The organism is Streptomyces coelicoflavus (assembly GCF_045041415.1).
In the GTDB taxonomy this organism is placed as follows: Bacteria; Actinomycetota; Actinomycetes; order Streptomycetales; family Streptomycetaceae; genus Streptomyces; species Streptomyces coelicoflavus.
The window spans coordinates 4602486-4659966 of record NZ_CP108218.1 but is presented as its reverse complement, the minus strand read 5'-3'; the positions used below and the strand labels follow the sequence as shown (position 1 = coordinate 4659966).

At 73.4% G+C, this 57481-nt stretch carries 49 protein-coding genes and 1 tRNA gene (2 of these 50 only partly in view); 31 read left to right on the top strand and 19 right to left on the bottom strand.

What is annotated here, in order from left to right:
• Positions 1 to 339 carry the final stretch of a M1 family metallopeptidase gene (locus OHA99_RS20770; protein WP_405697165.1) on the top strand. Its footprint begins 1077 nt before the window's first position, so 339 of the gene's 1416 nt are visible here — the last part of the coding sequence; its start codon lies off the left edge, out of view; the stop codon is at positions 337 to 339.
• Positions 340 to 382: 43 nt separating this feature from the next.
• Here OHA99_RS20770 and OHA99_RS20765 read toward each other — a convergent pair whose 3' ends face one another.
• Entirely contained in the window at positions 383 to 1447 is a 1065-nt protein-coding gene (locus OHA99_RS20765) for an NAD(P)-dependent alcohol dehydrogenase (protein ID WP_164384257.1), read from the bottom strand.
• A 108-nt stretch (positions 1448 to 1555) separates the two neighbouring features.
• On the opposite strand from OHA99_RS20765, the gene OHA99_RS20760 reads away from it, so the two are divergent.
• On the top strand, positions 1556 to 2167 hold the full coding sequence (locus OHA99_RS20760; protein WP_153179247.1) for a TetR family transcriptional regulator: 612 nt from the start codon (positions 1556 to 1558) through the stop codon (positions 2165 to 2167).
• Positions 2168 to 2170: 3 nt separating this feature from the next.
• Here OHA99_RS20760 and OHA99_RS20755 read toward each other — a convergent pair whose 3' ends face one another.
• Positions 2171 to 3928: a protein kinase domain-containing protein gene (locus tag OHA99_RS20755; protein WP_405697161.1), complete on the bottom strand. Its 1758-nt coding sequence runs from the start codon at positions 3926 to 3928 to the stop codon at positions 2171 to 2173.
• 274 nt (positions 3929 to 4202) lie between these two features.
• On the opposite strand from OHA99_RS20755, the gene OHA99_RS20750 reads away from it, so the two are divergent.
• Genes OHA99_RS20750 through OHA99_RS20740 form a run of 3 tightly spaced genes read left to right on the top strand, consistent with a single transcriptional unit; the run spans position 4203 to position 6049 of the window.
• A complete protein-coding gene (locus OHA99_RS20750; protein WP_153179245.1) occupies positions 4203 to 4703 on the top strand; it encodes a hypothetical protein in 501 nt (166 codons plus the stop codon).
• A gap of 48 nt (positions 4704 to 4751) precedes the next feature.
• Positions 4752 to 5288: a hypothetical protein gene (locus tag OHA99_RS20745; RefSeq protein ID WP_164384253.1), complete on the top strand. Its 537-nt coding sequence runs from the start codon at positions 4752 to 4754 to the stop codon at positions 5286 to 5288.
• 2 nt (positions 5289 to 5290) lie between these two features.
• A complete protein-coding gene (locus tag OHA99_RS20740; protein WP_405697159.1) occupies positions 5291 to 6049 on the top strand; it encodes a hypothetical protein in 759 nt (252 codons plus the stop codon).
• Positions 6050 to 6076: 27 nt separating this feature from the next.
• Here the strand turns inward: OHA99_RS20740 and OHA99_RS20735 are convergent, their stop codons facing one another.
• Positions 6077 to 6817: a pentapeptide repeat-containing protein gene (locus tag OHA99_RS20735; RefSeq protein ID WP_405697157.1), complete on the bottom strand. Its 741-nt coding sequence runs from the start codon at positions 6815 to 6817 to the stop codon at positions 6077 to 6079.
• 164 nt (positions 6818 to 6981) lie between these two features.
• On the opposite strand from OHA99_RS20735, the gene OHA99_RS20730 reads away from it, so the two are divergent.
• The 4 genes from OHA99_RS20730 to OHA99_RS20715 all read left to right on the top strand — a co-directional run bounded on the left by OHA99_RS20730 (position 6982) and on the right by OHA99_RS20715 (position 11692).
• The gene (locus tag OHA99_RS20730; RefSeq protein ID WP_153179241.1) at positions 6982 to 8142 is read left to right on the top strand and encodes an NAD(P)-binding protein; all 1161 of its coding nucleotides are present in this window, start codon (positions 6982 to 6984) and stop codon (positions 8140 to 8142) included.
• A 69-nt stretch (positions 8143 to 8211) separates the two neighbouring features.
• Complete coding sequence (locus OHA99_RS20725) at positions 8212 to 9192, top strand: zinc-binding dehydrogenase (RefSeq protein WP_405697154.1); 981 nt, start codon at positions 8212 to 8214, stop codon at positions 9190 to 9192.
• A gap of 79 nt (positions 9193 to 9271) precedes the next feature.
• Complete coding sequence (locus OHA99_RS20720; protein WP_153179239.1) at positions 9272 to 10783, top strand: MFS transporter; 1512 nt, start codon at positions 9272 to 9274, stop codon at positions 10781 to 10783.
• Positions 10784 to 10810: 27 nt separating this feature from the next.
• Positions 10811 to 11692, top strand: a complete 882-nt coding sequence (locus OHA99_RS20715; RefSeq protein ID WP_405697152.1) for an aminoglycoside phosphotransferase family protein — start codon at positions 10811 to 10813, stop codon at positions 11690 to 11692.
• Between the two features lie 22 nt (positions 11693 to 11714).
• Here the strand turns inward: OHA99_RS20715 and OHA99_RS20710 are convergent, their stop codons facing one another.
• On the bottom strand, positions 11715 to 15299 hold the full coding sequence (locus OHA99_RS20710) for an AAA family ATPase (protein WP_405697150.1): 3585 nt from the start codon (positions 15297 to 15299) through the stop codon (positions 11715 to 11717).
• Between the two features lie 309 nt (positions 15300 to 15608).
• Here OHA99_RS20710 and OHA99_RS20705 point away from each other — a divergent pair, with 309 nt between their 5' ends.
• The 3 genes from OHA99_RS20705 to OHA99_RS20695 all read left to right on the top strand — a co-directional run bounded on the left by OHA99_RS20705 (position 15609) and on the right by OHA99_RS20695 (position 19221).
• On the top strand, positions 15609 to 16310 hold the full coding sequence (locus OHA99_RS20705) for a response regulator transcription factor (protein WP_054103559.1): 702 nt from the start codon (positions 15609 to 15611) through the stop codon (positions 16308 to 16310).
• A 146-nt stretch (positions 16311 to 16456) separates the two neighbouring features.
• Positions 16457 to 17134, top strand: coding sequence for a DUF4255 domain-containing protein (locus tag OHA99_RS20700; protein WP_153179236.1), 678 nt, complete (start codon positions 16457 to 16459; stop codon positions 17132 to 17134).
• 14 nt (positions 17135 to 17148) lie between these two features.
• Positions 17149 to 19221 (top strand): ATP-binding protein, encoded by a 2073-nt coding sequence (locus tag OHA99_RS20695; RefSeq protein WP_405698985.1) that lies wholly within the window; start codon positions 17149 to 17151, stop codon positions 19219 to 19221.
• A 21-nt stretch (positions 19222 to 19242) separates the two neighbouring features.
• Here the strand turns inward: OHA99_RS20695 and OHA99_RS20690 are convergent, their stop codons facing one another.
• The 4 genes from OHA99_RS20690 to OHA99_RS20675 all read right to left on the bottom strand — a co-directional run bounded on the left by OHA99_RS20690 (position 19243) and on the right by OHA99_RS20675 (position 25891).
• Positions 19243 to 20706: an RICIN domain-containing protein gene (locus OHA99_RS20690; RefSeq protein WP_381505728.1), complete on the bottom strand. Its 1464-nt coding sequence runs from the start codon at positions 20704 to 20706 to the stop codon at positions 19243 to 19245.
• A 99-nt stretch (positions 20707 to 20805) separates the two neighbouring features.
• Positions 20806 to 22257 carry a ricin-type beta-trefoil lectin domain protein gene (locus tag OHA99_RS20685; protein WP_405697148.1) on the bottom strand — a complete coding sequence of 484 codons (1452 nt, stop codon included), beginning with the start codon at positions 22255 to 22257 and terminating at the stop codon, positions 20806 to 20808.
• 87 nt (positions 22258 to 22344) lie between these two features.
• On the bottom strand, positions 22345 to 23028 hold the full coding sequence (locus OHA99_RS20680) for a DUF4157 domain-containing protein (RefSeq protein ID WP_405697145.1): 684 nt from the start codon (positions 23026 to 23028) through the stop codon (positions 22345 to 22347).
• Between the two features lie 136 nt (positions 23029 to 23164).
• Positions 23165 to 25891, bottom strand: a complete 2727-nt coding sequence (locus OHA99_RS20675) for a hypothetical protein (protein WP_405697143.1) — start codon at positions 25889 to 25891, stop codon at positions 23165 to 23167.
• Between the two features lie 414 nt (positions 25892 to 26305).
• Between OHA99_RS20675 and OHA99_RS20670 the strand changes: the two genes are divergently transcribed.
• The 13 genes from OHA99_RS20670 (at position 26306) to OHA99_RS20610 (ending at position 42867) form a co-directional block, all read left to right on the top strand.
• Positions 26306 to 27910 (top strand): phage tail sheath subtilisin-like domain-containing protein, encoded by a 1605-nt coding sequence (locus OHA99_RS20670; protein ID WP_054101632.1) that lies wholly within the window; start codon positions 26306 to 26308, stop codon positions 27908 to 27910.
• A gap of 54 nt (positions 27911 to 27964) precedes the next feature.
• Positions 27965 to 28414, top strand: a complete 450-nt coding sequence (locus OHA99_RS20665) for a phage tail protein (RefSeq protein WP_007450914.1) — start codon at positions 27965 to 27967, stop codon at positions 28412 to 28414.
• Positions 28414 to 28935: a hypothetical protein gene (locus OHA99_RS20660; RefSeq protein ID WP_153179232.1), complete on the top strand. Its 522-nt coding sequence runs from the start codon at positions 28414 to 28416 to the stop codon at positions 28933 to 28935. The genes OHA99_RS20665 and OHA99_RS20660 overlap by 1 nt, the downstream gene beginning before the upstream one ends.
• On the top strand, positions 28932 to 29090 hold the full coding sequence (locus OHA99_RS20655; protein ID WP_007450918.1) for a DUF6760 family protein: 159 nt from the start codon (positions 28932 to 28934) through the stop codon (positions 29088 to 29090). The genes OHA99_RS20660 and OHA99_RS20655 overlap by 4 nt, the downstream gene beginning before the upstream one ends.
• Before the next feature lie 132 nt (positions 29091 to 29222).
• Positions 29223 to 33329, top strand: a complete 4107-nt coding sequence (locus tag OHA99_RS20650; protein ID WP_405697140.1) for a hypothetical protein — start codon at positions 29223 to 29225, stop codon at positions 33327 to 33329.
• 69 nt (positions 33330 to 33398) lie between these two features.
• Entirely contained in the window at positions 33399 to 33821 is a 423-nt protein-coding gene (locus tag OHA99_RS20645) for a phage tail protein (RefSeq protein ID WP_054101634.1), read from the top strand.
• A 33-nt stretch (positions 33822 to 33854) separates the two neighbouring features.
• Entirely contained in the window at positions 33855 to 34574 is a 720-nt protein-coding gene (locus OHA99_RS20640) for a LysM peptidoglycan-binding domain-containing protein (protein WP_153179231.1), read from the top strand.
• A complete protein-coding gene (locus OHA99_RS20635; protein WP_153179230.1) occupies positions 34574 to 36496 on the top strand; it encodes a VgrG-related protein in 1923 nt (640 codons plus the stop codon). The genes OHA99_RS20640 and OHA99_RS20635 overlap by 1 nt, the downstream gene beginning before the upstream one ends.
• 70 nt (positions 36497 to 36566) lie before the next feature.
• Positions 36567 to 37031 carry a GPW/gp25 family protein gene (locus OHA99_RS20630; protein WP_153179229.1) on the top strand — a complete coding sequence of 155 codons (465 nt, stop codon included), beginning with the start codon at positions 36567 to 36569 and terminating at the stop codon, positions 37029 to 37031.
• Positions 37031 to 38989, top strand: a complete 1959-nt coding sequence (locus OHA99_RS20625) for a putative baseplate assembly protein (RefSeq protein ID WP_153179228.1) — start codon at positions 37031 to 37033, stop codon at positions 38987 to 38989. Before OHA99_RS20630 ends, OHA99_RS20625 begins: the two co-directional genes overlap by 1 nt.
• 65 nt (positions 38990 to 39054) lie before the next feature.
• On the top strand, positions 39055 to 39564 hold the full coding sequence (locus tag OHA99_RS20620; protein ID WP_164246917.1) for a phage tail protein: 510 nt from the start codon (positions 39055 to 39057) through the stop codon (positions 39562 to 39564).
• The gene (locus OHA99_RS20615; protein ID WP_405697137.1) at positions 39561 to 41093 is read left to right on the top strand and encodes an NADase-type glycan-binding domain-containing protein; all 1533 of its coding nucleotides are present in this window, start codon (positions 39561 to 39563) and stop codon (positions 41091 to 41093) included. Before OHA99_RS20620 ends, OHA99_RS20615 begins: the two co-directional genes overlap by 4 nt.
• A gap of 133 nt (positions 41094 to 41226) precedes the next feature.
• Positions 41227 to 42867 carry an alpha/beta hydrolase gene (locus OHA99_RS20610; RefSeq protein WP_405697135.1) on the top strand — a complete coding sequence of 547 codons (1641 nt, stop codon included), beginning with the start codon at positions 41227 to 41229 and terminating at the stop codon, positions 42865 to 42867.
• Between the two features lie 98 nt (positions 42868 to 42965).
• On the opposite strand, the gene OHA99_RS20605 is transcribed toward OHA99_RS20610, so the two are convergent.
• Positions 42966 to 43039 (bottom strand) — tRNA-Thr (locus OHA99_RS20605).
• Between the two features lie 220 nt (positions 43040 to 43259).
• Here OHA99_RS20605 and msiK point away from each other — a divergent pair.
• The 3 genes from msiK to OHA99_RS20590 all read left to right on the top strand — a co-directional run bounded on the left by msiK (position 43260) and on the right by OHA99_RS20590 (position 45896).
• Complete coding sequence (gene msiK / locus OHA99_RS20600; RefSeq protein WP_007450959.1) at positions 43260 to 44396, top strand: diacetylchitobiose ABC transporter ATP-binding protein MsiK; 1137 nt, start codon at positions 43260 to 43262, stop codon at positions 44394 to 44396.
• Between the two features lie 264 nt (positions 44397 to 44660).
• Complete coding sequence (locus tag OHA99_RS20595) at positions 44661 to 45116, top strand: hypothetical protein (RefSeq protein ID WP_153181896.1); 456 nt, start codon at positions 44661 to 44663, stop codon at positions 45114 to 45116.
• A 42-nt stretch (positions 45117 to 45158) separates the two neighbouring features.
• Entirely contained in the window at positions 45159 to 45896 is a 738-nt protein-coding gene (locus tag OHA99_RS20590; protein WP_153179209.1) for a nucleotidyltransferase family protein, read from the top strand.
• A 36-nt stretch (positions 45897 to 45932) separates the two neighbouring features.
• Here the strand turns inward: OHA99_RS20590 and OHA99_RS20585 are convergent, their stop codons facing one another.
• The 3 genes from OHA99_RS20585 to OHA99_RS20575 form a co-directional block, all read right to left on the bottom strand.
• On the bottom strand, positions 45933 to 46190 hold the full coding sequence (locus tag OHA99_RS20585; RefSeq protein ID WP_405697133.1) for a hypothetical protein: 258 nt from the start codon (positions 46188 to 46190) through the stop codon (positions 45933 to 45935).
• Positions 46187 to 46534, bottom strand: coding sequence for a hypothetical protein (locus tag OHA99_RS20580; RefSeq protein ID WP_153179207.1), 348 nt, complete (start codon positions 46532 to 46534; stop codon positions 46187 to 46189). The genes OHA99_RS20585 and OHA99_RS20580 overlap by 4 nt, the downstream gene beginning before the upstream one ends.
• 88 nt (positions 46535 to 46622) lie before the next feature.
• Complete coding sequence (locus OHA99_RS20575) at positions 46623 to 47537, bottom strand: helix-turn-helix domain-containing protein (RefSeq protein ID WP_405697131.1); 915 nt, start codon at positions 47535 to 47537, stop codon at positions 46623 to 46625.
• A gap of 353 nt (positions 47538 to 47890) precedes the next feature.
• Here OHA99_RS20575 and OHA99_RS20570 point away from each other — a divergent pair, with 353 nt between their 5' ends.
• Together OHA99_RS20570 and OHA99_RS20565 are read left to right on the top strand one after the other, a co-directional pair.
• The gene (locus tag OHA99_RS20570; protein ID WP_153179205.1) at positions 47891 to 48739 is read left to right on the top strand and encodes a helix-turn-helix transcriptional regulator; all 849 of its coding nucleotides are present in this window, start codon (positions 47891 to 47893) and stop codon (positions 48737 to 48739) included.
• The gene (locus OHA99_RS20565) at positions 48736 to 48948 is read left to right on the top strand and encodes a DUF397 domain-containing protein (RefSeq protein WP_153179204.1); all 213 of its coding nucleotides are present in this window, start codon (positions 48736 to 48738) and stop codon (positions 48946 to 48948) included. Before OHA99_RS20570 ends, OHA99_RS20565 begins: the two co-directional genes overlap by 4 nt.
• Positions 48949 to 49012: 64 nt before the next feature.
• Here OHA99_RS20565 and OHA99_RS20560 read toward each other — a convergent pair whose 3' ends face one another.
• The 6 genes from OHA99_RS20560 to OHA99_RS20535 form a co-directional block, all read right to left on the bottom strand.
• Positions 49013 to 50761, bottom strand: coding sequence for a DoxX family membrane protein (locus tag OHA99_RS20560; RefSeq protein WP_405697128.1), 1749 nt, complete (start codon positions 50759 to 50761; stop codon positions 49013 to 49015).
• A gap of 117 nt (positions 50762 to 50878) precedes the next feature.
• The gene (rlmB, locus tag OHA99_RS20555; RefSeq protein ID WP_153179203.1) at positions 50879 to 51823 is read right to left on the bottom strand and encodes a 23S rRNA (guanosine(2251)-2'-O)-methyltransferase RlmB; all 945 of its coding nucleotides are present in this window, start codon (positions 51821 to 51823) and stop codon (positions 50879 to 50881) included.
• A 133-nt stretch (positions 51824 to 51956) separates the two neighbouring features.
• Positions 51957 to 53357: a cysteine--tRNA ligase gene (cysS, locus tag OHA99_RS20550; protein ID WP_405697126.1), complete on the bottom strand. Its 1401-nt coding sequence runs from the start codon at positions 53355 to 53357 to the stop codon at positions 51957 to 51959.
• Positions 53358 to 53605: 248 nt separating this feature from the next.
• Positions 53606 to 54127, bottom strand: a complete 522-nt coding sequence (gene ispF / locus OHA99_RS20545) for a 2-C-methyl-D-erythritol 2,4-cyclodiphosphate synthase (protein ID WP_405697123.1) — start codon at positions 54125 to 54127, stop codon at positions 53606 to 53608.
• The gene (gene ispD, locus OHA99_RS20540; protein WP_153179200.1) at positions 54117 to 54917 is read right to left on the bottom strand and encodes a 2-C-methyl-D-erythritol 4-phosphate cytidylyltransferase; all 801 of its coding nucleotides are present in this window, start codon (positions 54915 to 54917) and stop codon (positions 54117 to 54119) included. Before ispD ends, ispF begins: the two co-directional genes overlap by 11 nt.
• A gap of 364 nt (positions 54918 to 55281) precedes the next feature.
• Positions 55282 to 55764, bottom strand: a complete 483-nt coding sequence (locus tag OHA99_RS20535; RefSeq protein WP_003953493.1) for a CarD family transcriptional regulator — start codon at positions 55762 to 55764, stop codon at positions 55282 to 55284.
• Between the two features lie 644 nt (positions 55765 to 56408).
• Between OHA99_RS20535 and OHA99_RS20530 the strand changes: the two genes are divergently transcribed.
• Entirely contained in the window at positions 56409 to 57143 is a 735-nt protein-coding gene (locus OHA99_RS20530) for a DUF461 domain-containing protein (RefSeq protein ID WP_153179199.1), read from the top strand.
• A gap of 113 nt (positions 57144 to 57256) precedes the next feature.
• On the opposite strand, the gene OHA99_RS20525 is transcribed toward OHA99_RS20530, so the two are convergent.
• Positions 57257 to 57481, bottom strand: partial view of a response regulator transcription factor gene (locus OHA99_RS20525; RefSeq protein WP_003974745.1) — the 3' portion only. 456 nt of this gene lie beyond the right edge of the window; 225 of the gene's 681 nt are visible here — the last part of the coding sequence; its start codon lies beyond the right edge, outside the window — the gene reads right to left on this strand; the stop codon is at positions 57257 to 57259.

Genomic DNA, 57481 nt, shown 5'->3' with positions numbered 1-57481 from the left:
CAGGAGACCTTCGACGCCCTGTACGACGGGACGTACTACGACGACGAGGACGCCAACGCCTCGGTCTGGGCGTTCCCGCCCGCGGACCCGCCGGACGCGGCGCACATCTCGGACAGCCCCGTCTACCAGCGGGGGGCGATGGTCCTCCACAAGATCCGCGAGACGGTCGGCGACGACGCCTTCCGGAAGCTGCTGAGCGGCTGGGCGGCCGCCCACCGCCACGGCAACGCGGACACCGGGGACTTCACGGCCTACGTGGAGAAGTCGGCGCCGGACGAGGACTTCACGGAGATCTGGACGGACTGGCTGCGCGGGGACGGCAGGCCGGACAGCCCCTGAGGCTCGCCCCTCGGCGGCGTGGAGCAGCAGGGCCGGGTGCCGGTCAGTCCAGGTCGGACAGGTCGAGGACGAAGCGGTGGCGGACGTCGCCGCGGGACAGGCGGTCGAGGGCCTCGTTCACGCGGGCGGAGGGGAGGAGTTCGATGTCGGCGGTGATGCCGTGCGCGGCGCAGAAGGCCAGCATCTCGGCGGTGCCCTTCCGGCCGCCGCTGCCCGCCGAGCTGAGCTTCTTGCGGCCGATGAGCAGGTCGAGGGTGTCCAGGGTGACGGGCCCGAGGTGCCCGAGGTGGCTGAGCGTGCCGTCCAGGGCGACGAGCCGGAGGTAGGCGCCGAGGTCGTGCGGGGCGGAGACGGTGTCGATGAGGATGTCGAACCGGTCGCGGGCGGCGGCCATCTGCTCCGGGTCCGTCGAGACGACGAGTCCGCGGGCGCCCAGACGGCGGGCGTCGTCGGCCTTGTCCGGCGACCGGGTGATCACCGTGGTGTCGGCGCCGAGCGCGACGGCGAACTTCACGGCGAGGTGCCCGAGGCCGCCGAGACCGGCCACGGCGACGCGGGTGCCGGGTCCGGCGCCGAGTGCGCGCAGGGGCTCCCAGACGGTGATCCCGGCGCACAGGAGCGGTGCCGCGGCCGCCGGGTCCAGGCCGGCGGGGAGGGCGTAAGCGAACCGTTCGCCGAGCACGTACTCGCGGCTGTAGCCGCCGAGGGTGGTCGATCCGTCGACGCGGTCGGTGCCGCCGTAGGTCAGGGTGGGAAAGGTGTGGCAGAAGTTCTCCTGGCCCCTCTCGCACATGGCGCAGGCGCCGCAGGAGTCGACGATGTTGCCGACGGCGACCGGGTCTCCGGCCCGGAAGCGGGTGACCCCGGCGCCGGTCCCGGTCACCACGCCCGTGAACTCGTGCCCCGGGACCAGGGGCGCCGCTCCTCCGTCGGCGGCGCGGGTCCGGACGGCGTGCAGGTCGGTGTGGCAGACGCCGCAGTAGTCGACCCGGACGGCGAGGTCGTCGGGGCGCAGGTCGCGCCGGTGCAGGGGGGTGCGTCGCAGCACCCGCGCGGTCGCGTCGCCGTCGTCCGGGGTCCGCGCCTCCCAGCCCACAGTGGTCCTCATGGCACTCACCAGCTCCTCAGACAGACTGTTCGGTCTATTGCAGCGTAGGCGCGCTCACGGCATCAGGCAAACCAACTGTTCTGTTTAGGCGTGCGATATCCTGCGGACATGCCCGACCGCACCTCTGGCCGCACTCCCGACCAGCCCCTGACCTCCCGCGGCGCCGCCACCCACCGGCGCATCCTGGACGTCGCGACCCGGGAGTTCGCCGAGCACGGGATCGCCGGGGCGCGCGTCGAGCGGATCGTGGCGGCCGCCCGCACCAACAAGGCGCAGCTCTACGGGTACTTCGGCAGCAAGGACGGGCTGTTCGACGCGATCTTCTTCGGCTCGCTGGACCGCATCGTGAACGTCGTGCCGATCGACGCCGACGACCTCGCGGACTGGGCCGTACGCCTCTACGACGAGTACCTGCGCCGCCCCGACCTCATCCGGCTGGCCACCTGGGCGCGGCTGGAGCGGCGCCCGGCGGGGCACCTGGTCGACGACGCCGACCGCCGCGACGACGCCAAGCTCCGCGCCATCGCCGAGGCCCAGGCGGCGGGCCGGGTGCGGCCGGGCGACCCGTTCGACGTGCTGGCCCTCGTCATCGCCATGTCCATGGCCTGGTCGCCGGTCAGCAACGTCTACGCGGCGACCGCCGAGGAGCCCGAGGACGTGCACGAACGCCGCCGCGCCCTGCTGCGCGACGCGGTCCGCCGGGCCACGACGGCGAACTGACTCTCAGCGGGCCCCGCCGGCGCGCTCCCTCTGGAGCCGGGTGAGCCGGGAGACGAAGAGCACGGCGAACACGGCGCTCACGACGGCGACGACGTCGCCGCCCAGGGCGTTGAGGACGGTCTCCCTGGCGTCCGCGGCGGTCTCCTCCTCGTCCCAGCTCCTGTAGGCGCTCAGCTCCGTCGCGAGGTGTGCCACCCAGAGCCACCACCAGGCGTGCATCAGCCACCGCCCGGCACCCGCCGGACGTCCGGTCGTCGCCGTCCAGATGTCGTTGGCGATCTGCTTGGGCAGGAAGAAGTTGACGACGGGGACGAACCAGGAACCCACCGCCAGGCCCGGCCTGTAGCGGATGCGGCCCGGCGCGAACGACTCGGCGTTCCGCCGCATCCGGCGGAACCAGCACACCCACACGGTCGCCGCCGCGAGCAGCACCAGCAGGCCCAGGCTCTCGGCCACGAGACCCGTCACCTGCAACGCCCTGAAGTCGTCGATGCCCCTGGGGGACGAGGAACCGGGCCGGCCGCCGAGCTCGCCGTAGACGGTCATGAGGACGGTGAAACCGAACAGCACCGGCACGACGAACACGATGAGCAGGACGTTCAGCGCCGTGGCCAGTCCCTGCGCCGGGCGGGCGGGCGGCGGGGCGTACGGCGACGGGGTGGCGGGCGCCGCCGCGGGGGCCGGGGTGGAGTACGGCGACGGCCGGGCGGCCCCGGGTCCCGCGTCGAGCGGCGAGCGGCCCTGCCACGGAGGCGTCGCCGGACCGTACGCGGCGGGCGGCGGTCCGAAACCCGCGGCGGGAGCCACACCGGGGGCCGCCCCGACCGGCACCCGGTCCTCCGGGTCCTCGCTGTCCAGGAGCTGCACGGCGTGCCGGCCCAGCTCCGCCAGCACCTCGCCGGGCAGCCACGCGCCGCCCGGGGCGCCGGCCCCGCCCGCCATGTCCTCGAGCGACGTCAACAGCTCCTCGGGGGTGGGGCGCTTCTCGGGCTCCTTCGCCAGGCAGGCCGAGACGACGCCCTGCCAGGCTTCGGGAACCCCGGTCAGGTCCGCCTCCTCGGTCGCGATGCGGAAGAGCAGCGAGTGCAACCCGCCCTCGTCGGTGCCGAAGGGCATCCGGCCCGTCGCCGCGTAGGCGAGCACGGCGCCGAGGCAGAAGACGTCACTCGCGTACGACACCTTCTCCCCGCGCACCTGCTCGGGGGACATGAAGCCTGGCGACCCCACGACGGCACCGGCCTTGGTGAGCCCCTCGCCGGACTGCGTGGAGGCGTCCAGGGCGCGGGCGATGCCGAAGTCGATGACGCGGGGGCCGTCGATCGTCACCAGGACGTTGGAGGGCTTGAGGTCACGGTGGACGAGGCCGGCGCCGTGGATCGCCCGAAGCGCCCTCGCCAGTCCCGCCGCCAGCACGCGCAGGGTGGGGGAGGGCAGCGGCCCGTACTGCCGGTCGACGACCTCGGCGAGCGAGGGCCCGGCGACGTACCCGGTGGCGACCCAGGGGGTGGCCGCCTCGGTGTCGGCGTCCAGCACCGGCGCGGTCCACTCACCGCCGACGCGCTGCGCCGCCTTCACCTCCTGCGCGAAGCGCCGCCGGAAGTCCGGCATGCGGGCCAGTTCCTCACGGACGGTCTTGACGGCCACCGTCCGGCCCCGGTCGGAGCGCGCCAGATACACCCGGCCCATGCCGCCCTCACCGAGCCTGCCGAGCAACCGGTAGCTGCCGATCCGTTCGGGATCGTCCGGAATCAACCCGTCCATGCTTGCTTCCTCTCCCCCGACGACACCTTGCACGCCGGGATTGGGGACGAGGATAGAGACAGGGGCGGCGGGTGGAAAAACCGGTACTCCAGGCACAGTTGAGCCCTTCACCGCCCGGGCCGGACCGCCGCCCACGGCGGCGGCAGCGGGCCCGCTGCGCGGTCGCCCGGGCGCCGGCGACGGAGCGCAGGGGCGCCGGGCGACCGGCCGGATCCGCGTCCGCGGCCGCGCACCCGTCCGTCCCGGCGCCGCTGTCCGTGACACCATCACCTGCGTGCTCGACATCGGCTACGCCCTCTCCACCCGCTTCCCGGACCCGCCGCAGACGGACTACCGGCGCGCGGACGTCCACGCCCTGCGGCACGACCTGTTCTGCGGGGACGTGTACCTCGCCGACACCAAGGCGGACCGGGAGCTGTCCACAGCCTGGGGATGGGTGCCGGTGCTCGACTTCGCGTGGGCGCTGTGCGACATCGTGGAGCACGTCGACCGGGACCCGGCGGGATCCCGCGCCGCCCGGCCGCAGCGGGCGGAGCTGGACTTCACCGAGTCCACCGACCGTCTGCTCTTCGAGCGCCGCTTCGGCTGGGTCGACATCGAGGCCGAATGGCTCCCGGCGACCGAACCCCCGCTGTCCTTCTCCCACACCGAACTGCGCCGCGAGGCCCGGGACTTCTTGCACGACCTGCTCGCCGACCTCACCGACCTGCACGAGGACCTGGCGGACAACCCGGCGATCTGGTCCCTCCAGGCCCGCTTCCCGCGTATGCCCTGAGCGTCCTGACGACCCGGCACGGGCCCCCTTCCGCCTAGGGTGTCGATCATGTTCAAGTCAGGGGTGGGGTTCCTCGCGTTGTTCGGGCTCGGCTGGTGGCTGCTGGCCACGAGTGCGTTCGACGGCACGGCGCGGCTGGTCGAGGTGGTGGCCGGCTGTGCCGTCACGGTGGGGCTGATGCTCGCCGCGCGCCGTTTTCTGCCCGCGTCGGCAGGGGGGCCGTTCCCCGCCGACCGGCGTCGCCGGTTCAATCAGATCAACGGTCTCCAGTGGCTGCTGATCGTCGTCATCGCCGTGGTGTGCGCTCGCGCCGGGTCGCCGGTACTCATTCCCGCGCTGGTCGCGATCGTCGTCGGGCTGCACTTCCTCCCGCTCGCGGCGGTGTTCGAGCAGCCCCGGCTGCGGGTGCCGGCGGCCCTGTTGGCCGTGGCCGGGGCGTCGGGCCTCGCCGTGTGGCTCACCGACGGCCCGGACGAGACCGTTCGCCTCGTGGTGGGCGCCGTCTCGGCGCTCTCCCTGTGGGGCATGGCGGTCTGGACGGTCGCGGGGGCGGCATCCACTGCGGGACAGGACATGAAGGAGTGAAAGTGTCGACGGTGACCTCGCGGCGGGCTCAGACGGCTTCGGATCTCCCGCCGTTCAAACCTCCCCTCGTCAAAGCGGTGTTCAGGGACGTGACCCCGCTGCACGTCTCCCGGACGGCCGCGTGGGCCGCCGCATCGGTGACGCGGACCGTGCTGCGGGAGATCATCGACGGCGCGAGGAGAGCGGCGGCGGAGGAGGGCCGGAAGAAGCTGATACCCGCGGACCTGGTCTCGGCGATCGACCGGAACGTCGAGGTCGAGGTGGGCGAGGAGTGGTACGACCACAGCCCGACGTTTCGAGGCCTGACCGGCGACCTGTACGACGCCGAGGGTGTCCTCGTGCCCTTGCGTGAACGCCGCGGGTCGCGCAAGCCGAGTGCCGTGGCCGGCGCCCACAGGTTCGAGGCCGGGGTCCGGAAGCTGCTGCGGGGCCGGGGAGTGACGGCCGTCCCGGTGATGGTCCGCGACCTGGACGGAATTGCCAGCTTCTTCCTGACGGGCCTCGCCCGGAACGCGGCCATGGTGGTCCGCGAGGGAGGGGTCAAACGCTTCGGATCGGTCACCTTGGGGACGGCGGAGGAAGTGGCCCCGCCTCCGTTCCCCAAGGATCTCGTCGGAGCCCTGTCCACCCGCAGTGGCGACAGGCGGACCATCGGCAGGGACGACATCCTGGCCGCCACCACGATGCCGCTGTTCGGCGACATCAGGCAGCGCGCCCTCACCGAAGCACGCGCGGTGACACGGGACGCTTCGGCCGGCTGACCGTGCCGACCGGCGGGGGGCGGGTACCTACCCGTCCCCCACCACCCGCACCCCCAGCTCCGCCGCCAGCACCGGTGCGAGATCGAGGAGCTGGGCGGGGCTGATCACCGCGCCCGAGAGGCGGTCCACCCCGCGCGACAGCTCCAGCGGGGTGGCGCCGCGCAGGTCGACGTCGGTGAGGGTGGCGGCGCTGAGGTCCGCCTGCTTCAGGGCGCAGTCCACGAACTCGACCCGCTCCAGGCGGGCGCCCCCGAAGTCCGGCTCGACCAGGACGCAGCTCTCGAAGACGACGTCCTTGAGGCGGGCCCGGCGCAGATTGAGATAGTCGATCTTGCCGCCGCGGATCAGGACCCGTTCCAGCACGGCACCGTGCAGCTGGGTGCCGCCGAGGCGGGCGTCGAGCAGCTCCACGTCGCGCAGGGTCGCCTCCGCGAGGTTCGTGCCGACGCCCCGGACGCTGGTGAGGCGGGTGTCGAGCAGCCGGGCGGCGCGCAGCGACGCCTCGTCCAACGCGCAGCCGGTCAGCGCGCAGTCCATGAAGCGGGCGCCCGCGCCGTCCTGGCCGGTGAGGTCCGCCTCCCGGAAGTCCAGCGCGTCGTAGTCCCCGTCCGGCTCGAGGCCGTCGTCGTCCTCGTACGGCGTGAGCGGCGGCAGGCGCAGCTCCGGGCGTCTCGCCCCCCGCACGGTCGTCGTGCCGCGCCCGCCCGCCGCTCCCGCCGCTCCCGTCCTACCCGTCGTACCCGTCGTCCGCGCCGTTCTCCTCGCCATGGGCCCATGCTGCACCCCGCCACTGACAACCGCCTCCGACCTGCGAATATCCCGATTCTTCCGGCCGGATGTCACATCCGGCGCCCCCTCGGCCGTCGTACGGGCAGACAGGCGCCGTGCCAGGCGACCCGACCGCGCCCCCGAACCGAGGGAGAACCCGAGCCATGCATCGCATCACCGTCATCGGCGGCGGCTTCGCCGGACTGACCGCGGCCATCACCGCCGCCGAGGCGGGCGCCAAGGTCACCGTCCACGAGGCCCACCACACGCTCGGCGGGCGGGCCCGGACGGCCGACGGACCCTACCGGACCAATGACGGCCCGCACGCCCTCTACAACGGCGGCCCGCACTGGGCCTGGCTGCGCCGGCGCGACCTGATCGGTCCGCTCGCGCCGATCCCGCCGCTGGAGGCGGCCCGGCTGCGGCTGCGGCACAAGGGGGCGCTGCGCCGCACCCCGCCGTTCGCGATGCTGAAACTGCTGCGGCGCGGGGTCGGACCGGCGCCGGTCGACACCGACTTCCTGACCTGGGCGACCGGCATCGCCGGTGAGGAGGGCGCCCGCGCCGCCGCCCACTACTGCGCGGTCGCCCTCTTCCACCACGATCCGGGGTCGCTGTCCGCCGCCTTCGTGCAGGAGCGGCTGCGGCGGGCCGCCAAGCTGCCGCCCGAGGCGCACTACCCGCGCGGCGGCTGGGGCGGGGTCGTGGACCGGATGGCCGCCCTGGCCTGGAACCTCGGGGTCCGGGTGGAGACGCTCTCCCGCGTGGACACACTGCCCACCGACACCCCCGTCATCGTCGCCACCTCCCTCGACGCGGCCCGCCGGCTGCTGGACGACCCCGCGCTGACCTGGCCGAGCGGTCGTACCACCCTGGTCGACCTGGCGGTACGGACCCGGCGCGGCGACGCCTTCGCCGTCTCCGACCTGGACGCGCCGGGCTGGATCGAGCGGTTCACCGCGCAGGACCGCACGCTCGCGCCGGCGGGCGAGCAGCTGGTCCAGGGGCAGATCCCCCTCGCACCGCACGAGTCGAAGGCGGACGGCACCGCACGGGCCGAGCAGCTGCTCGACCTCGGCTTCCCCGGCTGGCGCGAGCGGCTGACCTGGCGGCGCGAGGCGGTCGCGAACGGCCGTACCGGCGCCGTCGACCTGCCCGGCAGCACGTGGCGCGACCGGCCGGCCGTGGACCGGGGCGACGGCGTCTACCTCGCCGGTGACCAGGTCGCCTCGCCGGGGCTGCTCTCCGAGGTCTCCTTCAACAGCGCGCTGACGGCGGTCTCCCTCGCCCTCGGGCGGCGCGAGCTCGACCTCAAGCGTGCTTGACCTCAAGCGTGCTTGAGGTCGTTGAGTGGGGGCCGCAACAGCTCCGCTCCTCACCCTGGGGGTTCCGCCATGCACGCCATCCGACTGCACGCCTTCGGCCCGGCCGGAAACCTCGTCCTGGACGAGGTCGAGGACCCGGCGCCGGGCCCGGGCCAGGTCCGGGTCGCCGTCCGCGCGGCGGGCGTCCACCTCCTGGACACCTCCCTGCGCGAGGGCATCCAGGGCCCGACGCCCGCGCTTCCCGAACTGCCCACGATCCCCGGCCGCGAGGTCGCCGGCGTCGTCGACGCCCTCGGGGAGGGCACTCCGGAGCGCTGGCTGGGCCGGCGCGTCGTCGCCCACCTCGGCTTCGCCCCCGGCGGTTACGCCGAACTCGCGGTCACCGACGTCGCCCGCCTGCACGAGATCCCCGCGAACCTGGACTTCGCCGAGGCCGTCGCCATGATCGGCACGGGGCGTACGACGATGGGGATCCTTCAGTTCGCGGGCCTCGGTCTCGGTTCCGTTGCCGTGGTCACGGCCGCCGCGGGCGGCATCGGCACGCTCCTGGTGCAGTACGCGAGGAACGCCGGCGCCACCGTGGTCGGCCTCGCGGGCGGTCCGGAGAAGACCGCGCTGGTCGCCGCGAACGGCGCCGATCTCGCCGTCGACTACCGGGATCCCGGGTGGCCGGCGAAGGTCCGCGCCCACCTGGGGGGCAGGGCCGCCACCGTCGTCTTCGACGGCGTCGGCGGGGACGCCGCGCGCGAGGCCGTCGCCCTGCTCGGGCCGGGCGGCCGGCACCTGGTCTTCGGCTGGTCGGCCAAGGGCCCGCACGACCGGGACCCCTACTTCGTCGAGGGAGTCTCCAGGCGGGTGCTGGGCCCGGTGATGATGGAGAGGGCCGGCGGCGCCAATCCCGCCCGCACCCTCGAACTGCGGGCCCTCGCCGAGGCCGCCGAGGGCCGGCTCGTCCCGGCCGTGCGACGCTTCCGGCTCGCCGACGCCGCCGCCGCGCACCGCGCCCTGGAGAACCGGGGAACGACCGGCAAGGTGGTCCTCGAACCGTGACCGGCGGCCGGCGTGCCGATCCGCGCCACGGCTCGGGCAACGGGATGCGCCCCGTCCCGAATCGTGTTCTTCTGGCGAAATGAGTGGCTCCCGGACAGGTCGGACAGGGGGACCCGCCGCGCCCGGGGAGACCGATCCCCACCGCTGGTGGGGGCTGGTCGTCATCGCCCTGGCCCAGCTGATGGTCGTCCTCGACGCGACGATCGTGAACATCGCGCTGCCCTCCGCCCAGCGCGACCTGGACATGTCCGACGCCAACCGGCAGTGGGTGATCACCGCGTACACCCTCGCGTTCGGCGGTCTGCTGCTGCTCGGCGGGCGGGTCGCGGACCTGGTGGGACGCAAACGCACCTTCGTCATCGGCCTGATCGGCTTCGCCGGCGCCTCCGCGATCGGCGGCGCCGCCACCACCTCGGCGATGCTCTTCGGCGCCCGCGCCCTCCAGGGCGTGTTCGCCGCCGTGCTCGCGCCGTCCGCGCTGTCCCTGCTGACGACCACGTTCACCGACCCGCGGGAACGCGGGAAGGCCTTCGGCATCTACGGCGCCCTGGCCGGCAGCGGCTCCGCGATCGGCTTCATCGTCGGCGGCGTCCTCACCGAGTACCTGAACTGGCGCTGGTGCCTGTACGTCAACATCCCCATCGCCGTCATCGCGGTGATCGGCGCGTTCGCCCTGCTGCACGACCGGCCCGGCCACGCCGACGCCCGGCTCGACGTGCCCGGGGTGGTCCTCGGCTGCGGCGGCCTCGTCGCCCTCGTCTACGGCTTCAGCGAGGCGCAGCCCCGGGGCTGGACCGACCCGCTGGTGCTGGCCCTGTTCGCGCTGGCGGTGGCGTTGCTGGCCACCTTCGTGTGGTGGCAGACCCGGGCGGCCACGCCGCTGCTGCCGCTGCACGTCATCCGGGAGCGCAACCGCGCCGGCTGCTTCCTGACGATGATGCTGGCGGTCATCGGCATGTTCGGGCTGTTCCTGTTCATGACCTACTACCTCCAGGTCATCCTGGGCTACTCCCCCGTGCGGACCGGTCTGGCGTTCCTGCCGCTGACCGTCGCGATCGTCGTGGGCTCCACCCAGATCTCGGCCCGGCTGCTGCCGCACGTGAGTCCGCGCATGCTGATGGTGCCCGGCATGCTCCTCGCCTCGGGCGGCATGGTGATCCTCACGCGGATGACCGTGCACTCCGAGTACGTCTCCGAGATCCTTCCGGCGCTGGTGCTGATGGGCCTCGGCATGGGCCTGACCTTCATGCCGGTGTTCTCCACGGCCACCGCCGGGGTCGCCCCGAGGGACTCCGGAGTGACCTCCGCGACGGTCAACACCTCGCAGCAGGTGGGGGGCTCGATCGGCACGGCGCTGCTCAACACCATCGCGACGAGTACCAGTGCGTCGTGGATCGCGGCGCATCTGAGGGATCCCTCGCAGCGGGAGCTGATCGTCCGGGAGGGGATCGTGCACGGGTACACGGTGGCCATCTGGGTGGCGGCGGGGGTCATGCTGCTGGCGGGGGTGGTGGCGGGGGTGATGGTGACGGCGAAGGCGCCGAAGCACGGGACTCCGGCCGAGCGGGCGGTGCGGGAGCCGGTGGGCTGAGGCCGGGGCCACGGTAGGGTCGGGTGGGTGATTGTCGTACCTGATGGGCTTGTTGCCGCGCAGGCGAAGTACAACGGGGAGGCCGGGCGGACCTTCGTCGAGGGGCTGCCCGCGCTGGCGGCCGGGTTCCTGGAGCGGTGGGAGTTGCGGCTCGACGGGCCGTCGATGCACGGGTGGGCGGCGCTGGTGCTGCCGGTCGTGCGGCGCGACGGCAGCGAGGCCGTGCTGAAGCTCCAGATCCTCGACGCGGAGAGCGAGGGCGAGCCCGTCGCGCTGCGGGTGTGGGCCGGGGACGGCGCGGTGCGGCTGCTCGACCACGACGCGGCGACCGGGACCATGCTCCTGGAACGCCTGGACTCCGGCCGCATGCTCGCTCACGTCGAGGACTCCCGCGAGGCCGTCCTGGTCATCGCCCGGCTGCTGGCCCACCTCACCGCGACGCCCGCGCCGCCCGGGATGCGCCGGCTCGGGGACATGGCGCGGGGCATGCTGGAGCGGACGCCCGGGACGCTGGAGCGCATCGCGGACCCGGCGGACCGGCGGCTGGTCGCCGACTGCGCCGCCGCCGTGCGCGAGGTCGCCGACGAGCCGGGCGACCGGCTGCTGCACTGGGACCTGCACTACGAGAACGTGCTGGCCTCGGACCGGGCTCCCTGGCTCGCCATCGACCCCAAACCGCTGGCCGGCGACCCCGGCTTCGACCTGCTGCCCGCCCTCGACAACCGCTACGACCCGGCCGAGACCCGGTGGCGTTTCGACGCCATGACCGACGTCCTCGGCCTCGACCGGGAACGGGCCCGCGCCTGGTCCCTGGGCCGCGTGCTCCAGAACAGCCTGTGGAACGTCGAGGACGGCGACCCGCTGGAGACCGAGCAGTTGGAGATCGGGCGGCTGCTGCGCGACCTGTGAGGAGCGGCCGCACGGGACCCGGTCAGCACCGGGGATCGGGGTGCGGCTCCCGTTCCCGGTGTCCGCCGCGCTCCAGGGCGCCCGGCAGTTCCGTCCTGCGCCGTATCCGCAACTTGCGGTAGGTGCTGGTCAGATGGGTCTCCACGGTGCGCCGGGCGAGGTGGAGGAGGTCGGCGATCTCGGTGTTGGTGCGGCCGTCGGCGGCCAGTTCGGCGATCCGGCGCTCGCTGCCGGTCAGTGCCCCGGCACCGGTGCGGGCCGCCACGGAGCCCCGGGCACCGCCCTCGCGCAGGGCCTGCCCGGCCTGCGTGAGCCAGCGCAGCGCACCCTTGCGTTCGGCGAGGTCCGCCGCCTCGCGCAACCGGGACCGGGCGCGCCCGCGTTCACCGGCGTCGAGGAGCTGGCGGCCCTGGGCGAGCAGCGCGGGGATCAGCTCCATGTCGGTGTCGGCGGACGCGTCGCGCAGGGTCCGTACGGCCTCCTCGGCCAGCTCGAGGCCGCGCCGCCCGCCGGTCGCGGTGCCCAGCACGCGCAGGGCGCGGCCCACGGTGCGCGGGGTGTTCCACACCCTGGCCAGCCGCAGTTCCTCCGTCGCCAGCGCGAGCGCCTCGGGGCCGCTGCCGAACGCCAGCCGGATCTCCGCGACGGCGGTCCGCCACGGGGTGACGACCGGGCTGACCACCTCGCGGGCCGACTGGCGCCGCCCGCACTCCAGGAAGTCGTGGAGCGCTCCCGTCGGGTCGCCGGTGGCGGCGCGCAGCACGCCCCGCGCGTACAGGTAGCGGTTCAGCTCCCAGTTCTCCGGCACCTCGCGCAGGTCGAAGCGGTCCGCGAGGCGCAGGGCCTCGTCGGTGCGGCCGGTGTGGACCAGCGCCATCAGGGCGTGGGCGTCGCGGTTGGTGGGGCCGGGTCCGGGGCCGGGGTCGGCGGCGAGGGCGAGCAGCCGGGCGTGGTCGCCGCGGGAGGCAACGATGTCGGCGCGGGTGTTGAGCAGTGCGTGCTGCATCGGGTGCAGCAGGGCGGGGTGCTGTCCCACCAGGCCCCGCTCCACGAGCCGCTCGGCCTCGTCGAGTGCGTCGGCCCACTGGGCGACCGCGGCGGCGGTGCCGAGGAGAAAGGGTTCGGCGAGCGGGTCGGTGGGCTGGGCGAGCAGGTCCCGTACCCGGGTCATCGCCTCGTCGGCGGAGATCAGCCCGGCCGTCGCCGCGTACCGCACCAGCAGGGCCTGCCCGGCGGTGCCGACCAGTTCCGGGGAGACCCGGCCGGTCTCGGACAGCCACCGGTAGACCTGCTGCCGGGTCGCCAGGTCCTCGTCGGACAGCAGGGCGCCGGCGGTCTGCACGGTGCGGGCGAGCCCCGGGTGGGCGGACAGCCGGCCCTCGGTGCGGCGCAGTACCTCCATCGCCGTGCGGATCTCCCCGCGGCCGGCCAGGGCGGTGCCGAGGGCGACGGCGGTACGCACCTGGTTGCGGGGCTCGGCCGGCAGGTGCTGCGCCTCGGCGAGCCGTGCGATGGCGGCCGGGGTGTCGGCCGACGCGTACTCCAGGGAGCCGAGTTCGGTGAGCAGCCGCTGCCGCAGGTCGTCGGTCAGCGGTTCGTCCAGGGCCCGGCGCAGATAGCCGACGGCGTCGGCGGGCCGGGCGTCGTGCACGGCGACGGTGACGGCGTCGCGCAGGACGCGCAGTGCCCAGGACAGGCCGACGGCCGGGGTGCGCAGCAGGTGCCGGGCGACGGCCTCGACCCGGTCGCCGCGGCGCAGCATCGCCTCCGCCGCCGCCCGGTGCACGGCCTCGCGGCGCGGCCGGGGCCAGCCGCTGAGCACGGCGTCGCGCAGCAGCGGGTGCGCGTAGCGGGGGTGGCCGCCCGCGTCGGGGCGCAGCAGACCGAGCCGGGTCATGGCGGCGAGCCACCCCTCGACCCGCACGGGGTCGGCCCCGGCGGCCTCGGCGAGCACGTCGACCGGGTCCCCGGCCGATCCCCGCGCCGCGGACGGGGCGGGGGTGTACCGGAGCGTCGTACGGGGCGGGGTGGGCGCGGGCGGATCGGTGCGGCCGTAGCCGGCGGCACCGGAGGCGGCCCCCGGGCGGCCGTCGTACCGGGCGGCGGGAGCGGGGGCGGTGAACGGGTACAGGTACGGGTCCCGGTACGGCGGGTACGGCACGTCGGCGGGCTCGGTGGGGTGCGGGTAGGGCCCGTGCTCCCGCGGTTCCGGGAGGAGGCCCGGCTCCCCGGACTCCGGGAAGGCCGGCCGGCGCGTGTACGGCGACGGCGGTGCCTGCGGGTCGCGGCCGGCGTCCACCGCGTCCGTGCCCCACACGTCCCGGCAGCCCGGGGCGGTGGCCGCGGGTCGGCGCGCCCGTACCGCCGGTGTGTCGTGCGGGTGCCGGTGGACGGCCTCGGACGCCGGTGCGGGCGGGTGCGGGAGGGCATGCCGAGGCGCGCCCTGGCGCGGCGGACCGCCGGGCCGGGCCTGCTCGGGATCCGGGCCCGCGGGCCGAGCCTGCTCCGAAGCCGGACCGGTGGACCAAGCCTGGCCGGTGGACCCGGCCTGCTCCGAAGCCCGGCCGGTAGACCAAGCCTGGCCCGAAGCTTGGCCGGTGGACCCGGCCTGCTCCGAAGCCCGGCCGGTGGACCAAGCCCGCTCCTGAGCCGCACCGTTGGACCAAGCCCCCTCTGCAGCCGCACCCGTGGCCCAAGCCCGCTCCCGAGCCCATCCCCCGGGCCAAGCCCCGTCCGGAGCCGGACCGTTGGACCCGGCCCGTTCCGGAACCGCACTCGCGGGCCACGCCTGTTCCAGGGCCGCGAGGCAGCGCGCCACGTCGGCCGTCGCGGGGCCCGCGCTGTTCAGCCACCAGGAGACGGCGGCCGGGTACGACCCGGGGTACAGCGCGGCGCAGCTGTCCGGCACGGGCGGGACGCCGTCGGGGTGCGGGGTGCCGCCGAGGTCGTCCAGCAGGGCGTGCAGGAGCAGCGGGCTGCCCGCACCGGCCAGGACGACCTCCCGCGTCCACGGCGCGGACGCGTCCGGGAAGGCGTCGCGGACCAGCCCGGCCGCCGCCGCGTCGCTGAGCGGGGCGAGGGTGTGGGTGCGCACCAGGGACGGCGACAGGGCCTGGGTGAGTCCGGGGGGCCGCGGGTCGATGTCGTACTGGCTGCGCTCGGTGGCGACCAGCAGTACCGGTAATCGGTCGACGTGCCGGGCCGCCTCCGCCAGCCAGCGGCGCGAGGAGTCGTCGGCGAGGTGGACGTCGTCGACGGCCACCAGCACCGGACCCTCGGCGGCGTACGAGCGCAGCAGCCGCCACAGCCGGGCCGCGCTGCCCCGGTCGTCGCCGCCGGGCGTCATGTCGGTGAACTCCGGTACGGGGCCCAGGAGGTGGAGGACCATGGAGAAGGGCACCGGAGTGTCCTCGGGCGAGCAGCGCACGCGCAGCACCCGCAGGCCGCGGTCCCCGGCGTGCCGGACGGCGGCCTCCAGTACGGCGGTGCGTCCGGTGCCGCCGGCGCCGCGCAGCAGGACGAGGCGGCCGGTGCCGGCCCGGGCACGCTCGATCTCCGCGGCCAACAGCGCGTGGGCGTCGTCGCGTTCACGGAGCGGTCCGGTCATCGGTGCCTCCTGTGGTGGATGGTGCTCCCCCGGTGTGTGAGACGAACGACCACGGCGAACGGTGGTGCGAAGTGGCGCGGGTCACGGTGACCCGCGGCCGCCTCCACGTGCCCGCGCGTCCCCGCGCGACCACCGCGACCTGCCCGGACGCCCGCCCGCCGGCCCCTTGTGGCGGCCGGCGCACTGGTCTCGTGGTGTACCTCGTGGTGGTCCACGATTGCGAAGTCCCCGCAGTCCCATAAGTGTGGAACACGCACATCCGCTACCGGCCTGTGCCGTATTGCGGGCACGTGAACAGGGGGGAAACGGTTGCTCAACTCACCCCGCAACACCACCACATCCATCACGACCACCACCTCGGCCCGCGGCTCGGGCGCGGCGCCCGGCATCGTCGACCGGCGGGTTCCGGTGGCGGTGTCCGCTCCGGACCCGATCAGCCGCGAGGGCGCGGTCAGCCAGCTGCGCCGGCACCCGGAGATCGACCTGCGCGAGGAGTCGGGGCCCGGCACGGTCGCCCTGCTCATCGAGGACGCGCTCGACGAGGCCGCGCTGACCCGGCTGCGCCGCATCGTGCGCAGCGAGGGCGCGCGCGCCGTCCTCGTGACGGGCACGATCCGCGAGAGCGAACTGCTCGACGTCGTCGAATGCGGCGTCGGCGCGATCGTCTGGCGGCACGAGGCCACCGCCCACCGGCTGGTGCAGGCCGTCCTGGCCGCCTCGCGCGGCGACGGCGACCTGCCCGCGGACCTGCTGGGCCGCCTCATCAGCCAGGTGGGCACCCTGCACCGGGGCGCGGCGGGCCGCCCCGGCGCTCCTTCGCTGGGCCTCGCACCCCGAGAGGTGGACGTCCTGCGGCTGGTCGCCGAGGGTCTCGACACCGGAGAGATCGCCGGCAAGTTGTCCTACTCCGAACGCACCGTCAAGAACGTCATGCACGGACTCACCACGCGGCTCCATCTGCGCAATCGCGCCCACGCCGTGGCCTATGCCCTCCGGGAAGGCTACATCTGACCGAACGGGCAATCGAACGCGGGCTCCAGGGCCCGTACGGGCAGGGCGGGCTGCCCGGCCGCCGTCCCCGCGGCAGGTGCGGGCGGGCGGGCACCGGGGCACGATCGACGGCGGATGTCTGTGACGGGCAAGGCGGGAGCACGAGCGTGATCCACGAGGTGGACGAGGTCCTCAAGAGCCTCCTCAAGAGCGGGGCGTTGACGGACTCGGGCATCGACGTGGCCTTCGATGCGCCCACCCGTGACTGGGCGGCCCGGCGCAACGCTCCCGTCATCAACACGTATCTGTACGACATCCGCGAGGACGTGGGCCGGCGGCACCGCGGTCAGATGTCGGTGCGCGACGAGAACGACATCGTCGTCAAGCGCCGCCGCCCGCCGCGCTGGTTCCGGCTGTCCTACCTGGTGACGGCCTGGACGAAGACCCCGCAGGACGAACACCGCCTGCTGTCGGCCGTACTGGCGACGCTGCTGCCCCGCGAGACCCTGCCGCCCTCCGAACTTCCCGACGCGCTCGGTGCGCTGGGCCTCTCGGTGACGGTGGCGGTGGCCGGCACCCAGTCGGAGGCCCGGTCCTTCGCCGAGATCTGGTCCGCCCTGGGCGGCGAGTTGAAGCCGTCCCTGGACCTGGTGGTGACCGTGCCCTTCCCGGCCTTCCCGGAGTACGACGCCGGTCCGCCGGTCACCGAGGGCGCGACGGTCCGGGTCGGCGGCATGGAGGGCGACCCGCCGATGTCCGAGGGACGCTCGCACCGGCCGCACCAGGTGAGGGCTGCCCGCACCGTCCGGGGGGCCGCCCCGGACGGCCGTACGAAACGACAGTGACCCCGGTGAGCTCCGTGAACATCCCCGAGACCGGCCCGCCGGCCTCCCCGTCGCACCCCTCCGCCCGGACCGGACCGCCCGGACCGCCGGAACCGTCCGGCGACACCGCGCGGGCGCTGCTCGCCCGGCTCGGGGTCCTGCGGGACCGGGTGACCGCGCTGGTCGAGCACCGCACCGCCGACGACCCCACGGCCGACGACCCGCTGCGCGGCCTGTACCTGCCCGACGAGGCCGTCCACCACCTGCTGCGCACCTGGCCGTCCGGCGCCGACGCGCCCGGCACCGCGGAGCCCCCGGCCCACGCCGTCGGCCCGGCCGGCCCCGGGGACCGGCTGGCGCCGCTGGCCGGCCGGGCTCGGCTGACCGAGCTGGACACCGCCGTGCTGCTCGTCGCCCTCGCCCCCGACGTCGACCGCACCTTCGAGCCGCTCTACGGCTACCTCAACAACGACGTGAGCCGCCGGCGCGCCACCGTGGGCCTCGCCCTCGACCTGTGCGGGGTGCCCGCGCACACGGCGGCGGCCCGCGCCCGGTTCCACGCCTCCGCGCCGCTGCGCGCTCTCGGCCTGCTGGAGGTGGAGGAGCCCGAGCGTCCCTTCCTCACCCGTTCGCTGCGGGCCCCGGACCGGCTGATCGGCCACCTGCTGGGCGACGACGCCCCCGACGCCGCGCTCCGCGGCCTGCTGCTCGGGATGCCGGACCCGCTGCCCGCCGGGGGCGCCGACGCCGACGCGTTCGTACGCCGGCTGGCCGCCCGGCTGCACGAGGGCCCGCTCACCGCCTACCTGCGCGAACCGCGCGAGGGCGACGGCCTGGCCGCCCTCGCCCGCGCCCTGGACGCCGCGGGCGTCGACGCGCTGCGCTGCACCGAGCCCGAGGACCACGTGCCCGAGCTGCTGCGCGAGGCCCGCCTCAGCGGCCGGGCCGTCGTGGTGGCGGGCCTGCCCGAGAAGCCGGGTCCACTGGTGCGCGCGCTGACCGCGGCGGAGGACGTGACCGTCCTGCTCACCGACCCCCGCCCGTACGACCCGCACTGGTCGCCGACCGACCCGCTGGTCCTGGACGCACCGGGCCGCCGGGCCGGGGGCGCCGCCGCCTGGCGGACCGCGCTGGGAGCCGACGCCGACGGGTTCGACCTGGCCTCGGCCGTCGCCCCGTACCGGCTCGGCGGGGACCGCGTCCAGCGGGCCGCGCAGGCCGCCCGCGCCCTCGCCGCCTTCGACGGCACCCCGGTCACCGCCGACCACGTCCGGCTCGCCGCCCGCCGGCAGTCGGCCTCCGGCCTGGAGAGTCACGCCCGGCGCATCCGGCCCGCCGTGGACTGGCAGGACCTGGTGCTGCCCGACAAGCCCCTGGTGCAGCTCCGCGAACTCGCCCTGCGCGCCCGCCACCGCGACCGCGTCCTCGGCGACTGGCGGCTCAGCGCGGGCGGCGGACGGGGCCGGGGCGTCCTCGGCCTGTTCGCGGGCGAGTCCGGCACCGGAAAGACCCTGTCGGCCGAGGTGGTCGCCGCCGACCTGGGCCTCGACCTGTACGTGGTCCAACTGTCGTCGGTCGTGGACAAGTACGTCGGCGAGACCGAGAAGAACCTGGAGCGGATCTTCACGGAGGCCGACCGCACCGACGCCGTGCTGCTCTTCGACGAGGCGGACGCCGTCTTCGGCAAGCGCTCCGAGGTCAAGGACGCGCACGACAAGTACGCCAACATGGAGAGCGCCTACCTGCTCCAGCGCCTCGAGTCCTTCGACGGCATCGCCCTGCTCACCACCAACCTGCGGGCCAACATCGACGAGGCGTTCACCCGGCGCCTGGACCTGGTGGTCGACTTCCCCTTCCCGGACCCCGAGCAGCGCCTGGCGCTGTGGCGGCACGGCCTGTCCCGGGTCCCGTGCGCCGACGGCATCGACCCGGAGCCGCTGGCCCGGGAGTTCGAGCTGGCCGGCGGCTCGATCCGCAGCGCGGTCGTCACCGCCGCCTACCTCGCCGCCGGGCGCGACGACATGGTGACGGCGGACGACCTCCTGGAGGGCGCCCGCCGCGAGTACCGCAAGGCCGGCCGGCTGGTGCCGGGGGTGGGCGGCTGGTGACCGCCGGGTCCCCCTCGGCCGTCAGCCCTTCTTCGGGTGGATGATGTCCCACTCCTGGTCGTCGACGTTGCTGCAATGGTCGAGCACCATCTTGGAGAACAGGGCGCCGCCGTTCGCGCCCTCCACGCCGAGGCACTTCTGGTTGCTGGAGAAGTTGCGGATCCAGTAGGCCCCGCTCTCCTGCTTGTCGACCCACCAGAGCTGGTTGTCGTTCGCCGTGGTGCTGTCGCAGGTGAACTCGGTGACCGGCGTCCCGACGGCAGCGGCACCGTGGTACGGCAGGTCCATGCAGTACTTGTCCTTGATGTTCCGGATCTGGAAGAGCGCCGCCCCGCCGGGGCCGCCCTTCTCGTACTTCACCTCGAGGTCCCAGATCTGGTTGTCCCCGTCGGTGTCGTCGCAGACGGCCTGCTGGACGGGTCCGTCGAGCTCGCCCTTCTCCCGCCCGGGAAGCTCGGCGCACATGTGGCTGGTGGTGTTGCGCAGCAGGATGTTCCGGGCGGGGACCACCGGCTTCACGGCCGGCTTGTCGGGCTTCTTGGGCTCCCCGCCACCGCCGCCCTTGTCCTCGTCCTCCTTGTCCCCGCCGCCCCCGTCGTCCTTCGACTCCTGCGTGGCCGGCAGCTCCGCCTGCGGCTGCTCGACGGGCGCGGACTCGGCGCTGCTGGGCAGGGTCTCGGGGCTGGCGCTGGGACTGGGGGCGAGTGCGGCGCCCGCCTGCTGCGTCTGCTCGGTGGCGCTGCTGCGGACCTGCGGCTTGTACGCGATCCAGATCATCACGAACGCGATGGCCAGCGCCACGAAGATCCCGAAGAACGTCGCCAGCCAGCGCGGCAGAAACCCACGCTGCACATACGTGCCCTCGACCTCCGTCGGATCGACCCCCGAACGCCGCACCGCCAGCGTGTACGGCCGCTCCTCCTTCGACCCGAACCAGATCACCTGCTTCGGCTTCAGCGTCGTCTCCACGAACGCCGCACGCCCCGGCTCGATCTGCACATTCCCCGGACGCACCTCGTACGACAGATGATCACCGGTGTCGCTGCCCGCGACCGACGCCGTCACCTTCGTATTGCCCAGGTTGTCCACCGCCAGCCGCGGCCGGCCCCGGAACCGCCCCTTCACCGTCGGCGGCACCAACTCGGCCCGCACCTCGGTGAACGAGGTGATCGTGAGGTTCCCCTCCGGCACCGTCACCGCATCCGGATGCTCCGTCGGCGTGATCCGCACGGCATACGGATTCGGCCCCGCCGTCGCGTCAGGTGTACGCGGCGGCGCGAAGGTCAGCTCGACGGTGCCGGTCGTCCCCGGATACAACCGCAGGGTCTGCGGCTCCACCGTCGTCCAGGGAGCCACATCCCCCACCGGCTCGAACCGGTACTCGTCAACGACATCACCGGTATTACGCACCCTCAGGCGCACACGCGTACTGCTGCCGGGGTCCACAGTCGCGGACGCGGGCTCCAGGGAGGTCCACAGGCTCACACGCCGACGCTACCCGTCAACTGCGGGTCGGCCAGCGGCAGTCGGGGCAGGGCTCGCTGCCCCGAGGTGCCTGGTCGAGCGGCCGTCCGGCCCCGGGTGTCACTCCTTGTTCGGGTGGATGATCTTCCACTCCATGTCGTCGACGTTGCTGCAGTCGGCGATGTTCAGCGGGGTCTCGGTGCCCCCGTTCTGGCCCTTCACGTTCAGGCACTTGTTGTTGCTGGCGAAGTTGCGGATCCAGTAGTCGCCGCTCTCCTGCTTGTCGACCCACCAGAGCTGGTTGTCGGCCGTGGTGCCGTCGCAGTGGAACTCGGCGATCCCCGTCCCCACCGGACGGGCGCCGTACTCGCCCAGGTCCATGCAGAACTGGTCCGTGGCGTTCCGGATCTGGAAGAGCGGCACTCCGCCGGGGCCGCCCTTCGGGTACTTCACTTCGAGGTGCCAGTACTCGTTGTCGCCCTCTTCGTGGCAGTTGGCCTGCTGGACGATTCCGTTGATCTTGCCCTTCCCCCGTCCGGGGATGTCGGCGCACATGTGGGTGGTGGCGTTGCGGAGCATGACGTTCCGGGCGGGGACCACCGGCTTCACGGCCGGCTTGTCGGGCTTCTTGCCGCCCCCGCCACCGCCGCCCTTGTCCCCGTCGCCCCCGCCGCCGTCACCGTCGCCGTCGCTTCCGGTCTTCTCGGCGGCCGGCTGCTCGGGCTCTGCCTCGGGTGCGGACTCGGCGCTGCTGGGCAGGGCCTCGGGCGAGGCGCTGGGACTGGGGGCGAGTGCGGCGCCCGCCTGCTGGGTCCGCTCGGTGGCGCTGCTGCGGACCTGCGGCTTGTACGCGATCCAGATCATCACGAACGCGATCGCCAACGCCACGAAGATCCCGAAGAACGTCGCCAGCCAGCGCGGCAGAAACCCACGCTGCACATACGTGCCCTCGACCTCCGTCGGATCGACCCCCGAACGCCGCACCGCCAGCGTGTACGGCCGCTCCTCCTTCGACCCGAACCAGATCACCTGCTTCGGCTTCAGCGTCGTCTCCACGAACGCCGCACGCCCCGGCTCGATCTGCACATTCCCCGGACGCACCTCGTACGACAGATGATCACCGGTGTCGCTGCCCGCGACCGACGCCGTCACCTTCGTATTGCCCAGGTTGTCCACCGCCAGCCGCGGCCGGCCCCGGAACCGCCCCTTCACCGTGGGCGGCACCAACTCGGCCCGCACCTCGGTGAACGAGGTGATCGTGAGGTTCCCCTCCGGCACCGTCACCGCATCCGGATGCTCCGTCGGCGTGATCCGCACGGCATACGGATTCGGCCCCGCCGTCGCGTCAGGTGTACGCGGCGGCGCGAAGGTCAGCTCGACGGTGCCGGTCGTCCCCGGATACAACCGCAGGGTCTGCGGCTCCACCGTCGTCCAGGGAGCCACATCCCCCACCGGCTCGAACCGGTACTCGTCAACGACATCACCGGTATTACGCACCCTCAGGCGCACATGTGTGCTGCTGCCGGGGTCGACGGTGGCGGACGCGGGCTCCAGGGAGGTCCAAAGGCTCACACGCCGACGCTAACCGTTTGCGAAGGGCACGTCAGGAGTCGTAAGGGCACGATGGGTTGCCCCCGCGCCATCGGCTCGGACCGGTCCTCAGCCCGCTTCGTCCTCGTGGTCCGCGACCGCGCGCTGGGCGACGACGGAGGGGGCGGTCCGCGCTCCGGCACCGAAGGCGGCGCCGTCGGCCTCCGCGGCCCGTTCGGAGCCCTGGCCCGGGTCGGTCACGGCGAGTCCCGCCCCGTTGTCGTTGCCCGTCTCGCGGACGCCGGCCAGGTTCTCCTTGACGTGACCCAGCTCGTGACCGATGACGTCCTTGCGGCCGGCCGCCTGCGGGCCGAGGAAGACGTGGTTGCCGACGGTCATGGCCTGGGCGCCCAGCGCCTCGGTCGCGCGCTGGGCGACCGGGTTGTCGTGGAGACGGGTGGGAGAGAGGTCTGCCTGGTAGAACGACTCCGCCTCGGAGCGCAGGGGCCCGGACAGCGGGCTGCTCGGGGTGGCCATGGCCTCGTTCAGGAGCTGGACCTGGCCCTTCGGGCTGCCGTCGTCGATCCCGTCGTGTCCGCAGCCGGCGCCGTGCTGGTGCTCGTCCTGCTTGATGAGGCGCTGGACCGCGTTGTTTCCGACGGAACGCTGGAGCGCCATGACGGTCGCGGGGGTCATCGGGCCCGTGCCGACGCGTCCCGCGGTCGTCCCGGTGGGTCCGGTCACGGCCCGGCGCGGAGCCTGACCGCCCTTCGCGGCGCTCTGGTCGGAGGTTTCCTCGTAGGCGCGCACCATGGTTCCCCTTCGGTTCCCCCTCGACACCGGATGTCCGGCCTCCAGCCTGACGGGGGAGGCCCGGCCGCCGACAGGGCCGTGAGGGCAATGCCGGGGGCAGCTTCACCATGGCGGGGAAGGGTTCCGGTGGGTGGCTTCAGGACGCGAGCTGCTTGGCTATGTACTTCTCCCAGTCCTCCTGCTGCTCGGGGTCGTTGAGCGAGTCGCTCCACTCCTTCGCGTTCTCGTTGCGCCGGGCCGGGTCGCACTTGAGGTCCAGGAGCAGACCACGCGCCTCGGCACGGATGTCTTCGGGCACGTTCCGTCCGACGGGCACGGCCGGCCCGGCTGCCAGGGCGTAGATCTCCTGGGCCCTGAGCTGACGTTCACCCTGCTCGATGGACTTCGTCACCTTGACGGCCTCCAGGGCCGCACGCCAGCCGCTGCCCTTCTGCTCCTCGCCCGCCTCGGTGAATTCCGTGTCGCCCTGAGCCATGGTGGTGCGGCGCCACTTGTCGGGGTGCCGCACCGACTCGGCGCGCTTGTAGCCCCCCTTGCCGCCCTTGTAAGCGGCGAGGCCGCCCAGGACGGCCGCTCCGGTGGCACCCACGGCGGGTGCGGCCGGGGTGGCGAGCGTCCCGGCCAGGGTGATCACCACCAGGATCCCGCCCGCCGTACGGACCACGTTTCCGCCCAGGCTGACCGCACGCTTGATGATTTTGTTGTCCTGCTTGTGTATCGCGTACTGCTGCGCACTGGCGAGGTGTTCCCGCAACTCCGTCCTGAGACTCGCTACTTCCGCCCGGGAACGGTCGAGGGAGTCGATCTGCTCCGCTGTCGGGCCGGCCTCCGAGCCGGACTCCGCGGCCGCCTTGTCGACCAACTCCGCGTTCACTGCACCCAGGCGATCGAGCACCACCTGAAGCGTCCGGGTGCGGACCGCTTCCACGTCCTTGAGAGCGTGCTTCTTGAGTGCGTCGCGCTTCTGGGACGTGAGGTGGATGGCCCTGCCCTCGCGGGCACCGATCCCTACGGAGAACAGTCCGGTGGTGACACCGACGCCCTCTCCGGCGGCGGTCACTCCCTCCACGATGCCGCTCTTCGTCGCGGCGCCGCCGCCCACCTTCATCCCGTCACCGGCGAGCATGGTGGCGTTCGTCAGGACGCCGGCCGACTTGCCCTTCTTGTCCTTGTCCGCCTGGTGGGCGGCCGACCCCTGCGTGTCCTTCGGGGTCTTCAACGCGGACACGAGGCCGCGCGAGTCGTTGCCGAGCCCGAGAGCGGTGATGCCGAAGTTGTGCGAGGACTCGAACACCTGCTGGGACGGGGTGCCGAACGCCGGTGCACGGTGCGCGTCACTCGCGGCCGCGCGAGCCGCCGCTCCCGAGGGCGCGGTACCACGGAGGATCACGGTGTCGCCCGGATCGCCCATCTTCTTGAGGTTGGTGAAGCCGAAGGCCTTCGAGAACCTCTTCAGCCGCCCCGGCTTCTCCGGCTCCGCCGTCTGCTCCGTCTGCTCCGTCTGCTCCGTCTGCTCCGTCTGCTCCGTCTGCCCGGCGGCTTCCCCCGCCCGCTTCGTCGCCTCGGTCGCGCCCTCCCGCGCCGCTGCCTCGTCCTGACCCGCCTGCTGCCGCACCCGCGCCGCGGCGCCCGCCGCCGCCAGCGCGTCCTTCTCCACCTGCCTGTGGGCACTCGCCGTGGCCTCGAACCGCGCCACCTCCTGCTGCGCGGCGCCCTTGGCGTTCTCCTGCCGCTCCCTGTCAGCCGCGGCCCGGCTCACCTGCTGCTCCGCCGCGGCCTTGGTTTCCTCCCGCGTCGTCAGCGTGGCCTCGGCGTCCTCCCGCGCCCGGGTCGCCGCGGCGAACTCGCGCTCCCGGTCCTGCAACACGCTCTGGGCCTCTTCCACGCCCGTCACCGCCGACCTCACCGCGTCGTCCCGCTCCTCCACAGCGGCCTTGGCCTCTCGCTGCCTCTCCTCCTCGGCCTCGACCTTCCCCTGCCGCTTCTCCGCCTTCCGCTGGAGAGCGACCACCTGCTCCTTCGCGGCCGTGACCGCCGTGGCCCAGGTCTCCACCGCGGCGTGCGCGGCCTCCGCGGCCTGCTTCGCCTGCTTCTGCGCCTCGTCCTCGGCCGATGCCAGCGCCTCCAACGAAGCCTCGGCCCGCCGGTGGGCCTCCACCGCGTCGTCGGACTCCTTCGTGCACCTCTCCACCTCGGCCTCGGCGTCGGCCAGTTCCTTCGCCGTAGCCTCGGCCTTCTTCCTGCGCCGTTCCACCTCGGCCTCGACGGCGGCCAGTTCCTTCGCCGCCGTATCGGCCTCCTCCGTGCACCTCTGCACCTCGGCCTCGGCGTCGGCCAGCCCCTCGCGCGCCTCTGCCTGCCGTTTCCCGGCCGCGGTCTCGTCGCCGGTCCGGTCGCTCACGGCGGTCGCGGCCGCCGAGCGGGCCTTCTCGGCCTCCTCGACCTGTACCGCCCAATCCCGTTCCCTGCCCTCGGCCTCCGCCCGTTCCCGCTCGGCCGCGTCCGTCTTGTCCCTCGACTTGGCCGCTTCGCCCTCGGCCGCGGTCGCCTCTTTCCGTGCCGCGGCGGCGACTCCGGTCTTCCGCCACATCTGGGCCTCGGCGTCCGCCCGGGTCAGCGCCGCGGTCCCGGCCTGCTTCTTCAGGTCCTTCGCCTCGTCCTCGGCCGCCTGCTTCCGCCGCGCGGCGTCGTCCTGTTGCTGCTCCCCCTGCGCCTGCCCGGACCCGGACGCCGCCGCCTCCGGCGTCCGTGACGAGCTCGCCCGTACCTCGTCCGTGGTCTCGGGGCCCGGGCTCGTGACGGTCGCGCGCTGGATCGCGGTGGTGACGGCCCTGTTTCCCGCCTTGGCCTGCAAGGCGGCCATGCCCGGCTGGGGTGCCCGCCGGCGTGGCGGAGCCGAAAGGGCGGCAGCCGTGCGACGGTTCTGCGTCTCGTGCAAGCGGTCCGTCACGAACAACCCTTTCTACGTCCCCGTCACCGCCGCTGCCCCCGCAACGCCACGGCCCCGGTACGACGCGACTGCGTTCCCCGGCCGGGCGCGATCGCGAGATGACATCCTGGCGAACTGACACTCAATAGAAGATGTTGAAGCAGAAACGCCGGACAACCACCAGGGGTCCACCGGGGAAACGGCGCGAAACGCGGGGAGACTGCCCCAACGGGCACGACCGGGGGCACGGAATGTGCCCCCCTACCAGCACCCCGGGACGTTTCGGCGGGACCAACGCGCGCGTGAGGCTGAGGGGCGTCCTGTCTCGTACCCCGAGGAGAGCAGAGCATGCCGTCCTACCTGTCGCCCGGCGTCTACGTCGAGGAGGTGGCCAGCGGCTCGCGCCCGATCGAGGGAGTGGGCACGTCGGTGGCGGCCTTCGTCGGTCTCGCCCCGACCGGCCCGCTGAACGAGCCCACGCTGGTGACCAACTGGACGCAGTACGTCGCGGCCTTCGGTGACTTCACCGGCGGGTACTACCTCGCACACTCCGTCTACGGGTTCTTCAACAACGGCGGCTCGGCCGCCTACGTCGTCCGCGTCGGCGGTTCGGCCGAGGATGCCGCCGCCGACGGCTCGGTCAACGGCGCCGCCGCCCCCGCGGCCGTCACCGGCAGCACCGCCAAGGCGCTGACCGCCGCCGAGCCCAAGCAGCTCGGCACGTTCGCCGTGACGGCCACCGCCGCCGGCCAGAGCGGCCCGCTGACCGTCGAGGTCGCCGACCCCGAGGGCGAGGGCGCCGCCGAGCGCTTCAAGCTGATCGTCAAGGACGGCGACAAGCCGGTCGAGACCTTCGACGTGAGCGCCAAGAAGGGCAACCGCTCCTACGTCGTCACCCAGGTCAAGGAGCGCTCCAAGCTCATCACCGTGACCGAGGCCGCGCCCGCCGCGCAGCTGGTCCGGCCGGAGAACCAGACCGTGGCGCTGCCCGCGCCGCCGGCCGCCGCCCCCGCCACCCCGGCCAGGCAGGCCGAGAGCGTGCAGCCCGGACCGGCCGAGTACCTCGGCGACTCCGCGGACCGCACCGGTTTCGGCGGTCTCGAGGCGATCGACGAGATCTCCATGGTCGCGGTGCCCGACCTGATGGCCGCCTACCAGCGCGGTGCGATCGACCTGGAGGCCGTCAAGGCCGTCCAGCTCGGTCTCATAGCCCACTGCGAGCTGATGGGCGACCGCGTCGCGATCATCGACCCGCCGCCCAGCCAGAACGCCCGCCAGATCCGCGTCTGGCGGCAGGAGACGGCCGGTTACGACTCCAAGTACGCGGCCCTGTACTACCCCTGGATCAAGTCCTTCGACCCGGCCACCGGCCAGTCCCGCCTGGTTCCGCCGAGCGGTCACGTCGCCGGCATCTGGGCCCGCAACGACTCCGAGCGCGGCGTGCACAAGGCTCCCGCCAACGAGGTCGTCCGCGGCGCCGTGGACCTGGAGCTCCAGATCACCCGCGGCGAGCAGGACCTGCTCAACCCGATCGGCGTCAACTGCATCCGCTCCTTCCCCGGCCGCGGCATCCGCGTCTGGGGCGCGCGCACCCTCTCCTCCGACCCGGCGTGGCGCTACCTGAACATCCGCCGGTACTTCAACTACCTGGAGGAGTCGATCCTGATCGGCACCCAGTGGGTGGTGTTCGAGCCGAACGACCACAACCTCTGGGCCCGTATCCGGCGCAACGTCTCGGCGTTCCTGGTCAACGAGTGGCGCAACGGCGCCCTCTTCGGCCAGAGCCCCGACCAGGCCTACTACGTCAAGTGCGACGAGGAGACCAACCCGCCGGAGTCCGTCGACCTCGGCCGGGTCGTCTGCGAGATCGGCATCGCGCCGGTCAAGCCCGCCGAGTTCGTCATCTTCCGGCTGGCCCAGTTCTCCAGCGGCGGCGGCGAACTGGACGAGTAGGCGCGGACCGCGCCCCCGCCCTTCTCCCTCATCCTCTAGAAGGACAGCGAACCCATGTCTCTCCCCAAGCCAGAAGACGTACTCGTCGCACCGAATTTCGGTATCCAGATCGACGGTGTGATGGTCGAGTACCTCAACTCGGTCTCCAACCTCCAGATCGAGCAGGACGTCATCAAGTACCAGCAGAACCAGGGCACGACCGGACGCAACAACGTCACCCTGATGCCGGGCGTCGCCAAGGACGGCTCGGTCCAGGTCGAGCGCGGCATGAGCCAGTCGTCGGTGTTCACCCAGTGGATCAACGACTCCATGGCGGGCCGGATGGCCACCGCCCGCAAGAACGCCACGATCATCGTGATGGACTACGAGGACAACCCGGTCAAGCGCTGGAACCTGCGCAACGCCTGGTGCAGCAAGGTCGTGGCGGGCACCCTGAAGGCGGGTGACACCAACGCCCTGACCGAGACCATCACCATCGTGTTCGAAGAACTGGTCGTCGAGTAATGCGACGTTCATCTGCCAAGGCACCCGCCTCGGCACCCCAGACCGCGGTGGCGGGAGCGGACTTCCCCCGTTCGGCTCCCGCCGCCGCGTCCGCGGAGGCGCCGGCCGCCCCTCCCGCCGCGGCTCCGGTCGACACGGCACCGCGGCAGCAGATGCGGACCGAGTTCCCCTTCGAGCTGCCGCGCGGATACGTCGACGACTCGGGCACGGTCCACAAGGACGGTGTGATGCGCCTGGCGACGGCACGGGACGAGCTGATCCCGCTGCGCGACGTGCGGGTGCAGGAGAACCCGGCGTACCTGTCGGTGGTGCTGCTCGGCCGGGTCATCACCCGGCTGGGCACGCTGGCGATGGTGCACGACGGGGTGGTGGAGAACATGTTCGCCTCCGACCTGGCGTTCCTCCAGGACTTCTACCGCCAGATCAACGCGGAGGGGCACACCCGCGCGGCCGTGGAGTGCCCGCACTGCTCGGAGCCCTTCGAGGTGGAACTCGGCGGGAGCCGCCTGGGGGAATCGTGACGTACGCGACCGACCGGCTGCACGAGGAGATCGCGTACGTCGCCTACCACTTCCACTGGAGCCTGGAGGCGATCCTGGACCTGGAGCACCAGGACCGCCGCCGGTACACGGACCAGATCGCGTCCCTCGTGACGCGTGGCACGGCGGAGGGCTGATCGGTGGGATTCCTGGACCGGCTGCGGAGCCGTCGGGACGGTATCGGCGGAGCCGGGAGCGACAGCGGGGGCGGAGACGGAAACGGGACCGCCCCCGCGGGTTCGTCCCCGGCCGCGGACCCGGGACCGGTCGTGGACCCGGGACCGGTCGCGGGCGGGAGAACGGGTGGCCCGGCCGGGCCCGCGCCCGTCGCCGTCGCCGCCTGGACGGGCCTGCCGCCGATCCAGCGGGCCACGGGCGCGGCCCGTACGGGAGTGGCGGACGCCGGGTTCGGCGGCCGTCTTCCGACGTGGCAGAACCCGTCGTTCACCGGCGCGCCGTCTCCCGCGGTGCTGAACCCGGCCTCCGGCGACAGCCTGCTGTCCGGCGCGTTCGGTACGCCGGCCCGCCCGACGTCCTCCACACCGTTGGCGTCTCCGGCCGGCGCACCGCCGGTGCAGCGCATGCCGGTCGCTCCCCTGCGGGCGATACCGGCCGACGCCTCCGCCCCGGCCGCGCCCACGGGCCCCGTTCCGGGTATGCGGGGCGGTGCGTCCGGCCTGCCCGGCGCCTCCGGTTCGCGGAGCGGCGCGTCGGGTGCGCGGTTCCCGGCGCCCGCGTCTCCGGCCTCCGCCGCCGCGGCCTCCGTGGCCCCGGCCGCACCGGTCCAGCGGGCGGCTTCCGCCGGGCCGGCGTCGTCCGCGGCGGCCGCGAGCACACCGGCCCAGGCCCCCCCGGGGGTCCGGGTGACTCCGGTGCCGCCCGCCGCCGCCCCGTCTCCACGGCAGACCCTGACCAAGGTTCCCTCCGGGGCGCCGGCCGTGCAGCGCCGGTCCCTGCCCGCGAGCCGCCGGACCACCGGAAGGGCGCCCGAGTCCCCCGGAACGGCCGCTTCGTCGGCGGACGGTGACCGAGCGGACCCCGGCTCGGCACCGGCCGGGGGCGCCCTCCCGGCACCCCCGGCCGTGCAGCGCGCCGCGCTCCCGCCCGCCGCCACCGACACCTCCGCCAACGTCCCGGCCGACGCCACCGCCCCCGCCGACGCCGCGGTCCGGCCTGCGGTCTCCGGCGACGGGACGACACCGGCCGCCGGACCCCGGCACACCGCCCACCACGCCCACCCCGCCCCGGGCGACGGCCCCGCGTCGTCCACTCCGGTGCAGCGCGCCGCCGTACGGCCGTCGGGCGCCACGTCCGGCCCCCAGGTGCAGCGAGCCGCCCGCCCGATCGGCGGCGGCGCGACTCCCCCGCCGGGCCCCACCGCGACCGGCGCTCCGGCACGACGTACGGCGCCTCAGCCCAACCCCGCCCCCACGCCCCGCACTTCTCAGGCCGGTGACCTCACGGCGCCCGCCTCCGGCGTCCCCGGGGGACCCGGCACCCCCGTGCAGCGCACCGCCCGCCCGACCGACCGCAGCGCCACCGGCTCCCCGGCACCACGCACGGCACCGCAGACCAACCCCGCCCCCGCGCCCCGCACTTCCCCGGCCGCCGACCCGACGGGGCCCGCGACCGGCACCCCTGCGGGCCCCGGCACACCCGTGCAGCGAGCCGCCCGCCCGACCGACGGCAACGCGACTCCCCCGCCGGACTCCACCGCGACCGGCGCCCCGGCCCCACGCACGACGCCACAGACCAACCCCGCCCCCACGCCCCGCACTTCCCCGGCCGGTGACCTCACGGCGCCCGCCTCCGGCATCCCCGGGGGACCCGGCACCCCCGTGCAGCGCACCGCCCGCCCGACCGACCGCAGCGCCACCGGCTCCCCGGCACCACGCACGGCACCGCAGACCAACCCCGCGCCCCGCACTTCCCCGGCCACCGACCCGACGGCGCCCGCGACCGGCACCCCTGCGGGACCCGGCACCCCCGCGCAGCGCACCGCCCGCCCGACCGACGGCAACGCGACCGGCGCCCCGGCACCCACCGCGTCCCCGTCCGCCGACCCCACGGCGCCCGCGTCCGGGTCGGGGTCCGGCACGAAGGCCGGGTCCGCTTCCGGTGCCGCGAAGGGCGAACCCCCGGTGCAGCGGACGCCGTCCCGGCCCACGTCGCCCTCGCCGCGCCCCGCCCCCGCGCCGGCCGTCGGTCCCGGCGCCACCGGCCGGGCGCCCCGCACCGCCGACGGCGGTACGTCCGGCCTGCCGGTGCAGCGAGCGTCGTCCCCCGGTTCCGATCCCGCGTCCGGCGCCGGAACCGGCGCGGGCGCCCGGCCCACCGGCCGGGCAGCGACCCCGCCCTCCGCACCGTCGCCCCTGCCCTCGCCCCCGGCCGACGCTCCGGTCCAGCGTGCCGTGTCCGCACACCAGAGCCCCGGCACCGACGGCACCGACGACACCGGCGGCACCAACGAGCCCGCCACCCACCGCCCTTCGGCCGCACCCGGCGCCGACGCGTCGGCCGACGCCCCCGCCGAGCCGACCGTTGCCCGCGCCGACTCCGGCCGCCCCCGCGCGGACACGGCACCGGGTGCCGGGGCCCCGCCGGTCCAGCGCGCCGTGGCCCGGGTCACCCCGTCCCCGGGTGCCGAGGGCGGCGCACGGGCAACGCCCGCCGCACGGCCGACGCGAACCACCGGAAGCGGCACCGCGCCCGAAGCCCGGCGTGCCGCCACGCCTCCCCCGTCGGCGCCCCGCGCCTCCGCCTCCCCCGGCCTCCCCGCCGACGCGCAGCCCCCCGTCCAGCGCAAGGCGGCGTCATCGGGCCCGACCCAGTCGTCGCAGGCCCCGCAGCCGCCGGTGCAGCGGGCCGCGGCGGACGGGCCGGCCGGTGTGCCGAGCGCGCCTTCCGCCGACCCGGCACCCGCACCGCACCCCGGCGCAGCCCAGACGCAGCCCCCCGTCCAGCGAGCGGCCCAGAGTCCCGCCGCACCGGCCACCGCCGCCCGGCCCGAGCCGACCACTCCGGTCGCGCCGACCACGCCGGTCGCGCCCACCGTCGCCGTACCGCTCTCCCGGCCCGCACCCGGCAAGCCGTCGGCCCCGGCACATCCCGTACCGCAGCGCCCCGCGCAACAGCCCCCCGTGCAGCGCAGTGCCGCGCCCCGCCGTCCGGGCCTGGGCGCCCCCATCCCCTCCCAGCCGGCCGACGCCGTACGCCCCACCCCGACGCCTGCCACGGGGGCACCCACCGCGACGCCCGACGTACGCCCCACCGCGACGCCCGCCGTGGAGGCACCCCCCGCGACGCCCGCCGTGGCACCCGCCATGCCGCCCGTCCAGCGCGCCACGGCCACGCCCACCGCTCCGGCACCCTCCGCGACCCGGGACACCAGGCCCGACCCGACGCCCTCCGCCGCTCCGGCCGCGCGCCCCTCGCGCCGTTCCTCCCTCGGCGCCCCCCTGTCCGTGCCCCCGACCGGCACCGCCCCGCTCACCCATCGGTCCCCGGCGCCGACGCCCGCGCCCGGACTCGCGACCGAAGGCCGTACGCCGCCGCCCGTCCAGCGGGCCACCGCGTCGGCGGCCCTCCCGCCGGCGACACCGCTCGCGGCCCCGCCCTTCACGACGACGGCGGCCTCCTCGGCGGCCCCGGCCGCGCTCCCCGTCTCCTTCCCCGCGCCCCCGCACCCGGCCGCCGCCCCCACGGCCGCCGTCACACCGACCCTCATGACGCCCCTCCCAGGCGCCGCCGACGGGCCGCCGAGCACCACCGTCCAGCGCGCCCCGGCCGCGCGCCCCGCGGTGCAGCGCACCCCGGCCAGGGCCGTGCCGCTGCGCCGGCCCGCGTCCTCCCGCACCGGCGCGGCCCCGCTCCCGGTCGCGCCCCTCACACCGCCCGCACCGCCCGCGCCCTCCGCGCCGTCGGCGCCCCGTCCGGACCTTCCCGTCGAGACGCAGGCCCCGTCCGCCACCGCGGGCGACGGCCTGCCCCCGGTCCAGCGCCTGTTCGGCCGTGGCGGGCGGGGCGGGCGCACCACCGGTGCCCTGGCCGCGAGCGCGGCGGCCGCCGTGCACGACTCCCTCTCCCGCCTGCGGACCCCTTCGTCCCAGCAGGCCCCGCAGACCCCGGCCGGACCGCCGCCGCCGTACGATCCGCCGCCCCCGTACTCGGCGGGCCCCGCCGCGCCGCCCGCGGGGCAGAACGACCGCCCGCCCGAGTACACGGCGGTCCCGGCCGGCGGGTTCGACCCGCGCGCTCTCACCGACTTCCAGCTCGACGTACTGGTGCACCGGATCATCGGCCGCGTCACCCGTCTCGTCCGTACCGAACTGCGCATGGACCGCGAACGGACCGGCAGACTGCGCGACCCCCGCTGACCGGACGGCCGCGCCCGCCTCCACCGTCCCTCCGTCCCTCCGTTCCTACGACAGAAAGGCCGACCCTCGATGACCCGCAAGGACCCGGGCTCCTCCATCTGGTTCAGCCTCGCCATCGACGGCGAGAGCCTCGGTTACTTCAACGGGTGCGAGGGCCTGTCGACCCACGTGGACGTGGAGCAGCGCCAGGAGGGCGGCAACAACGGCTTCGTCTGGCAACTGCCCACCCGCGTCACCTTCTCCAACATCCGGCTGACCCGGCCCCTGACGCCGGACACGGCGAAGGTCGCCAAGTGGATCTCCTCCGTGCAGACCGGCATCAAGCGGCCCACCGCTCAGATCTCGGCGCTGCGCGCGGACGGGACGCTGGTCGCCCGCTGGGGGCTGATCGACGTCCTGCCCGTCAGCTGGCAGGGCCCGAGCCTCGACCCCAACAGCCCGTCCGTGGCCAACGAGGTCCTGGAGATCGCCCACCACGGATTCACGGACTGACGGCGCCCGGCACCGGCAGAGAGAGGAAGAACCATGGCCAGCAGCAAGGGCGCCGGCAAGAGCCTCGTGCGCGCCAACCTCGCCATCCACGAGCCGCCCACCGGCGACTCCACCACCCCCGGAGCGCTGATCCGGAGGTTCGCCTTCGAGTTCAACCCGGCCCAGCTGTCCCTCAGCCAGCGGGCCCAGTGGACGGCGACACCGACGGCGGCCGTGCGCAAGGCCGCGAAGCCTCAGTTCATGGGGGCCGAGCCGCGGGAGATGACCCTGGAGATCTTCCTGGACTCCTCGATGAAGCCCGACGGCAACACCGTGATGAAGAAGGTCGACTCGCTGCTGCTGTGCTGCGAGGTGACCGCCAAGAGCCTGGCCGCCGACCAGCCGTCGCCGCCCTGGGTGGTCTTCGAGTGGGGCTCGTTCTCCACGGCACGGTTCAGCGCCTACGTCGCGTCCATCGAGACCCAGTACAGCCTCTTCGGCACCACCGGCGTCCCCATCCGCGCCACCTGTCAGATGGCGCTGGTGGAGATTCCCGGCCCGACCCCGGGCCAGAACCCGACCTCCGGCGCCCTCACTGCCCAGCGCGTGCACCGGGTCGTCGCGGGGGACTCCCTCCAGTCGCTGGCCTGGAGCGAGTACGGCAGTGCCAACGCGTGGCGGGTGATCGCCGAGGCCAACGGCATCGACGACCCGAACCACCTGCCGACCGGCACCGAACTCATGCTGCCCGCCACCGAGGAGGTGCCTCGCTGATGGTGCGTCCCTCCTTCTCCAGCATCGTCGAGGTGAAGATCGGCGGCGCCAAGCTGCCCGACACCATCGCCCCGATGCTCACCGACGGCTGGGTCGACCAGGGCGTCAACGTCCCGGCGGCGTTCCGCCTCACCTTCCGCGACCCCTACCACCGGCTCCTCGGCAAGCTGAACGTGCAGTTCGGCACCAAGGTCGTGATCACCCCTATCGCCGACGGACACGGCAAGGGAAACCCCCTGCTGACCGGCGAGGTCACCGGCCTGGAGACCGACTACGACGGCACCGGCAGCTTCACCGTCATCCGCGGCTACGACTACGGGCACCGGCTGATGCGCCAGCGCCGGGTGGCCGCGTACCGCAACCAGAAGGCCTCCGACATCGCCCGCAAGCTCGTCGCCATGGACGGCGTGCCCGTCGGCCGCATCCAGCCGACCAAGGGCATGTACGGGTTCATCAGCCAGTCCAACGTCACCGACTGGGACTTCCTGTCCCGGCTGGCCGACGAGAACAAGATGGTCATGTACCTGGACTCCAAGGGGAAGTTCCGGTTCGTCACGCCGAAGCCGTCGGCCGGCGCGCCCTCCCCCAACACGGACGGCGACAAGAGCACCTTCGTCCTCCAGGCCGGCCACGACATCCTGCGGCTGCGGGCCGCCGTGACCGCCGCCGACCAGATCGGCAAGGTCGAGTCGCGCGGCTGGAACGTGACCACCAAGAAGAAGATCACCGAACTCGCGCCCGCCACCACCGATCCCGGCATCAGCATCGGCTCGACCCCGGGAACGGCCGCGGGCAAGTTCAAGCCCGGCAAGCTCGTCGAGACCGCCAACCCCTACGACAAGCAGGACGAGGTCCAGCACGCCGCGAAGGCCCTGGCCGCCGACGTCACCTCCTCCTTCGCCGAGCTGGAAGTCGCCGTCCACGGCCACCCCGACCTGCGGCCCGGTGTCCCCGTCGCCCTGGCCGACGTCGGCAAGCCCTTCGAGGGCAAGTACACCGTCACCTCGGTGCGCCACCACTTCGGCGACGGCGTGGCCTACGAGTCCTGGATCACGGTCAGCGGCCGCCAGTGGCGCTCCCTGTACGGACTCGCCTCGGGCGGCAGCGGCGGCACGGACCCGTCGAGCGCCACCCGGCTGCCCAGCGTCGCCAACGCCATCGTCACCGACGTACAGGACCCCCTCAAGCAGGGCAGGGTCAAGCTGCAGTTCCCCTGGCTGGACGACGCCTACGTCAGCGACTGGGCGCGCAGCGTGCAGATGGGCGGCAAAGGGGGCGGCGGGGTCTTCCCCATGGACGTCGGCGACGAGGTCCTCGTCGCCTTCGACCGGGGCGCCCTCGACCACCCGTTCGTCATCGGCGGGCTCTACAACGGCCGGGACCTGCCCACCAAGGTCTCCGACGTCCCGCTGCACGACGGCCTGAAGAAGAAGGCCGTACGGCACACCCTGTCCGACCGCCAGGGCAACCGCGTCGACCTGCTCAGTCAGCAGACCGGCGGACGCAAACAGGGCGTGCGGATCGCCAGCGGCAACGACAAGCTGACCATCAACCTCGACCGCACCAAGACCGAGATCACCGTCGACAGCAAGGGCAGCGTCAGCATCACCGGCAGCCGTTCGGTGGAGGTGGAGGCGGGCACCAGCCTCACGCTCCGCGGCCGCCGGTCGGTCATGATCGACAGCGGTGGATCACTCGTCCTCAAGGGCAAGGCCATGGTCAGCCTCACCTCCCTGGGCGGCGTGGTCAACATCAGCGCCATGGGCGGCGCCATGAACCTGTCGTCGAGCGGCATGACGACGATCAACGCCACCGGCATGCTGTCGCTCAACGCCGTGGCCAACATGAACATCAAGGCCGTCAAGGTCGACCTCTTCGGTGCCGTCTTCGTCAACACCCTCAAGTACCCCCTTCCGGCATGACCGGACAACAGCCGTACCGGGGCACCGAGTTCGCGGCAGACACAGGAAGAAGAAGGCAGGTGGCTCTCTGATGGCCGAACAGTTCGTCGGCTCCGGCTGGTCGTTCCCCCTGCGCATCGGGCCCACCGGCGGCATCGCCCTCGTCAGCGGCGAGCAGGAGATCGAGGAGGCCATGCAACTCGTCCTGGCCACCGCCCCCGGCGAGCGGCCGATGCGCCCCGAGTTCGGCTGCGCCATCCACGACCTGGTCTTCGCCCCCGTCAACGAGGAGACCGCCGGCCGCATCCAGCACGAGGTGTACTCCACCCTGGACCGCTGGGAGCCGCGCATCGAGGTCCACGACGTCGACGTCAGCTCCGGCGACGACGACCAGAGCGTCCTCTACATCGACGTCCGCTACTCGATCCGCGGCACCAACAACCCGCGCAGCCTCGTCTTCCCGTTCTACGTCATCCCCTCCCACGACGAGCCGGACCTCCCCGACGGTACGGCCGGCCCCGCGGGCCTCCCGGGCTCTCCCGAAAGCGATCGCTGATGTCCCTGCCCTCCCCCAACCTCGACGACCGCCGCTTCCAGCAGTTCGTCGACGACGCCAAGCGCTACATCCAGCAGCGCGCCCCGGAGTGGACCGACCACAACGTCTCCGACCCCGGCATCACGCTCGTCGAGACGCTCGCGCACATGGCCGACCAGATCGTCTACCGCCTCAACCGGGTGCCGGAGAAGAACCACCTCGCCTTCCTCGACCTCGTCGGCATCACCCTGTTCCCGCCCTCCGCGGCCCGCACCGACGTCACGTTCTGGCTGTCCGCGCCGCAGGAGGACGCCATCCTGGTGCCCGTCGGCACCGAGGTCGCCACCCTGCGCACCGAGCGGGACGAGGCGATCGTGTTCAGCACCACCGGCGACCTCACCGTCGTCCCGTGCGCCCTGGGCCACCTGGTCGTGCAGCACAGCGGCCAGGCCGTCACCGACCGCACCACCGACCTCGCCGAGGGCAAGGACCTGATGTGCTTCGCCGAGGCCCCCGCGCCCGGCGACTGCATGCTCATCGGCCTCAGCAACGCCGTCCCCCACTGCGCGCTCGCCCTCGAACTCGACAGCCGCGTCGACGGTGTCGGCGTCGACCCCCGCCAGCCGCCGCTGGTGTGGGAGGCCTGGACCGAGGACGGCTGGCAGTCCTGCGAGGTCGACCGGGACGGCACCGGTGGCCTCAACCGCCCCGGCGACATCGTGCTCCACGTGCCCGGCGGCCACGTCCTGTCCCGCAACGGCGGCCACGAGGCCGGCTGGATCCGCTGCCGGGTCACCGACCCGCTGCCCGGCCAGCCCTTCTACACCACCTCGCCGACCATCCGTTCCGCCGAGGCCTACACGATCGGCGGCACCACCGGCACCGTCCACGCCGAAACCGTCCGCGACGAGGCCCTCGGCGAGTCCACCGGCCTGCCCGGCCAGCGCCTCAGGCTCGAACACGCCCCCGTCGTCGCCGACGACCCGCCCGTCCTCCTCCAGACCGCCGACGACGACGGCTGGCAGGACTGGCAGGTCGTCCCGCACTTCGCCGGCTCCCGCCCCGACGACCACCACATCACCCTCGACGCCGCCACCGGCGAGATCGCCTTCGGCCCCGCCGTCCGCGAGGCCGACGGCACCCTGCGCCAGTACGGCACCGTCGCCCCCAAGGGCGCCGTCATCCGCGCCCTCCGCTACCGCACCGGCGGGGGCAGGGGAGGCAACGTGGCGCGCGGCGCCGTACAGGTGCTGCGCACCTCGATCCCGTACGTCTCCGAGGTCGTCAACCGCGAGGCCGCCCGGGGCGGCGTCGACGGCGAGACCGTCCAGGAGGCGAAGCTGCGGGCACCGATCACGCTGCGCGCCCAGGAACGCGCCGTCACCCTGCGCGACTACGAGGAACTCGCCCGCCGCGCCGCCCCCGAGACCGCCCGCATCACCTGCCTGGAGGGCGAGGAGAACGAGTACGGCGCCCACGCCGTCCGCGTCCTCGTCGTCCCGCAGGCCGTTCCCGACCCCGGCGGACGCCTGCGCTTCGAGCAACTCGTCCCCGGTGACGCCCTGCTGAGCCGCATCACCCGCCACCTCGACGAACGCCGCCTCATCGGGACCCGCCTGTCCGTCGGGCCGCCCTACTACCAGGGCGTCACCGTCGTCGCCACCGTCCACGCCTTCCGCGACGTCGACGCCGACCGCGTGCGCCGCCAGACCCACGACGCCCTCTACCGCCACCTCGACCCGCTCACCGGCGGCGCCGACGGCAGGGGCTGGCCGTTCGGACGCCCCGTGCAGTCCGGCGAGGTCTTCGCCGTCCTCCAGCGCGTGCCCGGCGTCGAACTCGTCGACGAGGTCGTCCTGCACCCGGCCGACCCCCTCACCGGCAAGCGCGGCGACCCCACCGACCGCATCGACCTCGAGGCACCCGCCCTGGTCTTCTCCTACGACCACCGGGTCCGCGTGATCGGGGACGGCGCGTGACGACCGCCCCCGCCTCCCGCCGGGGCTCCGTCGACGGACTCGGCTCCTCCCTGCCCATCGGCTCGATGCTGCCCGCCGTCTTCGCCGACGACGACCTCGCCCTGCGCTTCGTCGGCGGGCTCGACGACGTCCTCGCGCCGATCCTCAGCGTCCTGGACTGCCTCGACACCTACTTCGACCCCGCCCTCACCCCGGCCGACTTCGCCCAGTGGCTCGGCACCTGGGTCGGCGCCGAGACCGACGGCACCGAACCCGAGGCCCGGCTGCGCGCCGCCGTCGCCGCCGCCGCCCGGCTGCACCGCGTGCGCGGCACCCGGCAGGGGCTCTCCGAGGCCGTACGGCTGGCCTTCGGCGCCGTACCGGAGATCACCGAGAGCGGCGGCGCCGACTGGAACGCCCGCCCCCTCGGCCCCTTCCCCGGCCGGCCCCGCCCGTACCTGCACGTCGCCCTCCGGCTGCCCGACCCGAAACCGGCCGACACCCATCGCCTGGACACCCTCGTCGCCGCCGCCCGCCCCGCCCACATGCCCTACACGGTCGAAGTGACCGCCTCCGAAAGGACCCCGGAGAGATGACCACGCAGAACTGCGCCGAGTGCGGAACCCGCGCGGAACCGGGCCAGTCCTTCTGCGACGCGTGCGGCGCCGTACTCAGCTGGGAACAGGCGGGCGCCGCACGCACCGCGCAGCCCGCGGCCGCCACGTCCGACCGGGGCCCCGCCTTCGACGCCTTCGGCGGTGCGGGCGTGCCCCCCGCCCGCACCGGCCGCCCGGCCCCGGCCCCCGCCGCGGACGGCACCGCCGAACCGGCGACGGGCACCATCGGGGACAACCCGACCCTGCCCCAGCCGCGCCGCACGGCAGGCGCCGCGGGCACCCCGGACCCCGGCGGCACGGCCGCCCCGGGGGACACCCCGGGCGACCCGGACCGGGCGGCGGGCTCCGCCGACCGGTCCGGACCGTCCGGCCGGTCCGATCAGCCGGGTCAGCCGGACCCGTCGGCCCAGGCGGCCCAAGCGGCCCAGGCGGCCCAGTCGGCCCAGGCGGCCCAGGCGGCTCAGGCGGGTCAGTCCGGTCCGCCGGGCACGACCGCCGGGAACGGCGCACCCGCCACCGACGAGACGGCCCCCACCGCCCCGGTGCCCGCCGCGGCAGCGGCTCCCGCCCCGGCCCCCGCTCCGAACGCCCTCAGCGACACCATGTCCGACCGGGCCCGCTCCCTCCTCGTCCCCGTCGCCGACCCCGAGGCCCCGGCCCCGACGCCTCCCCCGGCCGTCGCCCCGGTCCTGCCCGGCCGCCCCGACGCGGACCGCCCCCAGGTCCGCGCCCCCGGCCACCAGCCGGACATCGCCAACGGCCCGCCCTGCCCCTGGTGCTCCACCCCCAACCGCCCCGACCGCCACTACTGCGCCCGCTGCGCCATGCCCCTGGTCGCGAGCGGCGACCAGGCCACCGTGCGCGCCCCCTGGTGGCGCCGGCTCTTCGGCGGACGGCGCCGCGAGACCCCGTGGGCCGGCGACCGCCCGCGCCTGCGCCGCGTCTTCGACCGCATCGGCACCTGGATCACCGTCGCCGTCGTGGCCACCCTGGCCGTCCTCGGCTTCATGTACATCCCCGACGGCATCCAGAACACCCGCGACCACTTCGCCAAGCGCGCCCCCGTCTCCCCCGACGGCATCAAGGCCTCGCGCTCCTTCCCCGGCCACAAGCCGGAACTTCTCATCGACAAGCTCAGCAACACCTGGTGGGGGCCGGGCATCTCGGAGTCCGGCAAGGGCGAGTGGATCGAGGCCACCTTCACCGAACCGACCCGCCTGCTGGACGTGATCATCACCCCCGGCGTCTCCTCCAGCGCCAACAAGCTGCAGGAATCCGCCCTGCCGCACCGCATCAAGGCGACGATCACCATGAAGGACGGCTCGATCAAGACCCGCGACCTCACCCTCGACCAGGGCGCCGGCGGCCAGCGACGGCCGTTCCGCGTCGGCGAGGTCACCAAGGTCCGCTTCACCATCGAGTCCGCCCACGCGGCGTCCGCCGAAAAGCAGGTCGCCATCGCCGAGATCGAGTTCTTCGGCCCCTCCAGCGCCAACCGCTCCTCCTGACCCGTCCGGGGCCCCGCCACGGGACGACGTTCCCGAACCGGCGGGGCCCCGCATCCTCCCGGGAACAGCCGGGCCCCCACCCGAACGGACGCCACACCAGGCGCCTCACGCCGGGCCGCCAGAGGCTGAGGCCATGCCCACAGCACGAGCGATATCCACCGCCGTCCTGCTGTCCACGGCCACCCTGCTCGCCTCCTCCCTGACGGCCTGCGCGCCCACGGACCAGGAGCGCGACCGGCAACGCGGCACCGGCGGCACCACCACCGACGCACAGGCCCTGACCAAGCTCCGCCACCAGTCCCCGAACTGGAAGACCTGCCCCGCCCCCTCCCCCGCCCAGGGCGGCGGCGAGGCTCCCGCGGCGCTCCCCGACGGCACCCGGTGGCAGTGCGCCACCCTGCGCACGCCGTTGGACTGGAAGAACCCCTCCGGCGAGTCCATGGACCTCGCACTGATCCGGGCCCGTTCCAGCGGCGCCCCGGACGACCGGATCGGCTCCCTGCTCTTCAACTTCGGCGGCCCCGGCGGCTCCGGCGTCGCCACCCTGCCCGGCCTCGCCCCCGACTACGAGAAGCTCCGCACGCGCTACGACCTCGTCAGCTTCGACCCGCGCGGCGTCGGCGACAGCAGCGGCGTCCGCTGCCTCGACGCCGGCCTCCCCGACGAGGACGAGATCGACCGGACCCCCGACGACGGCGGCGACGAGACCAACGCCCTCGTCCGGTTCAACCGCGAAACGGCGGCCGCCTGCGAGAAGAACTCCGGCGACGTCCTCCCGTACGTCGGCACCACCCAGGCCGCCCAGGACATGGACCTGCTGCGCCACGTCCTCGGCGACGACAAGCTCCACTACTTCGGCATCTCCTACGGCACCGAACTCGGCGGCGTCTACGCCCACTTGTTCCCGGACCGCGTCGGCCGCGCCGTACTCGACGGCGTCGTCGACCCCACCCACGACGCCATGGAGGAAGCCCTCGCCCAGGCCGGCGGCTTCCAGCTCGCCTTCGAGCACTTCGCCGCCTGGTGCGCCCGGCAGGGCTGCACGCTCGGCGACGACGCCGAGGACATCGTCGACCTCACCCTCGACCTCGAGGAAACCCTCGACGACACCCCGCTCCCCACCCCCGACGGCGGCGAAGTCGACGGCGACGCCCTCATCGGGGCCATCACCGGCGCCCTCTACCGTCAGGACTACTGGCCCGCCCTCCGCGTCGGCCTGGAGGCGGTCACCGACGACAACGGCGAGGTCCTGGAGGACCTCGCCGAAGCCCTCGGCCAACACGGCGGCAAGGGCGGCGACACCGACGACGACACGACCGACGAGCAGAGCAACGAGGACGACGCCTTCCGCGCCATCACCTGCGACGACTCCAGCAACCGCTACACCGTCGCCGACGTGCGGTCCCGCCTCCCGGACTTCCTCGAAGCCTCTCCCCTCTTCGGCCCCGGCCTCGCCTGGTCCGCCCTCACCTGCGACGGCTGGCCGGTCCCCGGCACCGCCCCGCACCCCGAGGTCGGCGCCCCCGGCGCACCCCCCGTCCTCCTCGTCGGCAACACCGGCGACCCCGCCACCCCGTACGAGGGCGCCGCCCGCATGGCGGAACGCCTCGGCGAGAAGGTGGGCGTGGAGCTGACCTACGAGGGCGAGGGCCACGGCGCCTACGACAGCGGCAACACCTGCGTCCGGAACGCCGTCGACGCCTACCTGCTGAACGGCAAGCTCCCGGACCCCGGCACGGTCTGCGCGGCGGAGCCGCTTCCGGAGGGCAAGTAGGCCCGACGCCGGACGCCCCATAAACGGACGCCCCATACCGAACGCCCCCGCGATCCAGGATCGCGGGGGCGTCGTCGTACGTCGTCGTACCGGTGCGGAGCCCCCTGTCGGATTCGAACCGACGACCTACGCATTACAAGTGCGTTGCTCTGGCCATCTGAGCTAAGGAGGCACGCGCGCGGCGGGCGCGCGCAGGCTGCTCCACTGTACACAGAGCCCGGTGAACGGTGGAATTCGAAAATTTCGGCGAAATTCACAGACTCCCAGCTACTGACAGATCAGGTGAACGCCGGGTACCGTCCTGCTCAGCTTCACCCGTGTGGACTACACCACCACCTTCCTACAACGGATCGTCCGGCACGTTCCTGCCGGTAGAAGGGGGCCCATTCACCATGGCCACAGTTACGTTCGACAAGGCGACCCGTGTGTACCCGGGTTCCACCAAGCCCGCCGTCGACGGTCTCGACATCGACATCGCGGACGGCGAGTTCCTCGTCCTGGTCGGCCCGTCCGGTTGTGGCAAGTCCACCTCGCTCCGGATGCTCGCGGGGCTCGAGGACGTGAACGGCGGCGCCATCCGCATCGGTGACCGCGACGTGACGCACCTGCCGCCGAAGGACCGGGACATCGCCATGGTGTTCCAGAACTACGCGCTGTACCCGCACATGTCGGTCGCCGACAACATGGGCTTCGCGCTCAAGATCGCCGGCGTCAACAAGGCGGAGATCCGCAAGAAGGTCGAGGAGGCCGCGAAGATCCTCGACCTCACCGAGTACCTGGACCGCAAGCCGAAGGCCCTCTCCGGCGGTCAGCGCCAGCGTGTGGCGATGGGCCGCGCGATCGTGCGTGAGCCGCAGGTGTTCCTCATGGACGAGCCGCTGTCCAACCTGGACGCCAAGCTCCGTGTCTCCACCCGTACGCAGATCGCCTCGCTCCAGCGCCGTCTGGGCATCACCACCGTCTACGTCACCCACGACCAGGTCGAGGCCATGACGATGGGCGACCGCGTGGCGGTCCTCAAGGACGGTCTGCTCCAGCAGGTCGACACCCCGCGGAACATGTACGACAAGCCCGCGAACCTCTTCGTCGCCGGCTTCATCGGCTCCCCGGCCATGAACCTGGTCGAGGTCCCGATCACCGACGGCGGCGTGAAGTTCGGCAACAGCGTCGTCCCGGTCAACCGCGACGCCCTGAAGGCCGCCGCCGACAAGGGCGACACCACGGTCACCGTCGGTGTGCGTCCGGAGCACTTCGACGTGGTGGAGCTGAACGGCGGCGCGGCCAAGACCCTGTCGAAGGACTCGGCGGACGCCCCGGCCGGCCTCGCGGTCGCCGTGAACGTCGTGGAGGAGACCGGCGCCGACGGCTACATCTACGGCACGGTCGAGGTCGGCGGCGAGTCGAAGGACCTCGTGGTCCGGGTCAGCAGCCGCGCGGTGCCGGAGAAGGGCACGACCGTCCACGTGGTGCCGCGTCCGGGCGAGTCGCACGTGTTCTCGTCCTCCACGGGCGAGCGCCTCACCGACTGAGCGGGGTCGCGCGGGGCAATCCCCCGCGAAACCTCCCGTTGAGAAACCACGCGACCGGGTGATTTCACCCGCGTTGACGAAAAGAGCCCCGCGGCCTGCTGCGGGGCTCTTTTCGTTGTCGACAAATACCCCGGCACACCGGACGTTTCGACCCGTGTTCGTCAATCCATTACCGCGCCGAAGGCAACTCATCATCCCCCGATGGGGTGACTAAATGTCGCCAAATCATTACCGGGCGCTACCCTCACTCGCGTGAAGCACTCCGTGAAGCACTCCTCCACCCGACAGACGCGACGCGGCCGGGGCCCCGCCCACCGGATCGGCCGCTCTCTCGCCTTCGTCCTGCCCGTCGTCCTGGTGCTCTCCGGGACTCTCGCGGTCACCCGCGTCGACTGGTCCGGGGATCCCTCGGACTCGGTGCTCGCCGCGTCGGAGGCCTCGTCCTCCAAGGCGTCCTCCGCCCGCGCCGCCCGCGCCCCGCACGAGGTGCTCCGCGACCGGTTGCTGACCGAGTTGCAGGAGGAGGACCCGGGCATCGCGCTGACCCACCTCCAGCAGGCGGTGAACGAGCGCCCGTCGCTGGCCGACCACTGCGCCACCATCGCCCGCGCGCTGGGCCGCGCCGCGGTGAAGGCGTACGGCCCGACGCGCGCCCAGTCGTACGCCCGCCCCGTCTGCGACACCGCCTTCGCCTCGGGCGTCCTGGCCGCGCACAGCTGAGCACCCTCGGGGGAGGGCCGGGGCGCCGCGTACAGTTCGGGCATGACCGATCCGAACGCCGCGTCCCGCCGCCCCGTTCAAGCCGTCGTCCTGGCCGGCGGGCAGGGTTCCCGGCTGCGCCCGTACACCGACGACCGGCCCAAGCCGATGGTCGAGATCCCGGGCACCGGGACGCCGATCATCGGCCACCAGCTCGCCTGGCTCGCCGAGGAGGGCGTCACCGACGTCGTGGTCTCCTGCGGCCACCTCGCCGAGGTCCTGCAGAGGTGGCTGGAGAGCGCCGACCTGCCGCTCTCCGTCACCACCGTCGTCGAGACCGAGCCCCTGGGCCGCGGCGGCGGTCTCAAGTACGCCGCCGCGCACCTCCCGCACCCCGACCGGCCCTGGTACGCCACCAACGGCGACATCTGGACCCGTTTCTCGCTGCGCGACCTGGCCGACTTCCACGCCGAGCGGGACGCCGTCGCGACCCTCGCCCTGGCCCGCCCGCGGCTGCCGTGGGGCGCCGTGCAGACGGACGGCTTCGGCCACATCACCGACTTCATCGAGGCACCGCCGTCGACGTTCGAGATCAACGCGGGCGTCTACGTCTTCTCGCCCGAGTTCGCCGCGATGCTCCCGGAGCGCGGCGACCACGAGCGCACCACCTTCCCCCGCCTGGCCCGCGAACACCGCCTGGCCGGCTTCCCGATCCCCCAGGGCTCCTACTGGCGCGCGATCGACACGGCGAAGGACCTGACGGAGGCGGCCAGGGAACTGGAGGCGCTGGGCGGCCGCTGAGGGGCCTGCACGGTCTTGCCCGGGCGGGCGGCCGCCTCAGAAGCCCAGGTAGGTGATCTGGACGACGTGAACGCGTTCGTCCCGCACGACGATCTGGTACGTGAACATCCCACCGGGAACCGTGATGTCGCCGCCCTTCGGATCGTCTCCGACGTGGGCCCGACCGTGCAGGTACCGCGCTTCTGCCGCTCTGACCAGCTCGGCGGCCCTGTGCTCCACCGCGGTCAGGAAGACTGGCGGAGCAGTTCGGGCGGCTTCCTCGGCGCCGAAGGCGTACTCCCAGGCCCAGCTCAAGCGCGAACTGCCGTCATCGCTTCGTCCAGGACGGTGCTCAGCTCTCGCAGGGCTTCACGGGCCACGTCCGCGTCCTCGTGTTCCAGGTTGCCCTTGGCCCTGGAGTGGCGGGCCGCGAGGTCGGGCCGGCGGGCGATCTCGATGTCACGGGCCCACGCCAGGGCCCAGCCGCGTACCGGGCTGAGCGACTGCCATTCCAGGGCCTTGGCGAAGGCCTCTTCCTTGGTCTGCTGCATCTCCGGCAGACGCCCCGGGGCAACGACGGCGAGGGCGGCCCGCAGCGCGTCCGGCGTCTGCTCGGGACGGGGTACCAGTTCGTGCCCGTGGTCGGCCTGAGTGCTCATGCAGTCCTCCTGAGAGTGCACTGGCCAGGGTAGTCGTCCGGGACGGCTGGGGAGTCGGGGCGCGAACATCAAGGTGCGTATCTCCTGGTCAACGAGTGCGTGCTGGGAATTGCCGGGGAAGCGTCCCGGGCCGTGCGTCGTTGGCCGCCGTACGGCAGTCGCGGCAGCGGGCTTCGGTGTCGGGGGCGCGGAAGCCGCGGTCGCAGCCGTCGCAGTTGCGTAGCTCGTAGGAGCGGGGTGGTCGCGGACCGGGCGGGATCCTGAACGGTGGCGGTGGTGGCAGTCGGTCGGTGAGGCGGTGGGCGAGGAGGGCGGCGGGGCGGCGCAGGGGTTCGTCGGGGAGGCCATCGGTCAGGGCGTGGCGTACGGCGCCGGGGGCGACGTCCCGTTCCAGCCAGGCGGCGACGCCGGGGACCAGGTGGGCGGTGTCGTTGGTGGAGAGGAGGAGGCGGGGGTCGTGGCGGCGCAGGGTGGCGAGGAGGTCGAGGGCCGTCTGGAGGAGGGCCGGGGCCTTGCTGGACGGCTGCGGTACGGCGGGGAGCGCCTTGTGTCCCGTACGGCGTGGCGGCGGGGGCGTGCGCTTCGCGGGTGGGCATCCCGTGTCGGCCGGTTCGCGGCGGCTCGCACCCGGCTGGTTGCAGGAGACGGTGCGGGTGACGATGCGGCCGGTGGTGGTGCGGTGGCGTTCGCGGCGCAGGTAGCCGTGGGCCTCCAGTTCGCGCAGGGCGGCGGCGATACGGGTGGGGCCTTCCGGGAAGCGGGCGGCGAGGGTCTTGATGTCGGCGCCCGCACCGGTCGGCAGCGACTGGAGGTGGCAGCCGAGGCCGATCGCGAGGAGCGACAGCTCCTTGTGCTGGACCAGGTGGTTGCCGATCACCACGAAGCGGGTGGTGTGGCGGGTGTTGTCGTGGGTGATGCCGCCGCCGTGGCGACGCGTACGGGACTGATTGTCAGCAGCGGCTGACTGGGCGCGCGCCGGAGCGCTAGTGTTCTGCTCATCCATCGGGAAGGTCTCGTCTTCTTTGGTGGTTAGGCCCTCGCACCGGGATGCCAGTCCCAGCGGGGGCCGTTGCCTTTTCAGTTGTGCTTGCCTGCGCTGAGAGTAGGGGAGTTGGGGTCCCGAAAATCCAGCCGAGCCGGTGATGTTCACCCACCCGAGTGACGACGCACCTCGGGCGGGAGGGGTGGGGCTTGGTGGGGGTCATTTCTCCCGGGTTCTTTGTCTTGGTAAGGCGCTGACGGCACCGGAACCTCAGAACGCGGGTTCCGGTGACGAGCGGATTCCTGGTTCACGTCACTCAGCGTGGTCATGCGTGCGTACCGTGAGACGTCACTCAGCGACGAAGGGGCGCGCACATGGCGGACGACGTGGATGAGCCGGGGTGGGAGGTCGATCCCGACGACGAGTGGGGCGTCGCGGTCATCGCCACCGTGGGACGGCAGTTGAAGCTCCGTCGCGAGGCGGCGGGGATGCGGGCCGGCGACTTCGGAGTGGCCGTCGGGTACGGGGAGGACCTGGTCTACAAGGTCGAGGGCGGCAAGCGGATTCCCCGGCAGGAGTACCTGGACAGGGCCGACGAGGTGCTGGGGGCCGGTGGGCTCCTCTCGGCGGCCTGGGAGGACGTGAAGAAGGTCCGGTACCCGAAGAGCGTGCGGGCGCTGGCCCAGTTGGAGTCCAGGGCGGTCGAACTGGGCGTGTACGTCGGGCTCAGCATCCACGGGCTGTTGCAGACGCCGGAGCACGCGCGCGCGTTGTTCGAGGTGTGGCAGCCGCCGTACTCGGAAGAGGAGGCGGAGAGTCTGGTCGCCGCCCGCATGGCGCGGAAGTCCATCTTCGAGCGGTCACCGGCTCCGAGCCTGAGTTTCGTACTCGAAGAGGCAACGCTGCGCCGACGCGTCGGGAGCACGATGGTGTGGCGACAGCAGCTCGAACACCTGCTGGAGGTGGCGCAGTTGCGCCACGTCACACTCCAGGTAATGCCTACCAGCGCCGGAGCCCATCCTGGGCTGGACGGAAGGATCGAGGTGCTGAAGTTCGCGGACGGCACTGCGGCAGGTCGTTCCGACGGTGCGTTCGGCGGTCGGCCGACCTTTGACCCGAAGCACCTGCGGATCCTTGAGTTGCGCTATGGGACGATCCGGGCGCAGGCTCTCACTCCTCGGGAGTCGCCGGCCTTCATCGAGCAGCTGCTGGGAGAGACATGATCCGCAAGGCTTGTGCAGAGGACACCACCGAACCCGTCTGGTTCAAGAGCAGTTACAGCGACGGTCCCGACGGCAACTCCTGCGTAGAGATCGCGATAGCACCCCGCACCGTCCACGTCCGCGACTCCAAGCACACGGCGGGCCCCCGGCTCGCCCTCGCGTCGGGCACGTGGACGGACTTCGTGACGTACGCCGCGTCGGAGCGCTGACGGACCAACGACGCGCGCCCTGCACCCCGTTGTGGCCGGGGCGCAGGGCGCGAACGCGTGGGGGCTAGCCCAGGAGGCCGCCCACCAGGCGGCCGCCCGGCTCTCCGGTGGACGACGAGTCGCCGCCGCCGTCGCCGCTCCCGGTGCCGCCCGTGGAGCCACCGCCGCCACTGCCGCCGGTCGAGGTGCCGCCCGCGGTCGGGCCGGCCGTGGTGCTCGGCGCCTCGCCGGCCGGGGAGGACTGCCGGGGCGGGGCCTGGCCCGTGGTGCCCTGGGTCTGGCTCGGGGCACCGCCACCGGTGGCGGTGCCGCTGTCGCGGGTCGCTCCCGGGGTGGTCGCGGAGTCCCGCGAGGGCGTGGACGCGCCCCCGGTGGCGCCCTGGGTGGGCGACGCGGAGGCCTCCGGGGACGAGGGCTTCGGCTTGCTGGCGCCGGGCTCCTGCGGCAGCGGGGAGCCGGGCAGTTCGTTGCGCGGGGCCTCGCCGGGCCCGGGGACGACCACGCGGTCGGCGTCCCGGACGGCACCGCCGAGGACGGAGCCGACGAGGAGGGTGACACCGGCGACGAGGAAGGTGATGAGCGCGCCGCGCCGCAGGACGTAGCGGCGCAGGTCCCAGATGTCGGAGTGGGGGCCGAGCCGGCGCCAGGCACTGCTCGCGAGTCTGCCGTCCACCGAGTAGACGGGTGCCCCGGCGATGATCAGCGGGGACCAGGCGGCGAGGTAGATGATGTCGGGCGCGTCGTAGACCGGGACACTCTTCCAGCTGACGGTGACGAGGAGCGCGGCGGACAGGCCGGCGCCGATGACGGCGGCCACGCGCTGCCAGCAGCCGAGGACGGTCAGGACGCCCACCAGTACCTGGAGGAAGGCGATGACCAGCCCGGCGCCCACGGGGTGGGCCAGGGCGAACTGGCGCAGCGGCTCGGCGACGTCCCAGGGGTGCAGGGTGTTGAGCCACTTGACCATGGAGCCGCGTTCGCCGCCGTCGAAGTAGACGGGGTCGCAGAGCTTGCCCATGCCGGCGTAGATGGAGATGAAGCCGAGGAAGACCCGCAGGGGCAGCAGGACGACGCCGAGGTTCATGCGGCGGCCGGGGAAGTAGGCGTGCCGCGCCGGGTCGTCGGTGCGGCGCCTGCTGCGGGGCTCGCCCCGGTCCGCGTCGTCGTCACCGTAGCCGTAGCCGTCGGTGCCGTAGCCGTCGCCGCGGTGGCCGTCGGTGCCGGTGCCGAAGTCCTGGGGGCCGTAGGCGGCTTCGTCGTAGCCGGGCTCGTCGTAGGCGCTGCCGACGGTGCGCATGGCGGGCAGCAGCCGGGTGCCGTCGGGGACGGGACCGCGCTGGGCGCCGACGAGGGGGGTCTCGAGCGTCTCGGTGGCGGGACCGTCGCCGTAGTCGAGGGGGCCGCCACCGAGGTCGACCCGGGGGATGACCTGAGTGGCCCCGGCGTCGGCGGAGAGGTCGGCGGCCGGGTCGTCCGTGTGGTGGCCGGCTCCCGCGCGCACCGCTTGGAGCAGCCGGTGTGCGCCGGTGTCGTCCGGGTCGGAGCGCCCGCTCCACACGACGGCGCGGCGGCGGCCCGCGGCCGGGGCGGCGGGCATGCGGGCGGTGCCCTGGGTGGCGCTCAGGTGCCGCGCGATCCGCGGGGACTGGGTCCGCCGCGCGGAGGCACCGAACTGCACGCGGAAACTCGCGTGGTTGACGATGACCTGGGCCGGATCGCTCGGCACCTTCACCATGCTCAGCGCGGGAGCGTCGTCGTATCCCGACGAGCGGTCCCCCGTGGGTGTGCGGGGTGTTCTGGTGTCCACACTCATCTAACCGAGTGATGTGTCGTTAGGACACTGCCTTGACCGCCCCGATCTGTCCGGACCGCGTCAAGCATGTCCGGACAGCCTCGAACACCCCGTATGGGCTATCCGGCGAACACGCGTTCAGCTCCGCCGACGCGCCGCCTCGTACAGCACGATCCCCGCCGCCACACCGGCGTTGAGGGACTCGGCGCCGCCCGGCATCGGAATCCGCACCCGGAAGTCGCACGTCTCGCCGACGAGCCGCGAGAGCCCCTTGCCCTCGCTGCCGACGACGATGACCACGGGGCCGTCGAGGGCCTCCAGGTCGCCGAGTTCGGCCTCGCCGTCGGCGGCGAGGCCGACGACCGTGATGCCGGCCTTCTGGTACGTCTCCAGCGCCCGGGTGAGGTTGGTGGCGCGGGCCACCGGCGTACGGGCGGCCGTACCGGCGGACGTCTTCCAGGCGCCCGCCGTCATGCCGGCCGCGCGCCGCTCGGGCACCACGACGCCGTGGCCGCCGAAGGCGGAGACGGAGCGGACGACGGCGCCGAGGTTGCGCGGGTCGGTCACCCCGTCGAGGGCGACGATCAGCGGGTCCGCGCCCTCGTCGTGGGCGGCGGCGACCAGGTCCTCGGGGTGCGCGTACTCGTACGGCGGCACCTGGAGCACGAGCCCCTGGTGGTTCAGCCCGTTGGTCATCCGGTCCAGCTCGGGACGCGGCGCCTCCATCAGGTTGATCCCGCCGCGCTCGGCGGCGAGCTGGAGGGCCTCGCGCACCCGCTCGTCGTTGTCGATGAACTGCTGGACGTAGAGCGTGGAGGCGGGCACGCCCTCGCGCAGCGCCTCGTAGACGGGGTTGCGGCCGACGACCAGCTCGGACGTCGAGCGGCCACCGCCGCGCCGCTGCTGCGGGCGGCCGCCGGTGGCGCGGCGCGCCTTGGCGTTGGCGGCGCGCTGCTTGGCGTGTCCCTTGCGCATCTCGGCGGGGGGCGTCGGCCCCTTGCCTTCCAGGCCCCGGCGTCGCTTGCCGCCACTGCCGACCTGCGCGCCCTTCTTGCCGGACATGCGGCGGTTGTTCGCGGCCATGAGTACCTGTCTCCGCTTCTCTGCGTCTCTGGGTCTTACGGGGTGTGCGTCGTACGTGCGTCTTATGCAGTGTGCCGCCCGGAGGGCCGGGCGGCACAATCGATCTACGATCCCGGACGATCCCGGACTCGGGTCAGCGGGGGCCGAGGCTCCAGCGGGGTCCCTGCGGGCCGTCCTCGATGACCAGCCCGGACTGCCCGAGCCGGTCGCGGATGGCGTCGGCCGTGGCCCAGTCCTTCCGCGCCCGCGCGCCCTCGCGCTGGTCGAGCACGAGCCGTACGAGGCTGTCGACGACGTGCCGCAGATCCTCGCCCTGCTCCTGCTCCCCGGCCCACCGCGCGTCCAGCGGGTCGAGGCCGAGGACGCCGAGCATGGCCCGCACCTCGGCGAGCCGGCCGACGGCGGCCTCCTTGTCGTCGGCGGCCAGCGCGCTGTTGCCCTGCCGGACGGTGGTGTGCACGATCGCGAGCGCCTGCGGGACGCCCAGGTCGTCGTCCATCGCCTCGGCGAAGGCGGGCGGCACCTCGGCGGCGGGCTCGACGGCGTGCCCGGCCAGCTCGGTGACGCGCTGCACGAAGCCCTCGATCCGCGCGTACGCCGACTCGGCCTCGCGCAGGGACTCCTCGCTGTACTCGATGGTGGAGCGGTAGTGCGGGGTGCCCAGGTAGTAGCGCAGCACGACCGGCCGCCACTTCTTCACCATCTCGCTGACGAGCACGCTGTTGCCGAGCGACTTGGACATCTTCTCGCCGCTCATGGTGACCCAGGCGTTGTGCACCCAGTAGCGGGCGAAGGCGTCGCCGAAGCCCTTGGCCTGGGCGATCTCGTTCTCGTGGTGCGGGAAGATCAGGTCGATCCCGCCCCCGTGGACGTCGAACTCCTCGCCCAGGTACTTGTGCGCCATCGCGGAGCACTCCAGGTGCCAGCCCGGCCGCCCCCGGCCCCACGGCGTCTCCCAGCTCGGCTCCCCGGGCTTGGCCGCCTTCCACATGGCGAAGTCCCGCGGGTCCCGCTTGCCGGTCTCGCCCTCGCCGGCGGGCTGGCGCAGCTCGTCGATGTCCTGGTTGGACAGCGACAGGTAACCGGGCAGGGACCGTACGTCGAAGTAGACGCTGCCGTCGGCCTCGTAGGCGTGGCCGCGCTCGATGAGGCCGCGCATCATCTCGACCATCTCGGTGATGTGGCCGGTGGCGCGGGGCTCGTACGTCGGCGGCAGGCAGCCGAGGGCGTCGTAGGCGTCGTTGAACGCCCGCTCGTTCTCGTACCCGATGGACCACCAGGGGCGGTGCTGTTCAGCCGCCTTCGTGATGATCTTGTCGTCGATGTCGGTGACGTTGCGGACGAACGTGACGTCGTAGCCGCGGTACGCGAACCAGCGGCGCATGATGTCGAAGTTCAGCCCGGAACGGATGTGCCCGATGTGCGGGGCGGCCTGCACGGTGGCACCGCACAGGTAGATCGAGACGCAGCCCGGCGTGAGGGGGGCGAAGTCACGGATCTGCCGGGCGCTGGTGTCGTACAGGCGAATAGTCACGGGTCCAAGGGTAGTAGGCGCCGGACAGTGCCCAGGGCACACCTGCCCCGTTGTTGCACGACCGAGCCGGAACGGGCGACGCCCCCCGCCCCCGCGAGCCGCAGCACCGAGAGGGCACCCTCTGAGCCGACCGAGTCGGGTGGCGGGTGGGCATAGGCGGGGTCCAGGGGCGGAGCCCCTGGCGGGGTGCGGGGCGGAGCCCCGGACGGCGCGTCCCCCGGCGGCACCCCTTCCACCGCGCCGCCCGGCTAGGGCACCCGCACGACCAACGCCGTGGCCACCGCCATCAGCCCCTCCCCCCGCCCGGGAAACCCGAGCCCGTCCGTCGTCGCCCCCGACACGGACACCGGCGCCCCCACCGCCGCGGAGAGAACCGCCTCCGCCTCGTCCCGCCGCTTGCCGACCTTCGGCCGCGCCCCCACCACCTGCACCGCCACGTTCCCGATCCGGAACCCCCCGTCCCGCACGATCCGCGCCGTCTCCGTCAGCAGCGTCACCCCGGACGCCCCGGACCACTCCGGCCGCCCGGTGCCGAAGTGCTGCCCGAGATCCCCGAGCCCCGCCGCCGAGAACAACGCGTTGCACGCCGCGTGCGCGACGACGTCCGCGTCGGAGTGCCCGGCGAGCCCGGGACCCTCGCCCTCCCACTTCAGACCGGCGCACCACAGCTCGCGCCCGTCCTCGAAGGCGTGGATGTCCGTACCGATCCCGACCTGCGGCAACAGCAGCGGCTGCTCGCCCGTCTCAGAACCGGTCGCCTCAGAACCCATCGTTCAGCCTCCTGCGCGCCAGTACCGCCTCCGCGAGCACCAGGTCGAGCGGGCGCGTCACCTTGAACGCCTCCTCGTGCCCCGGCACCACCACCACCGCGAGCCCCAGCTGCTCGACCATGCTCGCGTCGTCGGTGACGTCGTCGGTCACCGTCCCGTGGGCCCGCACCAGCGTCGCGCGGTCGAAACCCTGCGGGGTCTGCACCGCGCGCAGCCGCGCCCGCTCGGGCGTGGCCACCACCGGCTCCGGCTCGCCGGGCGTCCCGGCGGGCTCGACCTGCTTGACGGTGTCGGCGAGCGGCACCGCCGGCACCACGGCGGGCGCGCCCTCCCGTACGGCGTCGATCACGGCGTCCACCGTGTCGACCGGCACCAGCGGCCGGGCCGCGTCGTGCACGAGGACGATGCCGTACTCGGGCGGCAGCGCGTCCAGGCCGAGCCGTACGGACTCCTGCCGCGTCTCGCCGCCGGGCACGACGAGGAAGTCGGTCCTCCCCCAGCTACCGCTGGGGGGACCCCCAGGCAGCGCATGCGCGTCCAGGAGGTTCTTCACCTCGGCCGCGCCGTCGGGCGGTGCGACGACCACGACGAGGGAGACCGCGCGGGAGGCGGCCATCGCGCGGACCGCGTGGATCAGCATGGGCGTGCCGCCCAGCGCGCGCAGGGCCTTGGGGGCGCCCGGGCCGAGCCGTACGCCCCGGCCCGCGGCCGGAATCACGGCGGCGGTCGGTGTGTTCGCACGGGTACCGGCGGCCTGCGGGGTGGGCGAGGGACGCGATTCGTCAGACATCGGTTCCTGTCAGGTTTGTGTGCTCGACCTACTTGGGTATGGCCTCACCGTGCCGGGCGCGATGCCTTGACCGGACCCTTCCGTGACCCTGGTCGAGCCAGCAGCCCGGGCCCGGCACGCCAGGATCCTGGGAAGCCTCCCGGGACGAGCGTACGAGGATCATGGGCATCCGGACGTCCGGATGCCGGAAACCGTGTCCGGGTTGTCCGGGTGCGAACATGCCGCAGCGCCCGGCGACAGCAATGTGTCATCGGGCACCGCGGCATTTCCGTGCGCTGAACCGAGTGGCTGACGGTCTGCGCCTCACCCCGGATCCGGTCGGATCAATCCGGCCGGACGGGTCCGGTCGGGTCGATCCGGCTGATCAGGAGGCGAGCACCTCGTCGAGCAGGGCCTCCGCCTTGTCCTCGTTGGTGTTCTCCGCGAGAGCCAGCTCGCTCACCAGGATCTGGCGGGCCTTGGCGAGCATGCGCTTCTCACCTGCGGAGAGTCCGCGCTCGCGCTCGCGCCGCCACAGGTCGCGCACGACTTCCGCGACCTTGATGACGTCGCCGGAGGCGAGCTTCTCCAGGTTTGCCTTGTAACGACGCGACCAGTTCGTGGGCTCCTCGGCGTACGGCGCGCGCAGCACCTCGAAGACCCGGTCCAGCCCGTCCTGACCGACCACATCACGCACGCCGACGAACTCCGCATTGTCCGCTGGCACACGTACCGTCAGGTCGCCCTGGGCGACCTTCAGCACCAAGTAGGTCTTGTCCACGCCTTTGATCTGGCGAGTTTCGATAGCCTCGATCAGCGCGGCCCCGTGATGGGGATAGACCACGGTGTCGCCAACCTTGAACGTCATGTGACAGGTACCCCTTCCGTGGCTATCAAGGGTAACACGGAAACTGCGTCTACTGAATGGCGTTTTCGCAGGTCAGGGCATATCTCGGGGCTTGACAACAGCAACAGGAACGTGCTGCGCGGGGCGAGCGGAAGAAAGTATTCGCAGGTCGGAGCGGCTCTTCAGGCCGGGCGAAACACGCACGTCACACGCCCCCGGAACCCTCGCCGCATGCCCGAAGATCCCGATATGTCCGGTTCCACGCGTGCGACTTCCGCTACTCCGTTCGGTGGCCGTGGCGGGGTTCCGGACGAATCCGGAATTGATCACGAGGTGCCCCGTCCGGCCCACCGGTGATCAATTTCCTGGCCGCCCGCGCATTCCTTCACGGAAATCTCGCGCACCCATCCACGACCGGTATGGCGGAGGGCCGCATAGCTGAATGTCGGACGAGTACGAGCCGCAAAACGACGCGCGGAACGCGCCCCGGCCACTCCCGCACCGCGCCGGCGCCCTACCGCCTGCCGGGCGAAGCCGGGTGGCTTCGGGGAGGGTCGGGTGCGGCGGCCGGAGAACGGCTCGGTAGCCTGAGGCCGCTGACAGCCACTTAGGGCGGCTTTATCCGTTGCCGCCACCCCGCTCGAGACCAAGGAGTTGCCGCCGCCGTGAGCAGCAGCCTTCGACGCGGTGCCCTCGCCGCCGCCGCCATCGCGTTCTCGATCGCCTCGCTCGCCGCGTGCGGCGCCGGTCACAACGCCCAGACGCTGGAGATCAAGCCGGATCACGCTGCCACGACCGTCGGCGACATCGAGGTGCAGAACGCGGTCGTCATCACGCAGCCCGATCTGGAGTCGACCGGCCCGGCCGTGATCGCCGTGACCCTGTTCAACAACGGCAGGACGGACCAGACCCTCGAGTCCGTCACCGTCCCGGACACCGGCAAGTCCGCCGAGCTGAAGCCCGCCAAGGGCGACAAGGGCGACCTGGTCGTCCCGGCCGGCGGCTCCCTGATCCTCGGCGGCAAGGACAACGCCGCCGCCGTCCTGCCCAGCAGCCGCGAGGCGCTTCAGGACGGGAACGCGCAGAAGATCACCTTCACCTTCAGCAAGACCGGCGAGGTGAGCCTGCGCACGCTCGTCGTCCCCGCCGAGAGCTACTTCACCGAGTGGGGCCCGAGCGACGTCCCGTCGGCCCCGGGCGCGTCGCAGCCCTCCGGCGAGGCCTCCGCCGACACCTCGGGCGAGCCGTCCGACGGCGAGTCCGCGGGCACCCCGGCGGACGGCTCGACGGCCTCCGGAGAGGCGGACGGGACCGGCACCTCGACCGAGGGCACCCAGGAGGACGGCACCTCCCAGGAGGACGGCACGGGCACCGGCACGGGTACCGAAGCCGGCCACTGAGCGACGTAGCCGCACGCGCGCGGATACGCACGTACGCGGATACGCACGTACGCCGAAGGGCGGGACCTCTCCGTGAGGTCCCGCCCTTCGTCACCTCCGGCCCGTGGGCCGGCCTACGGCTCGAACTTGTATCCCAGCCCGCGCACCGTCACCAGGTACCGCGGCGCGCCCGGGTCGGGCTCGATCTTGGCGCGCAGCCGCTTGACGTGGACGTCGAGGGTCTTGGTGTCACCGACGTAGTCGGCACCCCACACCCGGTCGATCAGCTGCATGCGGGTCAGCACGCGGCCGGCGTTGCGCAGCAGCATCTCCAGCAGGTCGAACTCCTTGAGCGGCAG

Bases quoted from the DNA above. Each gene is read 5' to 3' on its own strand.
- OHA99_RS20765 (WP_164384257.1), bottom strand. From the start codon at position 1,447: ATGAGGACCACTGTGGGCTGGGAGGCGCGGACCCCGGACGACGGCGAC.
- OHA99_RS20760 (WP_153179247.1), top strand. From the start codon at position 1,556: ATGCCCGACCGCACCTCTGGCCGCACTCCCGACCAGCCCCTGACCTCC.
- OHA99_RS20755 (WP_405697161.1), bottom strand. From the start codon at position 3,928: ATGGACGGGTTGATTCCGGACGATCCCGAACGGATCGGCAGCTACCGG.
- OHA99_RS20745 (WP_164384253.1), top strand. From the start codon at position 4,752: ATGTTCAAGTCAGGGGTGGGGTTCCTCGCGTTGTTCGGGCTCGGCTGG.
- OHA99_RS20735 (WP_405697157.1), bottom strand. From the start codon at position 6,817: ATGGCGAGGAGAACGGCGCGGACGACGGGTACGACGGGTAGGACGGGA.
- OHA99_RS20730 (WP_153179241.1), top strand. From the start codon at position 6,982: ATGCATCGCATCACCGTCATCGGCGGCGGCTTCGCCGGACTGACCGCG.
- OHA99_RS20725 (WP_405697154.1), top strand. From the start codon at position 8,212: ATGCACGCCATCCGACTGCACGCCTTCGGCCCGGCCGGAAACCTCGTC.
- OHA99_RS20720 (WP_153179239.1), top strand. From the start codon at position 9,272: ATGAGTGGCTCCCGGACAGGTCGGACAGGGGGACCCGCCGCGCCCGGG.
- OHA99_RS20710 (WP_405697150.1), bottom strand. From the start codon at position 15,299: ATGACCGGACCGCTCCGTGAACGCGACGACGCCCACGCGCTGTTGGCC.
- OHA99_RS20680 (WP_405697145.1), bottom strand. From the start codon at position 23,028: ATGGTGCGCGCCTACGAGGAAACCTCCGACCAGAGCGCCGCGAAGGGC.
- OHA99_RS20675 (WP_405697143.1), bottom strand. From the start codon at position 25,891: ATGGCCGCCTTGCAGGCCAAGGCGGGAAACAGGGCCGTCACCACCGCG.
- OHA99_RS20670 (WP_054101632.1), top strand. From the start codon at position 26,306: ATGCCGTCCTACCTGTCGCCCGGCGTCTACGTCGAGGAGGTGGCCAGC.
- OHA99_RS20665 (WP_007450914.1), top strand. From the start codon at position 27,965: ATGTCTCTCCCCAAGCCAGAAGACGTACTCGTCGCACCGAATTTCGGT.
- OHA99_RS20660 (WP_153179232.1), top strand. From the start codon at position 28,414: ATGCGACGTTCATCTGCCAAGGCACCCGCCTCGGCACCCCAGACCGCG.
- OHA99_RS20645 (WP_054101634.1), top strand. From the start codon at position 33,399: ATGACCCGCAAGGACCCGGGCTCCTCCATCTGGTTCAGCCTCGCCATC.
- OHA99_RS20640 (WP_153179231.1), top strand. From the start codon at position 33,855: ATGGCCAGCAGCAAGGGCGCCGGCAAGAGCCTCGTGCGCGCCAACCTC.
- OHA99_RS20635 (WP_153179230.1), top strand. From the start codon at position 34,574: ATGGTGCGTCCCTCCTTCTCCAGCATCGTCGAGGTGAAGATCGGCGGC.
- OHA99_RS20630 (WP_153179229.1), top strand. From the start codon at position 36,567: ATGGCCGAACAGTTCGTCGGCTCCGGCTGGTCGTTCCCCCTGCGCATC.
- OHA99_RS20625 (WP_153179228.1), top strand. From the start codon at position 37,031: ATGTCCCTGCCCTCCCCCAACCTCGACGACCGCCGCTTCCAGCAGTTC.
- OHA99_RS20620 (WP_164246917.1), top strand. From the start codon at position 39,055: ATGCTGCCCGCCGTCTTCGCCGACGACGACCTCGCCCTGCGCTTCGTC.
- OHA99_RS20615 (WP_405697137.1), top strand. From the start codon at position 39,561: ATGACCACGCAGAACTGCGCCGAGTGCGGAACCCGCGCGGAACCGGGC.
- OHA99_RS20610 (WP_405697135.1), top strand. From the start codon at position 41,227: ATGCCCACAGCACGAGCGATATCCACCGCCGTCCTGCTGTCCACGGCC.
- msiK (WP_007450959.1), top strand. From the start codon at position 43,260: ATGGCCACAGTTACGTTCGACAAGGCGACCCGTGTGTACCCGGGTTCC.
- OHA99_RS20590 (WP_153179209.1), top strand. From the start codon at position 45,159: ATGACCGATCCGAACGCCGCGTCCCGCCGCCCCGTTCAAGCCGTCGTC.
- OHA99_RS20580 (WP_153179207.1), bottom strand. From the start codon at position 46,534: ATGAGCACTCAGGCCGACCACGGGCACGAACTGGTACCCCGTCCCGAG.
- OHA99_RS20575 (WP_405697131.1), bottom strand. From the start codon at position 47,537: ATGGATGAGCAGAACACTAGCGCTCCGGCGCGCGCCCAGTCAGCCGCT.
- OHA99_RS20570 (WP_153179205.1), top strand. From the start codon at position 47,891: ATGGCGGACGACGTGGATGAGCCGGGGTGGGAGGTCGATCCCGACGAC.
- OHA99_RS20565 (WP_153179204.1), top strand. From the start codon at position 48,736: ATGATCCGCAAGGCTTGTGCAGAGGACACCACCGAACCCGTCTGGTTC.
- OHA99_RS20560 (WP_405697128.1), bottom strand. From the start codon at position 50,761: ATGAGTGTGGACACCAGAACACCCCGCACACCCACGGGGGACCGCTCG.
- rlmB (WP_153179203.1), bottom strand. From the start codon at position 51,823: ATGGCCGCGAACAACCGCCGCATGTCCGGCAAGAAGGGCGCGCAGGTC.
- ispF (WP_405697123.1), bottom strand. From the start codon at position 54,127: ATGGGTTCTGAGGCGACCGGTTCTGAGACGGGCGAGCAGCCGCTGCTG.
- ispD (WP_153179200.1), bottom strand. From the start codon at position 54,917: ATGTCTGACGAATCGCGTCCCTCGCCCACCCCGCAGGCCGCCGGTACC.
- OHA99_RS20535 (WP_003953493.1), bottom strand. From the start codon at position 55,764: ATGACGTTCAAGGTTGGCGACACCGTGGTCTATCCCCATCACGGGGCC.